The sequence below is a fragment of the Achromobacter denitrificans NBRC 15125 genome (genome assembly GCF_001571365.1).
GTDB lineage: Bacteria > Pseudomonadota > Gammaproteobacteria > Burkholderiales > Burkholderiaceae_B > Achromobacter > Achromobacter denitrificans.
Window position 1 is genome coordinate 1 of record NZ_BCTQ01000004.1, and the last position, 55,091, is coordinate 55,091.

The following is a 55,091-nucleotide window of genomic DNA, read 5'->3' on the forward strand; positions in this document are numbered from 1 at the left end:
GGCGCGGCGGGCGCCGCCGCGGCCGTCGCCGGCGCCGACCCGGCGGCCATCGCGCGCGCCTGGGCGATATTCGACTGGATCTGCCTGGCCGCCTCCGAGTCCGGCGGCAACTGGGCCTGCAACCGTTCCCAATGCGCCAGGGCCTCGGCCGCGTCGCCGCGGCGCAAGGCCATCATGCCCGCGAGCGCCAGCGCCTTGGGCTGGTCCGGCTGGGCGGCCAGCGCCTGCGCCACCGCGCCGATGGAGGCCGCGTCCGGCGTGCCCTGGCTGGCGGACAGCAGCGCGTCGGCCAGGTCGGCCAGCACCGCGGGCTGGCCGGGCACCAGCCGCAGCACCTGCTGGTAGGCGGCCACCGCGTCGGTGTAACGCCCCAGGGTTTCATAGGAGCGCGCCAGCATGTACCAGCCGTCGGCATCGTCCGGCGCGGCCCGCAGGCGCTGGGCCAGCGCGTTGATCACGAGCGTCATGTCGTCGCCCGAGGCACCCGCGTGCGGTTCGGCGGACAGGGCGGCGGCGGCGCTGGCCGCGTCGGCCGCCGCGCGCGGGTTGCCCAGTTGCCCATAAAGCAGCACGGCGGCGACCGGGATCAGCACGCTCAACAGGCAGGCGGCCGCCACGCCGGCGCGTTGCCCGGCCCAGGGCGCGGCGCGCTCGCGGCGCAGGTCCAGGTCCTGCAGCAGGTCGCGTTGCAGCTCCTCTTCGGCGCGCGCGCGCTCGGCGGCGCTGAGGCTGCCGTTCTTCAGGTCGCGTTGCAGCTGCTCGCGCTGCGCCAGGTAGAAGGCGCGCACATTGGCGCTGGCGGCCGGCTCGGCCGAGGGCGCGCGGCGCAGCAGCGGCGGGATCAGGCAGAGCAGGGTCGCCAGCAGCAACGCCAGTACGACGAGCCAGAGCGCGGTCATGAGCCGGTATCCAGGAAGCGGGCGGCGCGCTCGCGCTCGTCCGCGGTCAGCGGGGCGCGGGCGCCGGCGCGGCGGCGCAGCGTGCGCAGCAGCACGGCGAAGCCCAGCGCCAGCAGGGCGAATGGGCCCAGCCATAGCAGCCAGGTGATGGGCTTGAAGGGCGGGTCGTAGCGCACGAAATCGCCGTAGCGATCCTCGAAGAAGCGCATGATCTGCGCGTCGGTGCGGCCTTCGGCGAGCTGGCCGCGGATCAGGTTGCGCATGTCCTGCGCCAGCGGCGCGTTGGATTCGGCCAGGGTCTGGTTCTGGCAGACCAGGCAGCGCAGGCCGTGCGCCAGCTTGTCGGCGCGCTGTTCCTGGGCCGCGGACAGCGCCGGCGCGGCGGGCGCCTGGGCCGGCGCGGGCGCCGGACCCAGCAGGGCCAGCGCCAGCGCGAGCGCCGGGAGCAGGGAGGCAGGCCGCGTCATCTCAGTGCCTCGATCGCGGGCAGCATGCGGCTGCGCCAGATTTCCGGCGTGATCAGGCCCAGCTGCTTGTAGCGGATGCGGCCGTCCTTATCGATCACGAAGGTTTCGGGCACGCCGTAGACGCCGTACTCGATGCCGACGCGGCCGTCGGCGTCGCTGGCCGAGGCGATGTAGGGATTGCCGTTGCGCGCCAGCCAGGCCGCGGCGTCTTCCGGCTTGTCCTTGTAGTTCAGGCCGTACAGCGGAATGCCGTGGCGCTGGGAAACCTCGCGCAGCACCGGCAGTTCGTCGCGGCACGGCCCGCACCAGGAGGCCCAGACGTTCAGCAGCCAGACCTGGCCCCGCATGGCCTGCACCTCCAGCTTCTGGCCGGGCGCCAGCAGCACCGGCAGGCCGATGGCGGGGGCGGGCTTGTCTATCATGGCGGACGGCACCGCGCGCGGGTCGCGCGACAGGCCCATCGCGAGGAACACGGCCATCGCCAGGAACGCGGCGAGCGGCAGCAGGTAGCGCAGCATCAGGCGCCCTCCCGCGTGGGCCGGGCATGGGGCGCGACGGCGTCGCGCGTGCGCGCCTGGGCTTCCAGCGCGCGGCGGTAGCGCTTGTCGCCGGCCGCCAGCAGGCCGCCCAGCGCCATCAGGATGCAGCCCGACCAGATCCAGGTCATGAAGGGCTTGACTTGCAGGCGCACCGTCCAGGCGTTGGCGCCCACCGGCTCGCCCAGCGCCACGAACAGGTCGCGGGTGAAGCCGCTGTCGATGTCCGCCTGGCTCAAGGCCATGTCCTGCACGGTGTAGAGGCGTTTTTCCGGATACAGGGTGACGACCGGCTTGCCATTGCGCGTGACGGGGAAGACAGCGCGCTGCGCGCTGTAGTTGGGGCCGGCGGCCGGCCCCACGCTGGCGAACGTGAACTGGTAGCCGCCGGCCTCGCGCGTCTCGCCTAGTTCCAGCCTCAATTCCTGCTTGACCTCGTAGCCGTTGGCCAGCGTGACGCCCGCGATGAAGATGCCGATGCCGGCATGCGCCAGCAGCATGCCGTACCAGGCACGCGGCTGGCGGCCCAGGCGGCGCAGCCAGTGGCCGTCGCCGTCGGTCAGGCGCTGCCAGGCGTGGCTGGCGGCGCTTGCCACCGACCAGGCGGCCAGCCACAGGCCCAGGATGACCATGGGCGAACCCAGGCGCGCCGGGCCAGGCATGGCCAGCGGCAGCAGCACCGCCGTGGCCACGCTGATCGCGAAGGCGATGCGCAGGCGGCGGGCCAGGTCCGGCAGTTCGGCCTGCTTCCAGCGCGCCACCGGCCCCACGCCCATCAGGAAGATGGCGGGCGTCATGAGCGGCACGAACACGGCTTCGAAGTAGGGCGGGCCGATGGAGATCTTGCCCCACTCCAGCACGTCCAGCACCACCGGATACAGCGTGCCCAGCAGCACCGAGCCGGCCGCCACCGTCAGCACCACGTTGTTGGACAGCAGCAGGGACTCGCGCGACAGCAGCGAGAAGCCGCCGCCCAGGCCCACCTTGGGCGCGCGCCAGGCGTACAGGGCCAGCGATCCGCCCACGATCACCATCATGAAGGCCAGTATGTACAGCCCGCGGCCCGGGTCCACGGCGAAGGCGTGCACCGAGGTCAGCACGCCGGAGCGCACCAGGAAGGTTCCGAGGATGCTGAGCGAGAAGGCGCAGATGGCCAGCAGCACGGTCCAGCTGCGGAAGGCGCCGCGCCGCTCGGTCACGATGAGCGAATGGATCAGCGCCGTCCCCGCCAGCCAGGGCATGAACGAGGCGTTCTCCACGGGGTCCCAGAACCACCAGCCGCCCCAGCCCAGCACGTAGTACGCCCAGGCGCTGCCCAGCAGGATGCCGATGGTCAGGAAGGTCCAGGCGGCCAGCGTCCAGGGGCGGACCCAGCGCGCCCACATCGCGTCCAGCTCGCCGGAAAGCAGGGCCGCGATGGCGAAGGCGAACGCCACGGAAAAGCCCACGTAGCCCATGTACAGCATGGGCGGATGCACGATCATGCCGGGATCCTGCAACAGCGGATTCAGGTCACGCCCGGCCATGGCCGGCGGCATCAGGCGCTCGAAGGGATTGGACAGGAACAGCAGGAACAGCAGGAAGCCCACGCTGATCCAGCCCATCACCGCCAGCACCCGCCCGACGAAGGGCAGCGGCAACTGCCGGCTGCACAGCGCCACGGCCAGGCTCCAGGCGGTCAGCAGGTACAGCCACAGCAGCAGCGATCCCTCGTGCCCGCCCCAGACCGCGGCGAAGCGGTAGCCGGCGGGCAGGTCGGCGTGCGAATTGGCCGCCACGTAGAGCACCGAGAAATCGTTGTCCACGAATGCCCAGGCCAGGCAGAAGAAGGCCACGGTGGTCAGGCCGAATTGCCCCACGGCGGCGGGGCGCGCCACCCGCAAGCCCGCCTGCCAGCCGGTGGCCGCGCCGACCAGGGGGAGGATGCCCTGCGCCAGCGCCACCAGCAGCGCCAGGATGAGGCTGAACAGGCCGATCTCCGGAATCATCGCGCCTCCGCCCGCATGGCCTGGGCCGGCGCGGCGCCCGCGTCCGCCGCGCCGGCGCGCTTGAGCGCGTCGGCGGCTTCGGGCGGCATGTAGTTCTCGTCGTGCTTGGCCAGCACCTCGGTGGCGCGGAACACGCCGTCGGGCCCGAGCTTGCCCGCCACCACCACGCCCTTGCCCTCGCGGAACAGGTCGGGCAGCAGGCCCTGGTAGCTCACCGGCACGGTGTGGGCGGTGTCCGTCACCACGAAGCGCAGGGTCAATCCGTCGGCCTCGCGGCGCAGCGACCCCTGCTCGACCAGGCCGCCGACGCGGAAGCTGCCGCTGGCCGGCGCTTCCTTGGCCATCACCTGCGTCGGGCTGAAGAAGAACACCAGGTTGGATTGCAGGGCGTTGAGCACCAGCGCGGCGGCCAGGGCCAGCAGCCCCAGGCCGCCCGCGATGGCCAGGGCGCGGCGCTTGCGCGGGCTCATGGCCGGGCTCCGTCGGCGCGGGCGGGGCGGGCGTCCGGCGCCGCCCGGCGGGCGCGGGCGCGCCGCCACAGCACGAAGGCTTCCAGCCCGATCAGCGCCAGGGTCACGCCATAGGCGCCCAGCAGGTAGGGGCCGTGGCCCTGCATCGAGAACAGCGCGTCCCAGCTCATCGCGCCTCCCGGGAAGCGCGCGCGGGGCGCGCGGCGGCCGGTTCGCGGTCGGCGATGATGCCGCGCACCCGCGCCAGCGCCGCGGCCGCGCTGTAGAGCCAGAACGCCGCCACCATGAGCAGCATCGCCGTCACCATGATGGTCGCCATGCTGGGCGCCGAGGTCAGGTTGATGGAGGCACCCTGGTGCAGGGTGTTCCACCACTGCACCGAGAAATAGATGATGGGCACGTTGATCACGCCGGCCAGCAGCAGGATGGCGCCGCCGCGGTCCGCCCGCTGCGTGTCGTCCGAGGCGGACTGCAAGGCCATGAATCCCAGGTACAGGAAGAGCAGGATCAGTTCGGAGGTCAGCCGCGCGTCCCACACCCACCAGGTGCCCCAGGTCGGCTTGCCCCACAGCGCGCCGGTCCATAGCGTCAGGAAGGTGAACAGCGCGCCGGTGGGCGCCAGCGCCCGCATCATCATGAACGACAGGCGGGTGTGGAAGATCAGCCCCAGCGCCGCGTACAGCGCCATGACCAGGTAAAGGAACATGGACATCCAGGCCGCCGCCACGTGGATGAAGAGAATGCGGTAGACCTCGCCTTGCTGGCTGTCGGTGGGCGCCACGGCCAGGCCCACGTACAGCCCCGCGCAGGCCAGCAGCGCGGCGGTCAGCGCCAGCCAGGGGATGAGGCGGCCGGCCAGCGGGTAGAACAGCGCCGGCGAAGCGTAGCGCAGCCAGCCCGCGCCGGAGAGGGCGGAGGGGGAGGCGTCCAGGGCGGGGTGCTTGTGCATGGCGTCTTGGTTTCCGGGGCCTTCAGTCCAGCGCCACGCGCAGCGCCGCAGAGGCGCTCCAGGGGCACAACAGGATCGCCAGGCACAGGCAGGCGCCCAGCAGCGACAGCTGCGGCCCGGCGCCCAGGCCCGCATGCGTGGCCGAGACCGCGCCCGCGCCGAAGATCAGCACCGGCACGTACAGGGGCAGCACCAGCAGCGGCAGCAGGGCGCCGCCGCGCAGGCCCAGCGTAAGCGCCGCGCCCAGCCCGCCCACCAGGGCCAGCGTGGGAGTGCCCAGCAGCAGGGACAGGACGAGGATGCCGATGGCGTCCGGCGGCAGGCCGAATTGCAGCGCCAGCACGGGGCTGGCCAGGATCAGCGGCAGGCAGCTGCTGAACCAGTGCGCGGCCAGCTTCGCGCCCACCAGCAGCGGCAAGGGGTGCGGCGACACCAGCAACTGTTCCAGCGCGCCGTTGTCGTAGTCCTGCGCGAAAGGGCGGTTCAGCGTCAGGAGGACGCCCAGCAGGGCGCAAACCCACAGGACGCCCGGTCCGATGGCAAGCAGCAGCGCCGGGTCGGGGCCCACGGCCAGCGGGAACATCGTGCCCGCCACGACGAAAAACAGGGTGGCGCCCAGCGTGTCCGCCGGCCGTCTCCAGGCCAGCCGGACCTCACGTAACGCCAACTGCGACAGCGTAGCCAGCATCCGCGTAGTCATCCATATCCAGGGTTTGCGTGTGAGCGGCGGCCGTGCCCGGCTCGCGGTGCGAGGCCACCACCGCGGCCCCGCCCGCGGCCAGGTGGGCCTCCAGCGCCGCGCGCAGTTGCTCCAGGCTGACCGCATCCAGTCCGGCATCGGGCTCGTCCAGCAGCCACAGGGACTTGCCGCCCAGCACGATCGCCGCGAGCGCCAGCCGGCGCGCCTGCCCCTGGGACAGGCGCGAGGCGGGGCTGTCGGCGCAGCCGTCCAGGCGCCAGTCGCGCAGCGTGCCGGCAATGCGCGGCTCGGGCCGCGGCGTGCCGGCGACGTGCAGGGCATAGCGCAGGTTCTCGACGGCGCTCAGCTCGCCGCACAGGCCGTTGCCGTGCGCCAGGAATGCCGCCTGGGCGTGGTAGGCCGAAGGGTTGCGGCGCGCGTCGGCGCCGTGCCAGAGCACGCTGCCCGCCAGCGGCCGCAGCAGGCCGGCCAGCATGCGCAGCAGGCTGGTCTTGCCGCTGCCGTTGGCGCCCCGCACGTGCAGCAACTGACCCGCGTGCAGTTCGAAGTCCACCGGGGCCGGGCCCCGCGGACCGCCGCGCCGGCTGGTCAGGCCGTGCGCGCAGAGGATGGGCGGCGGCGCGTCAGCGGGCCGCATGCGCGACCTCTTTGCCGGTCCCCGCCGGCTCGGGCGCGAACGAGGTCTGGCCGGGCGGCATGTTGGGCAGCTTGTGGGCGATGCCCTTGTGGCAGTCGATGCAGGTCTTGCTCTTGTCGGCCAGATAGGTGGAGTGCATGTTCTGCGCCCGCACGCTCTGGCGCGTGAAGTCCATGTAGTCGTAGTTGTGGCAGTTGCGGCATTCGAGCGAATCGTTGGCCTTGAAGCGGGCCCACTCGTGCTGCGCCAGTTCGAGGCGTTTGTCGACGAACTTCTCGCGCGTGTCGATGGTGCCGAAGATCTTGCCCCACACTTCCTTGGACGCCTGCATCTTGCGCGCGATCTTGTCCGTCCAGTTGTGCGGAACGTGGCAGTCCGAGCACAGCGCGCGCACGCCCGAGCGGTTGGTGAAGTGGATCGTGCCCTTGAGTTCGGCGTACACGTTGTCGCGCATTTCGTGGCAGCCGGTGCAGAACTTCTCGGTGTTGGTGAGCTCCATGGCGGTGTTGAAGGCGCCCCAGAACAGGATGCCGCCGATGAACCCGCCCACCGTCAGGAAACCCAGGCTGAAGTGCACGCTGGGGCGGCGGACGATGTTCCAGTAGCGCTTGATGAGTTTGACCATGGCTGCCTCCGCCCCTTACTTCTTGTCGGACGCCGGAGCGGTCAGGCGCTTGAGGATCACGTCGATGTCCTGGTAGGTGTTGCTCACCAGCGGCTTGGCCTCGGCCTGCGGCACGTGGCACTGCACGCAGAAGTAGCGGCGCGGCGACACCTCGGCCAGCACGTTGCTGTCGCGGTCCATGTAGTGGGTCACGCTCAGGGGCGGCGCCTGGGTTTCCTCGGTGTTGACCCGCGCGTGACAGGCCAGGCAGCGGTTGAAGTTCTTGTCGATCTGGTAGCCGTCGATCTTGTGCGGAATGGTGGGCGGCTGCATCGAATACGTGCGCATCCGCTTGATGTCCTTGTTCTCGATCGGGCTGATGAGCGGCGGATCGGTTTCTTGGGCGATCGGGGTGGGGCCGCGCATCGGATCTTCCACTTCCAGCGGCGGCGCCGCCCAGGCGGCCGAACCGAGGACGGCGCAGAGCGAGAGGGTGAGGGCGCGTAGGTTCTTCATGGCTGTCTCCGGTTCGCCTTTCAGACCTTGACGATCTTGACCGCGCACTTCTTGAAGTCGGTCTGGAACGAGATGGGGTCGGTGGCGTCCAGCGTGACCTTGTTGATCAGCTGGCCGGCGTCGAACCAGGGCACGAAGACCAGCCCGCGCGGCGGCTTGTCGCGTCCGCGGGTCTCCAGCCGCGTGCGCATCTTGCCGCGCCGCGACACGATTTCGACCTCGACGCCGCGCCGCAGGCCCATTTCCTGCGCATCGTCCGGATGCATGAAACAGACCGCGTTGGGGAAGGCCTTGTACAGTTCGGGCACCCGCCGCGTCATGGAGCCGGAGTGCCAGTGTTCCAGCACGCGTCCGGTCGACAGCCAGAACGGGTATTCCTTGTCCGGCGATTCCGCCGGCGGCTCGTAGGGCAGGGCGTAGATCACCGCGCGGCCGTCCGGGTTGCCGTAGAACTCGAAACCCGCGCCCGGCTTCACGTAGGGGTCGCTGCCTTCGCGGTAGCGCCACAGGGTTTCCTTGCCCTTGACCACCGGCCAGCGCAGGCCGCGCACCTCGTGGTAGGTGTCGAAGGGCGCCAGGTCGTGGCCGTGGCCGCGGCCGAATTCGGCGTATTCCTCGAACAGCCCCTTCTGCGCGTAGAAGCCGAAGGCTTCCGATTCCTGGTTGGCGTAGTCCTTGTCGAGCTCGCTGTTGGGGTAGCGGTTGACCTTGCCGTTGGCGAAGAGCACGTCGAACAGGGTCTTGTCGCGGTATTCGGGCTTCTTGGCCAGCAGGTCGGCCGGCCAGACTTCCTCGACCTTGAAGCGCTTGGAGAATTCCATCAGCTGCCAGAGGTCGGAGCGCGCCTGGCCGGGCGCGTTGACCAGCTGGTGCCAGAACTGCGTGCGGCGTTCGGCGTTGCCGTAGGCGCCTTCCTTTTCCACCCACATCGCCGCCGGCAGGATCAGGTCGGCGGAGATGGTGGTGACGGTGGGGTAGGCGTCCGACACCACGATGAAGTTCTCGGGATTGCGGTAGCCCGGCAGCCCCTCGTTCATCAGGTTGGCGGCGGCCTGCATATTGTTGTTGACCATCACCCAGTAGGCGTTGATCTGGCCGTCCTTGAGCATGCGGTTCTGCAGCACGGCATGCGCGCCCACCTTGCTGGGAATGGTGCCGTCGGGCAGTTGCCACAGTTCTTCGGCATGAGCCCGGTGCTTGGGATTGGTCACCACCAGGTCGGCGGGCAGCCGGTGCGAGAACGTGCCCACCTCGCGCGCGGTGCCACAGGCGGAAGGCTGGCCGGTGAGCGAGAACGGGCTGTTTCCCGGGGTGGAGATCTTGCCCGTGAGCAGGTGGATGTTGTAGACCATGTTGTTGGCCCACACGCCGCGCGTGTGCTGGTTGAAGCCCATGGTCCAGAAGGAGGTGACGCGGATCTTCGGGTCGGCGTAGAGCTCGGCCAGATCCTGCAGCTGCTTCTTGGGCACGCCGCTCAGCTTGGACGTGTAGTCCAGGTCGTACTTGGAGACGAACTTGGCGAATTCATCGTAGGTGATGGGGCGCGAGCCGCCGGCCTTGTCGGCGTTCTTGGCGGCCTTCTGCAAGGGGTGGTCCGGGCGCAGCCCATAGCCGATGTCCGCGTTGCCTTCGTGGAACACCGTGTGCTTGTCCACGAAGTCGCGGTTCACGCGCTTGGTCTGGATGATGTAGTTGGCGATGTAGTTCAGGATCGCCAGGTCCGTCTGCGGGGTGAAGGTCAGCGTCAGGTCGGCCAACTCGTACGAGCGGTGCTCGAAGGTGGAGAGCACGGCCACCTTGGTCTTGGGCGCGGACAGGCGGCGGTCGGTGACGCGGGTCCAGAGGATGGGGTGCATCTCCGCCATGTTGGAGCCCCACAGCACGAAGGCATCGGCGTTCTCAATGTCGTCGTAGCAGCCCATGGGCTCGTCGGCGCCGAAGGTGCGCATGAAACCCACCGCGGCCGAGGCCATGCAGTGGCGCGCGTTCGGGTCCAGGTTGTTGGAGCGGAAGCCCGCCTTCATCAGCTTGAGCGCGGCGTAGCCCTCCCAGACCGTCCATTGCCCGGAGCCGAACATGCCCACGGCCTCGGGCCCCTTGTCCTTGAGCACCCGCTTGAACTGCTCGGCCATGACGTCGAAGGCCTGGTCCCAGGACACCGGCGCGAATTCGCCGTCCTTGGCGTACTTGCCGTCCTTCATGCGCAAGAGCGGCTGGGTCAGCCGGTCGTTGCCGTACATGATCTTGGACAGGAAGTAGCCCTTGACGCAGTTCAGGCCCTTGTTGACCTCGGCGTTGAAGTCGCCGTGCGTGGCCACGACCTGGTTGTCCTTCACCGCGACGTTCACGCCGCAGCCGGTCCCGCAGAACCTACAGGGCGCCTTGGACCACTTGAGCTTGGCCGCTTCGGACTCGGTGACGATGTTCTGCGTGTAGCCGACGATCGGGATCCCGGCCACGGTGGCGGCCGCGGCGGCGGCGGATTGCTTGATGAAGTCTCTACGAGCCATTGCCATCGTCAATCTCCTCGTTCATCGCGTCCAGCGTGTCGGCGTGCTGGTAGACCAGCGCCGAAGCCAGCACGCCATCCAGGCGCTGGATCTCGGAGATCCGGGCCATCATGTCGTCGGTGGAGGGGGCTTCCAGGGTGACCACCAGTTTCCCGGTGTCGGAAGCGCCGTGGATTTCGGCGCCGGCGATCGCGAGGATCGCCTGGCGGACATCGGGCAGGCGGCGCGGCGTGGCGTGCACCACCATGCTGGCGATGTGCAACTCTGGCGCCGTCGCGGACGGCGCGGTGTGGGGGAGCGCGGACATGGGAGGGGTTCCGTCGCGTCGCATCAGCTGCCGGGGGGGCCGGCGAACAGCTGATAGAACCAGACGAGGAAACCGTAGCCCGCCACGATGATCACCGACAGGACGGGGGCCATGACTGCCGTCAGGAACAGGAAACTGCGCAATTCCTGCGGCTTTGTGTAGCCATCAGACTCGTTTTGCACACACCACCTCGCTACGACGTTGGGGCATTGCGTTTAACGTGCGGATGTCGAGGTTTTTAGCAGATGGCTTTGAGCGGCGTCAATGTTGCGGCACGGCGAAAAATACCGCGCGCAACGCTATATATCTAAGCACATAACGTTAGGGGAAAACAGGCCGGCGGAGCGCAATCCGCCGGCCCTCCGGGATCTTTCGGGAAGCTCCTGCGCGAGGAGCCGTCCTAGCGGACCGCCCCGTAGATGCGGCGGGCGTCGGCCGCGCCGGCCAGGGGCCGGCCCAGGGCGCGCGCGCCTTCCGCGGCCTGCGCCACCAGCGCCGCGTTGCCGGGCGCCAGGCCGCCGTCGCGCAGCTTCAGGTTGTTCTCGAAGCCCACCCGCATGTGGCCGCCGAAGGCCGCGGCCGTCGTCACGCAGGCGTTCTCCTCGGGGCCGAAGGCGCAGACCGCCCAGGGCAGCGACTGGTCGTATGCGGCCAGGAAGGGCAGCAGGTCGTAGGCCGACGAGGTCTGGCCCGCGCTATAGCGGCCCAGCACGAACAGCACCGACCAGGCCCCGGGCGGGACCATGCCGCGCTGCCGCAAGGCCAGCCAGCGCCGCACGTCGGCTTCGTCGTACAGGATGATCTGCGCCATGATGCGGCGCTCGGCGATCCAGGCGAGGAAGGCGGCCAGTTCGGCCTCCGGGATGTCCGGCACGGCGATCTCGCGCAGTCCGATCGAGACGGCTTCGGGCTGCAGCTCGCGCACCAGCGCGATCTGTTCGGCGGCCTTGTAGACGCCGGCGGCCTCGCTGGTCACCTGCACGAGCAGCTCGTCGCCCACGGCGCGGCGCACGGCGGCCAGCGCGTCGCGGTAGGCCTGCGCGTCCAGCAGGTGGCTTCCGTCGGGCTTGCGCACGTGCATGTGCATCATGGCCGCGCCGGCGTCCAGGCAGGCGCGTGCCTCCCGCGCCAGGTCCCCGGCGGTCAGCGGCACGGCCGGATGGTCCGCGGCCTGCTTATAGGCGCCGTTGGGCGCCACGGTGATGACGACGGGGGAATCCGCCAGCGCGGCGGGGGCGTAGGGCAGGGCGCTCACGGCTGGATCTCCGGCAGTTCGGGGGCGATCAGGTCCAGGCCCGCGCGCAGCAGCCGGTCGTAGCGCGCGCGCTCGGCCGCGATGGTTTCCGGGGTCCAGGCGTAGAAGCCTTCTCCCGCCTTCATGCCGTGGCGGCCGTCCTGCGCGCGCTCGGTGAGGCAGTGCGCCGGATGGTCGGCATTGCAGAAGGTGGGATACATGGTGGCGCCGGCGGCGGCATGCACGTCGATGCCGGCGTGGTCGCGCTGCATGACCGGGCCGGCCGCCAGGAAGCGGAAGCCGAAGCCGAAGCGCACGGCCGCGTCCACGTCCTCGGGCGAGGCGATACCGCGATCGATCAGGTCGAAGGCTTCGCGCGACAGCGCATGCTGCAGCCGGTTGGCGAGAAAGCCCGGCAGGTCCTGGCCGACCCGGACCGGAACGCTGCCGCAGCGCCGCATGAAGGCGATCAGCGAGTCGGCGCAGGCGGGGTCGCTGGCTTCGCCCAGCACCACCTCGACCAGCGGCACCAGGTGCGCGGGCATGAAGAAGTGCAGGCCCAGCATGCGGCCGCGGGTGGCCAGGCCCTGGCCGATGGCGCTGATCGGGAAGCTGGAACTGTTGCTGGCCAGAATGGCGTCCGGACGGGCGCGCCGCTCCAGGTCCGCGAACAGCGCCTGCTTGATGTCCAGGCGCTCGGGGATGCACTCGATCACCAGATCCACGCCGGCCCAGTCCACGCCGTCCAGGTCGGGCGCCGTGGCGAGCAGCGCCACGTTTTCCTTGCGGCCGATATTGTCCAGGTTCTCCGCGACGCGGGCCGGCAGACCGGCGGCGCGTTCGGGATTCGATTCGATCACCGTCGTCCGGCAGGACGCGCGGGTCAAGACCACGGCGACGTCGGCGCCCATCGTGCCGCCGCCCACCACCACCGCGTGCGCCGCGCCCGGATTGGGCAGCGCTTTCGCGTCCGTCTGCATGGTTTGCTCCTTGTCTGAAACTACGCTGGGGCCGAGTGTAGAGAAGCCTGTTTGATTGATGAATCAGATTTTTTGGATAGAATGATCTTGAAATCAGATCAATTAAGACGGTGCCCCCCATGCAGATCAATCTTTCGATGCGCGATATCGATACGACGCTGGTGCTGGGTCGCACCCTCAACTTCCGCCAGGCGGCCGCCCAGCTGCACCTGTCGCAATCGGCCTTGTCCACGCAGGTGCAGCGCATCGAGGACGCGCTCGGCGTGCGGCTGTTCGACCGCACCACGCGCACCGTCCGGCTCACCGCGGCCGGCGAGGTCTTCATGCAGCAGGCCGCCAACCTGCAGGCGGCCTTCCGCGACGCGGTCTCCGCCGTCAGCGGCATCGTCAACGCCGAGCAGGGCCAGGTATCGGTGGCGGCCTTGCCCTCGGTGGCCGCGCGGCTGCTGCCGCGCGTGCTCATGGCCTATCGCCAGGCCCATCCCCTGGTCGCCCTGAAACTGCACGACACCTTGTCGGGCCCGGCCTTCGACCTGGTGCGCGCGGGCGAGGTGGACTTCGCGCTGACGGCCGCCGATCCCCAGCATGCGGACCTGCACTACGTGCCCCTGATGTCCGACAGCTTCCTGCTGCTGATTCCGGAGGCCCATTCCCTGGCCCGCACCCGCGGGCCGCTGCGCTGGGCGGACACGGCCGACGCCGCGCACGTGTCCATGGTGCAGCCCAGCAGCGTGCGCCAATACACCGAATGGGCCTTCCTGCAGAACCGCATCCGCTTCGTGCCGGCCTTCGAGGCCGAGCACCTGACCACCATCGTCGCCATGGTGGAGTGCGGATTCGGCGTCGCGGCGCTGCCCGAGATCGCGGCCGGCGCCGTGGCGCAGAACGGCATCGTGCAGCGTCCGCTGATCGGCCCGGTGGCCGAGCGCTCCATCGGCCTGGTCACCTCGCGCAACCGCAGCCTCTCGCCCGCGGCCGCCGCGCTGGTACAGGCCTTGAAGGACTACCTGGCGGCGCAGCCGCGTTAGGGCCCGCGCGAAGCCTCTGCTACGATGGTTCGGCCCGCCAGGACGCCGGACGAAGGAGCGCTTCGTGACAAATCATCGAACCATCGAAATCTACCGGTACGACCCCGACAAGGACGCCGCGCCGTACATGCAGAGATTCGAGCTGGAGGCCGCGCCCGGCGAAAAGATGCTGCTCGATCTGCTTGTGCACCTCAAAGGCATCGACGACTCCATCGGTTTTCGCCGTTCCTGTCGAGAAGGCGTCTGCGGCTCGGACGCGATGAACATCAACGGCAGGAACGGCCTGGCCTGCGTGACGAATCTGAATGAGCTCCCCGAACGCATCGTGCTGAGGCCCTTGCCCGGCCTGCCCGTGATCCGCGACCTGATCGTCGATATGTCGGCGTTCTTCATCCAATACCACTCGATCAAGCCCTACCTGATCAACGCCGATCCACCGCCGGAACGCGAGCGCCTGCAATCGCCCGAGCAGCGCGAAGCGCTCGACGGCCTGTACGAGTGCATTCTGTGCGCCTGCTGTTCGACCGCCTGTCCCTCGTTCTGGTGGAATCCCGACAAGTACGTCGGGCCGGCGGGCTTGCTCCAGGCGTATCGCTTCCTGGTCGATTCGCGCGATCAGGCCACGTCCGAGCGCCTGGACGACCTGAACGATCCCTACCGGCTGTTCCGCTGCCACACCATCATGAATTGCACCGATATCTGTCCGAAGGGGCTGGACCCGTCCGGGGCCATCGGCAAGATCCGCGGGATGATGGCGCGGCGAATGATCTAGGCGGCTGAGCCAGGCGCCCGATTGCGGGCCTGTGCGAGGCTTCTTTTGGTGTTAACAGGCCCTAGTCGCCCGCGCCGCTTTCGTCCGGCGTTTCCCTCGGGCGCCAGGCCTCGGGGGGCTGGTGGATCAGGGTCAGCAGCACGACCGTGGGCGCGCGCGCATGCAGGCTGTGGGGCTCGCCGCCTTGCAGCATTACCAGTTGCCCCTCGGCGAGGGTGCATTGGCGCGCCGGCGTTTCGACGTCGACCTGACCCGAGAGGCAATGCAGGGTCAGCACGCCCGGAACCTGGTGCGAGGGCATCCGGTGTCCGGCCGGCAGAACCAGCCGGATCAGCTGTAGATCCGTGGTCCGCAGCAGGCTGATGCTGACGGGGGGCTCCGGCTCCGTCGATGCCGGCCGATGGAACAGGTCGATGACTTCCAGGGGATTCGCGTGCTTCAGCGCCATGAGCGCCTCCGGTGCCGTTTACGGGAACGAAGGCATTGTAGCGGCCGGGCCCGGCGCGGGGCCGGCCGCCAGGCCGTCTCAGCGGCCGCGTGTCATCGATTCCAGCACGCCGTCGCGTCGTATCCAGCCATGGAACAGCGCCGCGCCCAGGTGCAGCAGCACCGTGGCAAACAGCAGGAAAGCCAGATAGCGGTGCGCCCCGCGCAGCCAGGCAAACCAGGCCGCGTCGGCAGGCGCGATGGGCGGCAGTTGCCAACTGCCCACCATCACCGGATAGCCGCCGGCCGACACCATGGCCCAACCGATGAGCGGCATCGCGAACATGAGCGCGTACAACAGGATGTGCGAGGCCAGCGCGGCGTGGCGCTGCCAACCCGGCATGGCGGCGGGCAAGGCGGGAACCCCTTTGTACAGGCGCGTGCCCAGGCGTATGCAAGCCAGCGCCAATAGCGCCACGCCCAAGGGCTTGTGGATCTGTATCAGCCATTGGTGCCGTTCGGAAACCGAAGCCACCATGCCTACGCCGATGAACAGCATCGCGAGAATGCCGATGGCCATCAGCCAGTGCAGCAGGCGTGCCAGCAGGCTGAACCTGGCCGGGGACGGATAACTTGGATAGGTCGGCAAACTCATTGCGCGCGCTCCGGTCGGGTGGAAGGGGAGGAAGCCATGGCGCCTGGGGGAGGCCCTTCGCCGGTACGGCGCTCATAAGACGTGGCGTAGGCGGCCGAACGCGCCGGCAAGAGCGGATCGTCGGAAATGGCGATGCCGCGAGGCAATACGGTCGGGTCGTAATTCACGTCGCGGCAGGGACCTTCATCCTGCGAAGCGCTGCGGGTGATCACCACGGTGCCGGCGTCGACGGTGGGACGATCGGCCGGCCATTGCCGGGTGGCGTCGCGAGTGGAATCGTCCGCGGTTCCCAGCGTTACCAGCAATCGCCAGCGCAACGGGCCCTTCGCCAGGCGTTGTTGCAGGTCGGCCTGAAGATAGTCGGCGCCATGCGCCGGCTCGGCCAAAGGCGCGGCTGCGGCTTCCAGGGGCTCCACGCGCCAGCGCACGGGCCGCCGCTTGCCCTGCGCGTCGACAAGATAAAAGGCATTCAGGCCGTAATAGCTTTCGGTGGCGTAGCTGGCCGACGGCTTGGCGGTCTTGACCCACGCCAGGAAGGGCGCCGTTTCGGGGTGGGCCGCGAAGAAGGCCTGCATGCGCCGCGGGTCGGGCTTGCCCGTCTTGGGATCGGGGCGGGCGGCCAGTTGCTGGTCATAGAACGCCTGCGGTGTGTTGAGCGGGAACACGGGCATGCTGTTCATCCCGGTGCGCCACTGCTCTCCATTGGGAGAGGTGAACTGCAATGCGAAACTGCGGATGGGGACGCTGGAATCCGGCGCGTAGGGATTGCCTCCGGGCAAGGCCAGCCGTCCTACTACCGGCGTATTGCCCGGCGCGAACACCGTTGCCGTGGACAGGGCTTGCGCCGCGCCGCTGCTTTCAAATTGGCCGACCACGCAGACTCCTTTTGCGTGGTTGCGGCGAAAACCCGCATGAACGCCGCTGTTGGCTTCCAGGGCATCCACTACCCGGGCCGGGGTCAGGCGCTGCGGGTCCAGCCAGCCGCCCACATACGCAAAGGCGGCGCCCGAGAAGAGCAGGATGGCGCCGATCGCGCCCAGACGCAGACAGGTTTGCCGGGCATTGAGCGGCCGGGCATCGCTTTGGGGTCCTTGTTGCATGAGGCTCCTTGCCCGTAGGGCGCTGAATTCCCCTGTAAGACGGAGGGCCGGAGAATTTATTCCCCCAGGGAATAAACCCGCCCGGGCGGCGTCTTACCGTATTGGCCTGTAAGCTTGTGGCGCAACGGGCGCTGGCCTGGATGGGAACCCCGACATGATTCGACCGGTACGATTGCCTGCACACGGCCCGGTATCCCTCGACGACGACGCCACGGCGTCGGACGAGCTGTCCGACGCCGTGCTGCGCCAGCTATTGCCGCGTCTGCGGCGGTTTGGCCTGCGCCTGACGCGCGACCCGGTGTCGGCCGACGACCTGGTGCAGTCCACCCTGGAAAGGGCCTTGACGCGCTGGTCCAGCCGCCGGCCGCAAGGCGACGTGCGGGCCTGGCTGTTCACGATTCTGTACCGGCAGTTTCTCGATTCCCAACGCCGGACGCGCCGTTATGCGCGGCTGCTCGACTGGTTCGCAGGGTCCGACGCGGCCGCGCCCTCGGCGGAACGCGAGGCGATCGCGCGATCTTCGCTGGATGTCTTCGAGCGCCTGCCCGAGGCCCAGCGCACGTTGCTGTGGCTGGTTTGCGTGGAAGGCATGAGCTACAAGGCCGTGGCCGACCTGTTCGACGTGCCGCTGGGCACGGTGATGTCGCGCCTGTCGCGCGCGCGCAGCGCCTTGCGCGAACTGCACGAGGGCCAGGCCGGCGAGGGCCATCTGAGGATACTGAAATGAACAAGAATACTATCGACGACCTGGCGCGCAACGCGTTTGTGGATGAGCAGCTCGACCCGGCGCAGCGTCAGGAGATGCAGGCTTACCTGCATGCGCATCCGGAGGAGGAACGAGAGCTCGCTGCCTGGCAACGCGATGCGCGGCGGCTGCGCGCGATGGCCGGCCAGGACAGCCTGCCGCCCAATCCCGCGCTGGATCCCGTCGCGGTGCGAGCCCGGCTGCGCAGCCGTTCGCGTCGCCGCCTGGCCATGGCGGCCAGCCTGGTCGTGGCGGTCGCGATAGGCGGCATCACGGGCTGGAGCGCGCGGGATATGGCCGCGGCCAACCGGATTCTGCCCATGCAGGACGCGATGCAGGCCTATCGCATGTTTGCCTCGGCGGACGCGCCGCGGCCGGACGTGCGCGCCGATGCCGGCGACCTGCAGGGCTGGCTGGACGGCTACTTCTCCAGCGCCCAGCGTATGCCCGACTTGAGCGCCGGCGGCTTCAAGCCCGTGGCCGGACGCCTGCTGGCGACCGACCAGGGGCCGGCCGCCATCGTGATCTACGAGAACGCCGGGCAGCGCGCCACGTTCTACATCCGTCCGCCCGGACCGGGCAATCAGTTCCTGGCGCAAGGCAGCCGGCGCGACGGCGACCTGCTCGCCCGCTATTGGTCGGGGCAGGGGTATAACTATGCGCTGGTCACGTCGGGGGACGACGCGCCGGGGTCGTTCCCCGCCGTGCGCAGTTAGGACACCGCCGCCGGGGCTACCGCCCGGCGGGTTTGCCCGTTCCTATCAGTTCCAGCAGCCCGTCCGATAAGGTGCCGCGCCAGACCAGGTAGTCATGGCCGCCTGCAATCTCGCGATGCGTGACCCAGTAGCCCTTGGCGCGCAGAACATCCCGCAGATGGCGGTTGGTTTCGAGAATGCCCGGTTGGCCCCCGCGCCCCGATTCGAACAGGCCGGCCCCCAGGAAGAAGCGCACCGGCAGCGTGCGCACGGCGGCGAATTGCCGCGTCAGCCATTGGTCCTCTTCGCCTGCCGGGCTCCACCAATACGAACCCGATTGGCTGAGCACGTTGCCGAACACTTCCGGATGACGCAGCGCGGCATACGCCGACGCCAGTCCTCCATAGCTGGAACCTCCGATGACGGTGCGCGCCGCCGGCGCGCCGATGCCGTGCTTGCGCGCCCAGGGCATGAGCTCGCGCGCCAGGAAGTCGGCGAAATCCGGGTTGGGCGGCAATTCCTGGCTGCGGGAGTCCGCCGTGGGATTGTCGATGAGCAATGCCGCGGTCGGGGGGATGACGCCGGCGGCGATCATGTTGTCGAGTATGGTCGGCGTCGGCACGCGGCCCAGGTAGGCGCCGGCGTCGAACAGCACCAGCACGTGGTTGTCCGCGGCGGCCGGACGCCAGCCGGCCGGACGATACAGGTGGATCTTGCGCGTGTTGCCCAGAATCTTGCTGCGCAATTCCCGCGTTTCCACCGTTCCGGCGGGCACGTCGGCCCGCGCTTCGACCCACGGCTGTGGCGGGGCATCCGCCAGCTCCAGCACGGAGTAGGTCTGGAATGCGTCGATGCCCTGCTTGGGGTAGGCCTTGGCGTTGTAGGGGTCGGCCTGCGCGGTGGCCAGGATCGCCCGGCGCCGCGCCATGCCGGAACCCGGCAGCTCCGGCACGTCGGGCGCCAGGCGGTAGGACAGCCGCGCGGAACGGGGCACGACGAAGCTGGCGTACCAGACGTCGGAGTCGCCCAGTCGCGCCAGTTGCGCATGGTCCGAGGACGGCCCGCCAAACAGGCGCACATTGCGTTGCGCGCCGCGCCACAGGAACGTGACGCGGTCGCGAGCGGCGTCCACCGGCTCGACCAGCGGGCTGCCCGCCCGCGCCACTTCGTCCCAGAAGGCCGCGGTCGTGCCGCCTTGCGCCAGCGTCGCCGCCAGGGCGGCCAGGCGAGGGCTGTCCATCGTCGGGGCAGGCGCGCGCTGCGCCGACAGCGGCACGCGCTCGGTAAGCGCCCACCGGTACGCGCCGTCTCCCTGGGCCCGCACCGTGTAGACGCCGTCCGCCGGCGCCACCAGCATCAGCGTGCCCGCGGGCTTCTCGGCATCGCTCAGCCGGCGCACGTGATGGCCGGCGGCGTCCAGCAGATCCAGCGTTACGCCACTGTCGGCGGCCCACGTCCCCGCCAGGAAATCCCCCTTTTGCAGCGAAAGCCGTTCTTCGGAATAGGCCTGCGGGGTGACCAGGCCCTGCCCGGATTGCGCAGCCGCGATGGCCGGCGCCATGCCGGTCAGTGCGATCGCCAGCGCCGCCATCGGCACGCGTTGCCGCCACGTCAAACCATACTGTCCAGGCATATGCATTCGTTTCATCATCCGCAATGGTGAGGTGTTGTGTTCGATTGCCGCGGCGCCCAGGGGCTGTCGAGGTCGCCGCGGGCGATCCGGCGCGCGCTTGCTTTCGCCATCCAGGCAAATCCCAAGGCCGACGCCAGCGCGGTTGCGTCCACGGCGAGCGTCGCGGCGGACGTGTGCGCCCAGAGGCCCGAGCCGGGAAACAGTCCGCCCAACAGGGAGGTTGCCGGAATCGCCAGGGTCAAGGCCGCGGCCGTCCATAGCAGATGCACCCCCGCCGCGGCGCCGCCCCGCAGGAACGACCATGCGATGCAGGCGAAGAAGGCCAGGTAGTAGAGCCCCTGAAGCCAGGCATTCAGATCGCCGACGCGACCGTTCAGCCACTTGGAGGCAATCATCATCAGCGAAATGCCGCATATGCACCCCAGGCAGACGCCGACGGTCGCCGAGGCCATCAAGCGCGTGTCCAGGCGTTGTGCCGGAATCGCGCCGGTCCGCCGGTCCGCGCGCTTGCGGCGCGTCTCGATCCAGAGCAGGTTGCCGCTATAGAACAGCCACGCGCCCGCCAAGCCTAGAAGGAAATACAGCCACTGCGCCGCGGTCCCGCCAAACGATGCCATATGCAGGGCGAAGAAGCTGCTGATCCAAAGATTGGGCGCATTCTGCCCGCCGGGCAGGTAGTCGGTGTTGAGTACCTTTCCCGAATAGGGGTCCAGCGCCACGAAGCCGCCCCGAGCCCGCGGCGATACCGCGCTGTCGTCTTTTCCCCAGATGCGCACCACGGCGCGGGGGCCGGTGACTTGCTGGTACTGCAGGGTGTCGGGCCTGAAGTTCGGCGCCAGGCTGCGCGCCCGGGCCACCAGCGCCCGGGGCGTCAGCAACGCTGCCGGGTCCCGGGCGCTCGCGGCGGCCTCGTTGCCGCCGGCGCGCTGGAAAACCGAGGCCAGCTTGCCGTCGTACATCAGCCTGTCCTGCAGGTCGTAGATGCCGTCGTGAAAGGCGAACACCACCGAACTGAGCGCCATGACGATATGGAACGGCAAGGACACGATCCCCACCACGTTGTGCGCGTCCAGCCACATGCGCTTCAGGTTCTTTCCGGTCCGCAAGGCGAAGAAGTCCTTCACCAGGGAGGGCAGCAGCACGATGACACCCGAGACCAGCGCGAGGGCGTACAGCGACGCCACCACGCCCATGAACCATCGGTTGGGATCGCTGTCGACGGGCAGGCCCACCACGCGATGCAGCACGTCGATGAAGGATGCCAGCCCGCTGGGCGCGGTGGGTTGCACTTGCAGGCCGCCGCCCAGGTCCAGGTAGGCGACGTAGTGGCGCACCGACGATTCGTCGTGGTCGTCGGCCGCCCCGTCGCGGACTTCCCAGCCCATCCGGGCCGGCACGTGCTCGGCGTCCAGCAGGTGGATGTTGAACCCCTTGGCCACCTCCGGCCGCGCCGCCAGGGTTCTGGCGATCAGGTCGGGAGTCTCGTCCAGCGGCACGTGAGAGATCGTCGAATGCGGCGTGGCCCAGCGGACGATGGGCTCCTTGAACACCGTCAGCGCGCCCGCGTAGAAGGCGATGAAGAGCGCCATGCCCGTCAGGATGCCCGTCCAGGTGTGGACGGACTTGTAGATGCGTATGACGTCGGCCCTCATGGCTTCTGCCCCTCCTTCAAAGCGCGCCGGCCAGGAACAGCGCGCCGTAGAGCGCCAGGCAGGCTGCGCCCAGGCAGATCCAGGCGCGCAGGCCGCTGGCGAAAAAATAGACGGTGCTCAAGACGCCCAGCCAGACGGGCGGCACCAGCCACATGGCGAGCTGCGAGCGGCTCGCCAATGGGATGCTCGCGGTCAGCGCGGCAAGCGCGGCGCTGGCACCCAGGGCGAGCGCGAAGCCGAGCAGCGCGCCCGCCAGGCTCTTGGATATCCAGTCGCGCCGGATCGGGGCCGGTTTAGCGGCTTTCATGCGTATCGCTTCCGCGCAATCCGACGAGGGCGCCCAGGTAGGGGATGAGGCAGAAGAACAGCATCAGGGCCGTACAGAACACGAATATCGCCGCGACGGTCGAAAATGCCAGCAGGCACGCCCACGCGCCCAAGGCCAGCAGGACGGCGCCCGCCGCGCGGGCCGGCAGCGCAGGCCAGGGCGCGGGCCGCCAACGCTGGTTCGGCGAGGCGCGATAGAGGCTGAAGCAGCCCAGGAATATGGCGATCAGGCTGATGAAGGTCAGGGCTTGCATAATCATCCTGGTGTGAAAAAGCGCGCGGCCCATGCCTTTGCGCTGCCCGACCCGGATCGATGGTCCGGGGCAGGAAGCGGCGGGACGGTCCGCGGGCGCTCAGAAGCTGATGCTGGCGGAGGCGGTGACGGTGCGCGCCGGGCCCAGCGTCGCGATCGGGGTCGTGTCGCTGAAACTGCCGGCGTAATAGTGCTTGTCGAACACATTGTTGACGTTCAGGCGCAGCACCACGTCCCGGCCGTTGATCTGCGTGGCGTAGCGCGCGCCCAGATCCAGTTGGCCCCAGCCGGGAATCTGCAGCTTGTTGGCGGAGTCCGCGTACTGGGTGGAGCTGGCCTGCAGGCGGCCGCTCAAGGTCAGGCCGGGGACCCACGGGGTATCCCACTCCAGCCCGGTATTGGCCTGCCATCGCGGCACGCCGACGGCGGTGTTGCCGTCATAGCGGCCAAACGAGGTCTTGACCTGCGTGCCTTGGGAGTAGGTGACGCCGCCCAGCACGCGCACGCCCGGAACCAGCTCGCCGAACGTGTTCCATTCCACGCCGCGAACGCGCTTTTCGCCGCCATCGGCATACGTCGGGTTCGCCGTCGCGCCCTCGGTGACCAGCATGGGCTTGTCGATCTGGAAGAGGGCGAGCGTGTTGGTGAAGGTGCCGGCGTTCCACTTGACGCCCAATTCCTGCTGCTTGGTCTTGTAGGGCGCGAAGACCTGTCCATAGTTGCTGGCGGTCGTGTCGGTGACGCTGTCGCCCTTGCTGAGGCCTTGCACGTAGTTGGCGTAGAGCGAGACGTCCGGCCCCCAGGGCTTGACGACGATGGCGGCCGCGGGCGTCACCGCGTCCTCGTCGTAGCGCGACGTGGTCTTGCCCGTCTTGTCGAAATTGGTGGTCTTCACGCGCTGGTTGCGCAAGCCCGCGGTCACGAGCAGCTTTTCGTCGAAGAAGGACATCGTGTCGACCAGCGCGAGGCTGGACAAGGTGTTCTCCGCCGTTTTCGGCGCGCTGCCCGGCACGGCCGGCATGACCGGCGTAATCGGATCGTAGATGTTGGATTTGAAGGTCGAAGGCGTGCCCGTGGCCGAGCCGTCCTCCGTGTCCAGGATCGACGCCTGGAGCACCAGTTCGTGCCCGACGCTGCCGGTCTTGAAGCGCGACCGCAGGCCCGCCTCCGCCGACGTGGCATCGGTATAGGCCCGCTGGCCGACCATGGAGCCGGTGAAATTGCCGTTGGCGTCGATCTGCCGCGCATGGGTGCCGTTGATCAGCCCGGACTGATGGCTGTCGCGCCTGCCCACGCCCGCGAAAGCCGATACGTTGTCGTTGAAGCGGTACTCGGCCCGTCCGAAGACGGCATTGCTCTGTATGCTGCCGTAGCCGGTGCTGAACTGATTGATGCGGGGATCGGGGGCCTCGGGAACGACCGATCCGCCGAACCAGAACATGGCGGGCGTGCCGCCGCTGAAGGATTCCTGGCTATGGTATGCGTCTATCGATGCCGTCAGCGCGCTGCCGCGGTAATCCAGGCCGGCGGAGAAGAACTCGCGCTTCCTGGATTGGCCGTCCAGCGTGGTGGCGCCGTCGCTGAACGAGCCGTTGACGCGCGCGCCCCATTCGTTGCCCGCGCCAAAGCGCCGGCCGGCGTCGATGGTGGTGCCGAGCTGGCCATCGGATTGCCAGTTCACGCCATAGGTGGCGGTCGGCGTATCGCCCGCGCGCTTGGGCACCAGGTTGATGGTGCCGCCCACCGCCCCGCTGGGCGCCATGCCGCTGAACAAGGCATTCGGCCCCTTGAGCACCTCGACCCGCTCGACGAATTCCAGCGGGGTGCGGCCCATCGGCGCCAGGCCGAACATGCCGTTGATGGCCACGTCGTTCTGGTTGACGTCGAAACCGCGGATGCGGAAGTTCTCGTATGCGTGCCCGCTGGACGTGGTGAACCGGACGGACGGGTCGTTCGCCATGACGTCGGCCAGCGTGCGCGCCTGCTGGTTCTGGATGAGTTCGGACGTATAGCTCGTTACGTTGAACGGCGTATCCATCACGCTCTGGTTGCCCATCAGGCCCAGGCGCGCGCCGTCGGCCACCTGGCCGCCGGGATAGGGCGGGGGCAGCTCTTCGCCGCTCAAGGAGCCAGCGGTGACGGTGACCGGTTGCAGCGTGGTGGCCGGCGGCGCGGTCTGCGCCCAGGCATTCGGCAGCGGCAAGAGCACGCCCAGCGCGAGGCCAGGCGCGAGCCGCAGGGTTCGCATATCCAGTAAATGACGCCGTCCGTTAGGCAAAATTTGCTCCAGAAAACAAACGCAAATGAGAATGATAGGCAATAATTTTAATGCAATATTGGGGCTTTCTGCCAATAGAAAGCGGCATGCGGATGCGCTGAAGTTGATCTGGAACAACAGAAAGGCCAGCAAGCGGCGGGGCGTCGGAAGCCGGTTCGCCGGGGCGCATGGCGGGTCTTTCCGCGCGGGGAGGAAGGGCGCTCGCGCACCTGCCTATCCCAGGGAGCCTCCAGTAAAATCAATTCCCGGCGTACCACTCCCATAAGAAAGAGCTCCCATGGCTTCCTCTGCGCCCGCCGCTGTCGATAGGCCCTCAAGGGGGTGGCTCCGCTGGCTGCCCGGACTGGCCGTCTTGAAGTCGTACGAAGCCGCCTGGCTACCGAGGGACCTGGCCGCCGGCCTGGTGCTGACGACCATGCTGGTGCCGGTGGGCATCGCCTACGCCGAGGCCTCGGGCGTGCCGGGCGTCTACGGCCTTTACGCCACGATCATTCCGCTGCTGGCCTATGCCCTGTTCGGCCCGAGCCGGATCCTGGTGCTGGGGCCGGACTCGGCGCTGGCCGCGCCCATCCTGGCGGTGGTGCTCAGCGTCTCGAACGGCGATCCCATGCGCGCGGTGGCCGCGGCCAGCCTGATGGCGCTCGTGTCGGGCCTTTTCTGTATCGTGCTGGGCGTGCTGCGGCTGGGGTTCGTGACCGAGCTGCTGTCCAAGCCGATCCGCTACGGCTACATGAACGGCATCGCGCTGACGGTGCTGGTGAGCCAGCTGCCGAAGATGTTCGCGATTTCCATCGACGACGCCGGCCCGCTGCGCGAGATGTGGCAGCTGGCGGAGGCCGTGTACGACGGCGAGACCAACTGGTACAGCTTCGGGGTGGGGGCGGTGACGCTGGCGGTGATCCTGCTGCTCAAGCGTTTCGACCGCGTGCCGGGCCTGCTGATCGCGGTCATCCTGGCCACGGCGGCGGTCAGCGTGTTCGGGCTGGACGCGCGCGGCGTCAAGGTGCTGGGCGAGATTCCCCAGGGGCTGCCGACGTTCGTGCTGCCGTGGCTGAGCAACGCGGACCTGGTCAAGATCGTGCTGGGCGGCTGCGCCGTGGCGCTGATCGCGTTTGCCGACACCAGCGTGTTGTCGCGCACCTATGCCGCGCGCACGCACACGCGGGTGGATCCGAACCAGGAAATGGTGGGGCTCGGCGTGGCGAACCTGGCCGCCGGCTTCTTCCAGGGCTTTCCGATCAGCAGCAGCGCCTCGCGCACGCCGGTGGCGGAAGCGGCGGGTTCGCGCACGCAGCTCACGGGCGTGGTGGGGGCGCTTGCCGTGGCCGGCCTGCTGCTGGTGGCGCCGAACCTGCTGCGCTACCTGCCCAACAGCGCGTTGGCCGCCGTGGTGATCGCCGCGGCCATCGGCCTGTTCGAGTTCAAGGACCTGCAGCGCATCTTCCGCATCCAGCAATGGGAGTTCTGGCTGTCGATGCTGTGTTTCGCCGCCGTGGCGGTGTTCGGCGCGATTCCCGGCATCTGCCTGGCCGTGGTGATCGCCGTCATCGAATTCCTGTGGGACGGCTGGCGGCCGCACTTCGCGGTGCTGGGCCGCGTGCCCAACCTGCGCGGCTATCACGACCTGAAGCGCTACCCGCAGGCGGCGCTGATCGACGGCCTGGTGCTGTTCCGCTGGGACGCGCCGCTGTTCTTCGCCAATGCCGAACTGTTCCAGCAGCGGTTGATGGAAGCCGTGGAAGCCTCGCCCACGCCGGTGCGGCGCGTGGTGGTGGCGGCCGAGCCCGTCACCAGCGTCGACGTCACGTCGGCCGACATGCTGCGGGAATTGAGCCACGGCCTGGCCGCGGAAGGCGTGGCGCTGCATTTCGCCGAGATGAAGGACCCGGTCCGCGACAAGCTCAAGCGCTTCGAACTGACCGAGGTGTTCAGCGACGACCGCTTCCATCCCACGGTGGGCAGCGCCGTGGAGGAGTATCTGGAAGGCGTGGGAGCCGGGCGGATCCAGGAATAAGGCATCAGGGGCCTACCAGCGGGCCGGCCGCGAGGCCCCCAGCGCCACGAGTCCGGCGACGGCCAGCAGCCAGAGCCACAACGCGTCGGGCGCTGCCTGCGCAGGCGTGGGCGCGCGCGGTTCCAGCGCGTACCCCTGCACTTGCGTGGCGGGGGGCGCCGCGCCGGCGGGTCCCGCGGCAGGCGGCGCGGGCTGCGCCGGAATGGAATTCGCCTCCTGGGACTGGCACCTGGGCAGCGCGCAGTCGGATCCGTGCCGCGCCACGCTCTGCGCCAGCGCCTGCTCCAGTTGCCGCCTGTCGGCGGCATCGGCCTGCCACGCGCCCCGGTCGATCGCGGCGATCAGGGTCTCCAGCAAATGCTGGCGCGCGTGCGGATTGTGGCGGGCGAAGTACTCGTCCAGGCCCAGTTGGAATTTGTCGTCGACATAGACGGCCTTGACCTCGGACCAGTCGGCATCGCTTACCAGCCGCGGCGTCGTAACGTCCCACAACAGCATGTGCGCGGGCAGGTCCGCCATGTAGCGGGCGCCGTTGTAGCCGCTGTCCTGCATGGCGCGGATCCAGGCGGGATTGAAGTAGCGCGATTGCAGTTCGCGGCCGAAGGCGCGCGCCAGCGGTTCGAGCTTTCCCGCGCCCGGACGGCTGTCTTTCAGGTCGGCCACGTAGTGGGCCACCTCCGCGCCCGTTTGCTCGCGCACCGCCATGCCGATGCCGCCGAGATAGGCGGCCGGCATGCTGGTGTCGAGCAGCCCGTAGGTGTTCGAACTGCGGCTGAAGACGGCGGCTTCCACGCCGGACAACTGCGCGACGAAGCCCTGCGCGTCGGGCGCGCCGTTGCCGCCTTCGCCGTAGGCGTGGCCCAGGCGGTCGGTGTACAGCCTGGACAGGCGGGCGTCGGTCCAGTCGGCCCCGGCCTGCAGCGCGAACTGGGTCGAGGGCGAGTAGGCGCCGGGCGCGGTGGAATAGATGCGGCGGTCGGCGCGCGCGCGCGCCTCGGCGGCGGGCGCGCCGGCAGCGGCCAATTGCGCCGCGATCGCCAGGCTGTTCGCGCGCACGGCGTTGTCGCGTTCGTCCGCCGCCGCGGCCAGCCGCGCGGCTTTCGCAAGCATCGCGATCTTGTCGGCGAAGTGGTCGCGGTAGGTGCCCGAGGTGGTGACCAGCACGTCCACGCGCGGCCGTCCCAGCGCGGCGCGGTCGTCCAGCGCGACATCGATGACTTCGCCCCGCGGGTTCCATACCGGACGCGCGCCCATCAGGCGCAGGATCTGCGCTTCCATGGCGCCGCGATTCTGCGTGGACTCCACCGACCACAGCACGAACGCCACCTTGCGCGGCGCCTGGCCGTGTTCCTTCCGGTAGTTCTCGATCAGCGCGTCGGCCATGCTCGAACCCGTTGCCCACGCTTCGCGCGTGGGCAGGGAGCGCGTGGCGAACGTGTACGGATTGCGGCCAGGCGGCAGCGCGTCGGGGTTGCGCACGGCGTCGGCCATGGGGCCGGGCTCGATGTAGCGGCCGTCCAGCGCGTCCAGCACGGCATCGGCTTCCCTGGGCGCCGCCGCGACGCGCGCGGCATAGTCCTGGATGCGTTCCGCCACGTCGGCCGGCGCGTGCCTGGCGTCCCCGGCGATCACCGCCCGCACGGTTTCGAGCGGCGGCGGTTCCGCCATGTCGCCGGCGAGCATGGCGTGGACCATGCGCGCGGAAACGTCGGCATCGGGAGGCTGGCCCAGCACATGCCCCCCGACCGGCATGGGCGCCGCCTCCACCTCGGCCAGATAGCGGCGCAGGGCGGCTTCGAGTTGCGGCCAGGGCGCGCGCGCCGCGTCCAGGTCCAGGGCGCGGGCGTGGCGCGCGGCCAGGCCGCGCACGGCCTGTCTCGCGGAATCGTCCGTCGATTGCGCCGCCGCATCGAGCTTGTCGCGCAAGGCGGCGAGGTCGGGCGGCAGGGAGGCGAGGGCCAGCGGCGGCATGAAGCCGAGGGTCAGCGCGTTGGCGCGCCGCTTGTTGCCGATGCCGCCGTTGGCTTGCAGGGGCGTGGGCTGGATGTGGGGCAGGTCGCCGATCAGGCGGCCGACCCAGTCGTCGCGGGCCGGCCCCTGCTGCTTGCCGGGCATGAGCGACAACTGCGTGAAGAGCGGCACATAGGCGTCGGCATGATGGCCGCGCGTCATCCAGAGATAGAAGGCGACGTACTGGTGATGCGGCGGCAAGGCGTCCGTCGACGCGAGCGCGCCGGCATCCTGCAGATAGCCCCAGACCGGATGCGGCGCCACGACGACCTTGCCGAAACGCAGCGCCGGGATCACGATGGAGCGCTGGCCCTCCTGGCCGGCATGCACCATGATGCGGCCGGGAGGCGGACCCCAGCGCGCTTCCACCGCCTCGCGCAAGGCTTGCGGAAGCTCCCGGTACCAGGCGAGGTATTGCGCTTCCGGAATCGCCACCGCGTCGCCAGCGGCCAGGCGACGCGCCAGCTCGGCCTGGGCGCGCCGGTATTGCGCGTCGGCTTCGCCGGCGTGGCCGGGAGCGCCCCACAAGCCGGCGCTTACGTTGGCGCCGTCGCGCGCCATGCGCTGCGCCAGCGCGTCCGCGTCCGGCAGGGGGAGGGCGCCCACATCGTAGCCGTCGCCCCGCAGCCGTCGCAGCAAGGCGGCCAGGCTGGCTTGCGCATCCAGGTAGCTGTCCGGATCGCCGCCCACGTCCGCCTGGTCGGCCGCTTCGCTGTGGTACGAGATCACCAGCCGCTTCTCCGCGTTGGGCAGGCGGTGCAGGCGGGTCCAGGCCAGCGCGCGCGCTACGCGCCACGACACCTGTTCCGCCAGCGGCTCGTGCAGCACCGCGCCGTCCGCGCGCACGCGCCGCGCGCCTACCATCATGGGTTCGATGATGCCGTTGGCCTCGCTCAGCGCCAGCTGGCCGCTGCGGTCCGGGGCAAAGCCGCCCGGGTCCGCGCGCCATTGGGCGGCATCGCGTGTGTAGTCGGTGGTGCAGCCCAGTACCGCGACGCCCAGCGCCCGGGCTTCTTCCACGCCGGCCCGGTGGGCGGCGTAGTCGATCTGGCTGGCGCAGAGGATCAGCGCATCCACCGCGGGCTTGCCGTCGGCGCCGCGCAGATGGCGCAGCGAATCATGGCTGTCGCTGCGCCACAGCGGCACCGGCAGGCCGCCCTGGCTTTCGGTTTCGTTGACGAGCGCGTCGATCACCGCGGCGTTGTCGCCCAAGGCCAGGCTGCGATAGAACACGATGCCGACGCGCGGCCGGGCATCGGCGCCGGGCAGGCGCTGGCGCGCCCACGCCAGATAGGCCTCGACGTCGGGGAAGGGGCCGGCGTGCGCGGGGTGATAGAAGGCGCGCTCGGGATACTCGACCGGCGGTTCGGCCAGGCCTGGCATGCCGAGCAGGCGCGCGCCCAGGTAATCCAGCAGGCGCGTGTAGTTCTCGACGGTGCCGTTGCGCCAGTACGCCAGAGCTTGCGGCACCGCCGAGGCCGGCACGTTGCCGCTTACCCACTCATCGCCGTTGATGACGAGCACGCGGGTCCGCCGCGCCGCCGCGTCCAGGCGCGCCCGGTAGTGGGCCAGGCGCGGGCCGACGCCTTCGACCACGACCAGGTCGTATGCGGACAGGTCCGCCTCCTCGATGCCGGGCAGCTGGCCGCCGCCCAGGCCATAGAGGTCGATCGCCAGGGCGTTGGCGCGTCGCGCCGCGGCGGCGCGCATCAGGGTGGGCTGTTGAGCGAGCTCGATCGAAATGACGGCGATGCGCGGTCGCGAGTGGGCGCGCGCTTGCGCTTCCCGCGTCGCGACGCCGGGCGCCGCCTGTGCCGGCGCGGCGAGGGCAAGCGCGAGCGCGAGCAGGCCCGCGCAGGCGGCGGCCCACCGGGCGAACCGGCCGAGACGTCGCGGCCGGGCGGGCCCTTGGAGAAAGGCGGATCTGTGCATGGGGCCTCCTACTTCGCGCCGCCTTCCTGCTCGGGGACGTACACCACTTGTCCGTCCGGCAGGCGATAGGCGGTGCCCAGGCGTTCGCCCTGCCCGGACAGCTTGCGGTCCGTGACCCGCTCGACCTTGACCTGTTGCTGGGTCTTGCTCACCACTTCCAGCTGGCCGTCGGCGGTCTGGTGCGTCAGCGTCCAGGTCGCGTCGGCGCTGAGCATATCGGTCGATCCCAGCACCGAGAACAAGGCCAGGGCCATCGCCACGATGAACGCCAGGCTGGCGTCGAACAGGTTGGCCACGCCGGCCAGCGGGTCGTCGTGGTGGGCGGATTCGAGCCGCGAGCGGGCAAACCTCAGGCGGGATTTCATGCGGCGCGCTCCTGGGGGGCGGCCGCCTGCGCAGCGCGAAGCGCGCATTCCGCATGCAGCCGCAGGGCGTCCAGGTCTTCGCGCTGCCAGCCTTCGCGCACCATCGCGATCACGTGCGACACCACGCCGATCGCGATGCCGACGATGGTGGCCGAGAACGCCACCACCATGTGTTCGGCCAGCGCGGGCAGGTCGCCTCGCGCCAGGCCGTTCAGCGCGGCCGCCATCGGGATCAAGGTGCCCATCAGGCCGAGCGACGGCCCCGCGCGCACGGCGAAGCGCACCGCGTTCAGGCTGCGCGCGCCGGCGTGTTCGGCGCGCGCCAGCACGCGTTCGATGTCCAGGTCCATGTTGGCATCGGATGCGGCGGCGGCCGCGTCGATTTCCGCCGCCAGGCGCGCCACCGCCGGCCGGCGGCCGCGCCAGCGGCCCGCCGCGCTGCGCGCGAACATGCCCAGCGCGACCAGGGCCCAGGCCGCCAGCACGACCAGCATGAGCAGCACGGGGACGAACAAGAGTTGGGAGACCTGCTCCAGGACGAATTTGAGGTTCATGATGATTACAGGGCTCGCGTGTAGCGCAGGTAGTAGGCGCGGCCGGGCATGGTGTAGTCGGCCTTCTCGTAGTAGTCGCGGTCGAACAGGTTGGACACGTCGAACCGCAGCGTGTCCTTGGGCGTGATCTTCCAGCGCGCGCTCAGGTCCACGACCGTGAACGGCTCGTTCTCGAACAGGCCGCCGCGGCCGCCGGTGTAGATGCTGCCCTGGCTGTTGTCGGTGTCGTAGCGGGTATCGACGTGGCGGGCCGTAAGGGTGCCCGACAGCCTGTTGCCGTCGCTGACCGTGAGCGACAGATTGCCTTTCCATTTGGCCACGTTGCGGATGGGCACGGCGCCGCTGGCGTCGAAATCCTCCGCCTGAAGCAGCCGGGTGAAACTGCCCGAAACGCCGATGCGGCCCGCCGGCAGGCCGAACCAAGGGCCGGCATCGTAGGCCAGCCGCGCCTCGATCCCGCGCATGCGGGAATCGTTCGCGTTTTCGTAGCTGCTCACGCGTTCGGTAGCGGTATTGCTCACGATCACGGAGCGGATGCGGTCGCGGATGCGCGAATCGAAATACGTCACGTCGGCGTCGAGGCGGCCGTCGGCATAGCCGAGTCCGATGTCCCAGCTGCGGTTGCGTTCGGGCTTGAGGCTGGGATTGCCCATCGAGACGCGGCGTTGCGCGCCGGCGTACTCAACGTTTTCCCCGGCGATTTCACTGCCCTGCGGCGGCGCGAACGCCGTGCCGGCCGAACCGTGCACGCGCCACGATTCGCTCAGTTTGAAGACCGCGCCGCCGCGCGGATTGAAGCTGGTGAAGGCCGATGAACCGGGGCTGTAGCTGGTCTTGTAGGGCGTGGAGCGCGTGCTGGAACGGATCCAGTCATAGCGGCCTCCCAGCGTCAGGATCAGCCTGTCGTCGAGCCAGCTGCTGCCCCATTCGGCGAAGATGCCGTTGCTGTCGCGGCGTTCGTTGGGGCTGTAAGGCGCCAGGCGCTGGCCTTGGGCACCGTAGGAATAGCGGTCGGCCTCGACCCGCTGCCAGTCCGTGCCGTAGGTAAGCGTCATGCTGTCGGCGAATGCCCACACGTCCTGCACCTGATAGCCCAGGTAGCGGGATTCGGTGCGGCTGGAACGGTAGCGGTCCGCGGCCGCGGGCACCGTGATGTAGTTGTAGTTTTCGCGCGAGGCATAGGCCGTCGCCGTGATGAGGTGGTCCCGGGGCGTTAGCGTGAACCGCAGGTCGCCGCCGAGCCGGTCGGTTTCGTTGGCGGAGGCATTGGGCGGATTGAAGCTGACGGGGCCCGGCGCGTTATTGCGCAGGTCGGCCCAGTCGATCGTGGCATCGACGCGCACCATGTCGGTCAGGTCGCTGCCGATGCGCGCCTTGCCGGAACCGCGGCGAAAGTCGCTGTTGGGCCGCTTGTCGCCCGCGCCGGTGGTGAAGTCGCCGTTCTGGTTCACATAGCCGAACGCCAGGTCGAAATCGGTGCGCTCGGACAGGGATCCGCCCAAGGCGAAGTCCGTCATGCGCGTGTCGAACGAACCGTAGCCTACGCCGATCGATCCGCCGATCGGGCCCGTCGAGCGGCGCGTGATGATGTTCACCACGCCGCCCATGGCCGAGGCGCCGTATAGCGACGAAGCCGGGCCCTTCAGCACCTCGACGCGTTCGATGCTTTCGGGCGAGAGCGTCGTGAAGCTGGTGGACCCGGAAGGCCGGCCGTCGATCAGCACCAGCGTGCGCGGGTTGATCGTGAACTCGAAGTTCGGCCGCATGCCCCGCAGGCCGATGCCCGCCAGCCCGTTGGGGTACTGGATCACATCGACGCTGGCGTTTTTCTTGAGTTGGTCGATGAAGCTGGTGGCGACCGTGTCCTGCAGCACCTTGCCGTCTACGACCTCCATCGAGGAGGGCACGTCGTCCAGGCGCTGCTCGTTGCGCGTGGCGGTGACCACGACGGGGTTCAGTTCCACCACCTGATTCACGGCGGCACCGTCGCCCGGCGGCGCGCCCGCCGCGAGATGGCGGCCTTGCCCGTCCTCGGCGGCGTGCGCGCCGAATGCCACGCACAATGTGGCGCCCAGCGCCGCGAATCGCCCGCCGTCGCGGCGCGACGGCCTGGCCTGCACATGCTTCCTGTTCATCCTGCTGCTCTCGCCCCTATGAATAATTCGCAATGATATAACATATCAATAAAAGGGCGAGCTTATTCACTTGGAGGCGGCCGGCGCATGTGCCGCAACCGGCCTTCTGCTCGAATGCCTGAAGCGCGCGCGCCTGCCGGGAAAGCGTAGAACAGGCTAGGGCGGGGTCAATCCGCCGCCGCGATCGCGGCGGCGATTTCGGCGGCCGCGGCCAGCATGGGCTCGCGGAAGCCGGGCAGTTCCTCGAAGGCCACGCGCGCGCTGGGCACGGAAATCCCCAGGCCGGCGATGAGCTGGCCCTGCGCATCGCGGATCGGCACGGCGCAACCGACCACGCCGGCCATCACTTCTTCATTGCTCGCCGCCCATTGCTCCTTGCGCACCTTGCGCACCACGTCTCGCAGCGTATCCGCGGAAACGATGGTGTTGGGCGCGAGCGATTCGAGCGTGGCGTGGCCGAGCCACCATTCGAATTGGTCCTCGGGCATTTCGGACAGGAACAGCTTGCCGATCGACGTGCAGTACAGCGGCGAGCGGTGCCCATGGTCGAAGTACAGGCCCTGCGACCGCGTGGCGATGGCCGAATCCACGTAGAACACTTCGTCGTCCACGCGGCGGCCGAGCTGGCAATGCTCGCCGATGCGGTTGGACAGCGCGACCAGGATCTGGTGGCTCCGGTCGCCGCGCATCGCGGCCGAGACGGCGGCCATGCCCAGGTCGACCAGGGCGGCGCCGACCGCGAGCTTCTTGCTGCCCAGCACGCGCTTGAGCAGGCGCCTTTCTTCCAATTGCGCGACGAGCCGGTGAACGGTGGGCACCGGCAGGCCGCAGGCGGCGGCCACGTCGGTCATGGTGATGGGACGGTCCGCATGCGCCACCACGTCGAGAACATGCAGCAACCGGTCTAGGGGTTGATCCCTAGGGACAGCCTGAGAGCCGCTGATCATAATTAATCCAATTAGTGAAAGAAAAACTTCCAATATTCGGAAGTTTATCACAGGGCAGATTTTCTTTCCAAGTGAGATCGAAACCCACCATGTCCACTTTTCCCGAAACCGCACATCGTGCCGAACCCGCCGCGCAGGCGACTCGCAAGGGTCCGCTCGCGGGCCTGCGCGTCATCGACGCGGGCAACATGATCGCCGGACCGCTGGCGGCCACCCAGATGGCCGACTTCGGCGCCGACGTCATCAAGCTGGAACTGCCGGGTTCCGGCGATTCGATGCGCCACTGGACCCCGATGAAGGAAGGGCTGTCGCTGTGGTGGAAGGTGATCGCCCGCAACAAGCGGCTGATCACGCTGACCTTGTCGCATCCGCGCGGCCAGGAGCTGTTTCGCGAGCTGATCCGCGAAGCCGACGTGCTGATCGAGAATTACCGCCCCGGCACCTTCGAGCGCTGGGGGCTGGGCTACGAGGAGCTGGCGCGCATCAATCCGCGCCTGGTCATGGTGCGCGTGTCGGGATTCGGCCAGACCGGCCCCTACGCCCGGCGCGGCGGCTACGGCACGATCGCGGAGGCGTTTTCGGGCATCCCGTCGTTCACCGGCGCGCCGGACCGGCCGCCCACGCTGCCGGGCTTTCCCATGGCCGATTCGGTGGCCTCGACCTTCGCGGCGATGGCGGCGATGTTCGCCGTCTACAACCGCGACCACGGCAACGGCCAGGGCCAGGAGATCGACGTCAGCCTCTACGAGCCGCTGTTCCGCCTGGTCGAATCCCAGGTGATCGGGTTCGACCAGTTGGGCATCGTCAAGCAGCGCCTGGGCAATCGCCTAGCGGAGGATTCGCCGCGCAATACCTATCAGACGCTCGACGGGCGCTGGGTGGGCATCTCGGCGAGTTCGCAGCGCACGTTCGAGCGGCTGGCGCAGGCGCTGGGCATGCCGGAACTGATCACCGATCCGCGCTTCGTCGACAACGCCTCGCGCTGCGAACACGACAAGGCCCTGGACGAGATCATCGCCGGCTGGTTCCGCGAGCGCGACTGCGCGGCCGTCATGGCGCTGTTCGAAGAGGCCGAGGTGGTTGCCGGGCCGGTGCTGGACATCAGCGACATCGTGCGCGACCCGCACTACCAGGCCCGCCAGAACATCGTGTCGGTGCCCGACGACGATTTCGGGCAGGTGCGCATGCAAGGCGTGGTGCCGCGCTTCCTGGACACCCCGGGAGAGGTGCGCCACGCCGGCCGCGCGCTGGGCGCCGACAACCGCGAAATCTACCAGGGCCTGCTGGGCGTATCGCCGCAGGAATTCGACGCGCTGACCGCGCAGGGAGTGATCTGATGGCCGGGATGTTCGAAGGAGTGCGGATCGTGGGCGCGGGGCAGGCGCCTTATGCCAAGCGTTCGGAACGCGGCGTGCAGCGCCTGATGTACGAGGCAGGCGCGGCGGCGCTGGCCGACGCCGGGCTGCCGTGGAGCGCCGTGGACGGGCTGGCCGTCACCTGCTTCCTGCTGCCGCCCGACAATGCGCCGACGGTGGCCGAGCACCTCGGCATCGAGGCGCGCTTCCTGTTCCAGGGCCTGTATGGCGGCGCCTCGGGCATCATCGGCATGGCCCACGCGGCGCGCGCCATCCGCGATGGCGCCTGCGACGTGGCGCTGGTGCTCGCGGCCGACGCCTTCGACGTCGCCGCCCACAACGAAACCCTGGACCGTTTCAACGGCTCCATCAAGGAATACATGTCGCCGCAGGGGTTCGGCGGGGCCAATGGCATGTTCGCGCTGCACACCCGTCTCTATATGGAGCGGCATGGCGCCACGCCCGAGGATTTCGGCCGCTTCTGCGTGGCCTTGCGCGAGAACGCGCTGCGCAATCCCAACGCGCTCTTCAAGACGCCGCTCACGCTGGACGATTACCTGCATGCCAAGCCCATCGCGGATCCCCTGCGCCTGTACGACTGCGTCATGCCCTGCGTGGGCGGAGACGCCATCGTGCTGGCGTCGGAGCGCGTGGCCGCCGGGCTCAAGGGGCCGTCGCTGCGCATCCTGGCGGCGGAAGAAATCCACAACTATCCGGCCAACGATCCCTATGCGGTCCCGGGCGGCTGGTCGGGCCTGTCGGATCGCCTCTACCGGCGCGCCGGCGTGGAACCCGGGCAGATGCAGTTCGCCCAGCTGTACGACGATTATCCGGTGATGGCCTTCGTGCAGATGGAAGGGTTGGGGCTGTGCGAGCCCGGCCGCGCCCACGAGTACGTCCGCAACAACGACCTGAGCTGGCGCGGCGCGCTGCCCGTCAATACCGGCGGCGGCCAGCTGTCGGCCGGGCAGGCCGGCGCCAGCGGCGGGATGATCGGCGTCTACGAGGCCGCCGCCCAGTTGCTGGGCCGCGCGACGGGCCGGCAGCTGGATTGCCGGCTGGGCCTGGTGTCCGGCTACGGCATGGTGGCCTACGGCCGCGGCCTGTGTTCCAGCGCCGCCATTCTCGAACGCGTTCATTGAGGAGTCGACATGCTCAAGCCCCAACCGCGGATCAATGCCTTGAACCAACCCTTCTGGCAGGGCTGCAACGACGGCCGCCTGATGATCCAGTATTGCGGCGCGTGCCGCCGCCACGTGTTCTATCCGCGCGTATGTTGCCCATTCTGCCGCGAAGACGGCCTGCAATGGGTGCCGGCCAGCGGGCGCGGGAAAGTGATCTCGCATACCACCGTGCGCCGCACCCATCACGACGGCTTCAATGCGGAGGCGCCGTATGTGTTCGCCGCCATCGAGCTGGAAGAGGGGCCTTGCCTCTACGGCCAGTTGCCGGGCGCGCCGACCGAAGGCGCGTCCCTGATCGGCCAGGCGGTGCTGGCCACCTTCGTCGAGCACGGGCCGGGCCAGAAGATCGCGGCCTTCCGCCTGGCTTGAGGCGCAACCCTTTCCGGTAGATCCTCCATGACCGATTTCCATGCCTGCTCCGCCTTGCGCGGGGATTTTCCCGCCAGTTCGCGGATGCTGTACCTGGACACCGCCCACCAGTCGCCGCTGGCCGGCAGCGTGCGCCAGGCGCTGGAGGCCTTCTACCAGGAGGCCAGCGACTACGGCGGCCCCAAGCCGGTCTGGCTTGAACGGGTGGAGCGGGTGCGCGCCCGCGCCGCGGCCTTCCTCGGCGCGCGGGCCGACGAGCTCGCGTTCACCAAGAACACCTCGGAAGGCCTGAACATCGCGGCCAATGCCATCGATTTCGCCCCGGGCGACAACGTGCTGCTGATCGAGGGCGACCACCCCAACAACGCCTATGCCTGGCTGAACCTGAAGCGGCGCGGGGTGGACGTGCGCTTCGTCAGGCTGGAAGGGGGCGTGGCCGACGCCGCCTTGTTCGCGCCGCGCGTGGATGCGCGCACCCGGGCCATCTCGCTGTCCCACGTCACCTTCCATGCCGGCCATCGCCACGACGTCGCCGACATCGGGCGGCTGTGCCGCGAGCGCGGGATCTATCTGGTGGTGGATGCGATGCAGTCGGTCGGCGTGCTGCCGGTCGACGTGAAGGCAATGGGCGTGTCCATGCTGGCCGCCGGCTGCCACAAGGGGCTGCTGGTGCCGCAAGGGCTGGGCCTGCTGTACGTGGACGCGGCGCTGACCGAGCTGCGGCCGGTCTACCTTGCCACGGCGGGGCTGGCCCGCCCGCCGGCCGATCTGATCGCCGACCCCGACGACCTGGCCTTGCGCGAGGATGCCGGCCGTTTCGAGATCGGCAACTACAACCTGGCGGACATCCACGCCCTGGATGCCGCGCTGGATCTCATCGACAGCGTGGGCGTCGCCAATATCGAGCGCCACGTGCTGGCGCTGGGCGACCGACTGATCGAACGCATGGACGCGCTCGGCGTGGGCCTGGTGGGCCCGCGCGAGCGCAGCCGCCGCGCGCACATCTACGTGCTGGACCTGCCCGCCGAACGATGGACGGGCTACCTGGCGCAGCAGGGCGTGCGCGTTTCGCCGGAACGCGACGGCGTGCGCGTATCGTTCGGCGTCTTCAATACCCCGGACGACGTCGATCGCGTCGCCGGGATCATCGCCGCCGGCTTGCAGGCGCCGGCGTCGGCTTGAACAGGGGTGCCGCCTGCCATGCTAATTGCCCGGTCCCGAGGCCAGGCTTCACACAAGGGGTATGACATGAAAAACAGCACGTTCTCCCGCTACGCCACCGCCTGCGCGCTGGCGCTGGGCCTGTCGTCCGCCTGGGCCCAGGACACGGGGTCCACCTTGCAGAAGATCAAGGAAACCGGAGCGGTGACGCTGGGCTACCGCGAATCCTCCGTGCCTTTCTCGTTCCTGGACGGCCAGCAGAAGCCGGTGGGCTTTTCGCTGGACCTGTGCGCGGCCATCGTCGACCGCATCAAGCAGCAGCTGGGCCTGTCCAGCCTGGCGGTCAAGCAGGTGGCAGTGAATTCCTCCAACCGCATCCCGCTGGTGGTCAACGGCACCGTGGACATCGAATGCGGCGGCACGGCCAACAATCTGGCGCGCCAGAAGCAGGTGTCCTTTTCGGTGGCCACCTTCGCCAGCCAGCCGCGTTGGCTGGTGCGCGCCGATTCAGGCCTGAAGCAGCCGGCCGATCTCAAGGGCAAGACGGTGGTGGTCACCCAGGGCTCGAACGCCGTGGGGTTCGTGCGCGCCGCCAACGACAAGGAAAAGCTGGGCATGAACGTGATCCAGGCCAAGGACCACGGCGAATCCATGCTGACCCTGAGCAACGGGCGCGCCGTCGCCTTCCTGGAGGACGACATCCTGCTGGCCGGCGAGCGCGCCAATTCGCGAGATCCGGCGGCCTTCGTCTTCCTGGAGGGCGGCTACGATCCGGGCTACTACGGCCTGATGTTCAAGAAGGACGACGCGCCCTTCAAGGCCCTGGTGGACGGCGTGCTGACGGGAATGATGAAGGACGGCTCCTTCGAGCAGGCCTACCGCAAGTGGTTCGAATCGCCCATTCCGCCGCGCAACGTCAACCTGAGTTTCCCGATTCCCGAACGGCTGCGCGAGCGGATCACTTCGCCCAGCGACAAAGTCGATTTTTGACGACGGCGGGGCGGCCATGTTCAGCGTGCTATTCGAGGAAGTGCCGGAAGGCGGCGAGCGTTATCTGGATTGGCTGATGACCGGACTGGGCTGGACGCTGTTCCTGGCCTTGGCGGGATGGGCGATCGCCTTCGCGCTGGGCCTGGCGGTGGGTTGCGCGCGCACCGCGCGCAACCGGCTGATCGCGGCGTTGGCGCGGATCTACGTGGAGGTGTTCCGCAACATTCCGGTGATCGTGCAGATGTTCGTCTGGTACTTCGTCGTGCCGGAGCTGCTGCCCCGCGCCTGGGGCGACGCGATCAAGGCCGTTCCGCCGCCCTGGGGCAGCGTCATTCCCGCGCTGCTGGGGCTGGCGCTGTACACGGCGGCGCGCGTGGCCGAGCAGGTCAAGGCCGGGATCGAAGCGCTGCCGCCGGGCCAGCGCCAGGCCGCCGAGGCGCTGGGCATGCGCAGCCTGCAGGTCTACCGCCTGGTGCTGTTGCCGCAGGCGTTGCGCATCATCATTCCCACCCTCACCAGCGAGGTCATGGGCATTTTCAAGAACAGTTCGGTGGCGCTGACCATCGGCGTGCTGGAACTGACGGCCCAGGCGCGCCAGATCAATGAATTCACCTTCCAGACCTTTCAGGCCTTCGGCGCCGCGACGCTGCTGTACCTGCTGCTGGCCTGCCTGGTGTACGTCTGCATGCGCGTGATCGAGGGCCGGCTGCGCATTCCGGGGCAGCAGGCCGAGGCCGCGCCGGGCGGCCGGACGCGCAGCCTGATGCGTTGGCGCAAATCGCTCAAGGAGGTGTGACGGCCATGAACAGCTTCGACTTCGGCGCCATCGAGCGCGCCGCGCCCTATCTGCTGGAAGGCCTGGGCTTTTCGCTGCAGTTGACCGTCAGCAGTTTCGTCGGCGGGCTGGTGCTGGGCGTGGCGCTGGCGCTGGCGCGCCACCTGCGCGTGCCGGTGCTGGCGCCGCTGGCCACCGCCTACATCACCCTGATGCGCGCCATCCCGCTCATCATGGTGCTGTTCTGGTTTTTCTTCCTGGTGCCCATGCTGCTCATGTGGGCTACCGGCGCGGCGCGGCCGGTGCCGGTCGGGCCGGTGTACACCGCCTTCATCACGTTCGCGATGTTCGAGGCGGCCTATTACGCCGAGATCATCCGGGCAGGCCTCAATGCCGTGCCCAAAGGGCAGTACGAGGCCTGCCGGGCGTTGTCCATGTCCACGGCCAAGACCTACTGGCTGGTCATCCTGCCGCAGGTGCTGCGCTCGGTCAGCCCCATCCTGCTGACCCAGACCATCATCCTGTTCCAGGATACCTCCCTGGTCTACGTGCTTTCGATCACCGACATGCTGGGCGCGGCCTCGAAAATCGCGCAGCGCGACGCCAGCCTGGTGGAAATGTACCTGACCATCGCCGCGACCTACCTGCTGATTTGCGTGCTGGCCTCGCAGGCCGTCGCCTATCTGCGCAAGCGCAATACCCCGGCCGCGCACGCCTGAGCGCGCCGGCCCCACCAGGAGAACGATCATGACCCCGATCAGCGCCACGCCCGCCGTCCAGCTGCGCCGGCTGAACAAGCACTACGGCGAGTTCCACGTCCTGAAGAACATCGACCTGGAGGTGGCCCAGGGCGAGCGCGTCATCGTCTGCGGGCCCTCGGGCTCGGGCAAGTCCACCATGATCCGCTGCGTCAACGGGCTGGAAAGCTACACCGACGGCGAAGTCATGGTGCTGGGCCACGCCCTGGCCCAGGCGGGCGCGGCGCTGTCGCGCGCCCGGCAGGAGGTGGGCATGGTGTTCCAGAGCTTCAATCTGTTTCCCCACCTGACGGTACTGGAGAACTGCATGCTGGCGCCGGTGCACTGCCAGGGCGTGTCGCGCGCCGAAGCCCGCGAGCGCGCCTCGCATTACCTGGACCGGGTGCGCATCGCCAACCAGGCGGGCAAGTATCCGGGCCAGCTGTCCGGCGGGCAGCAACAGCGGGTGGCGATCGCCCGGGCGCTCTGCATGCGTCCCAAGGTGATGCTGTTCGACGAGCCGACCTCGGCCCTGGACCCCGAGATGGTCAAGGAAGTGCTCGACACCATGCTGTCGCTCGCGGCCGACGGCATGACGATGATCTGCGTGACCCACGAAATGGGCTTTGCGCGCCAGGTCGCGGACCGGGTGGTTTTCATGGACGAAGGGCAGGTGGTGGAGCAGGGCTGCCCCGGCCAGCTCTTCGATGCCCCGGTCCATGCGCGCACCCGGCGCTTCCTGGATCAGGTGGTGCATTGACCGGAACCGGGGCCCCCGGGCCGGAAGGCCGGCGCGGGCGAAGGCGTCGAGGCCATTGCCGGGGCCGTCCGCGAGGTTGACGGCCGGGTCGCCCAGGGCGGCGCCGTGCTAGATTCAGGAACCGTCCCTATCCTGCCGCCATCATGCCTCCACACCCCGAATCCGCGCCGGCCGACGCCGGCAACCGGAAGCCGGCCGCCGCCGGGTTCGCGCTCGACCCGGCGCGCACGGCGCTGCTGGTCATGCACTATCAGACGGACATCATGGCGCTGTTCCCGGCGGTGGCGCCCACGCTCCTGGCCAAGACCCGCGCGCTTTGCGAGGCGGCGCGGCGCAAGGGCGTCGCCGTGTATTTCGCCCGGATCGGCTTCGGCCAGGGCTACCCGGAAGTCAGTCCGCTGAACAAGAACGGGCAGGGCATCAAGCGGCTGGGCCTGTTCGTGGACGACGAAATTTCCCCGGAACTCGGCAGGCGGGCCGACGAGCCGCTGATCCTGGCGCATCGCGCCAGCGTGTTCTTCGGCACCGACCTGGAGCTGCGGCTGTCGGCGGCGGGGGTGGATACGCTGGTGATGGCGGGCATCGCGTCCACGGGCGTGATGCTGTCGTCGATCGCCTATGCCAGCGACGCCGATTTCCGGCTCTACACAGTCAAGGATTGCTGCTACGACCCCGATCCGGTCGTGCACGAGCATCTGTTCGCGACGGCGTTCGAGTCCCGCAGCACGGTGCTGTCGCAGGCCGAGGCGCTGTCCTTGCTGGCCTAGGGCCTTTGACTGCGCAAGGACCCTTTAGCGTGAACAGGCCCTAGCCGGCGGGGCGGGCCTGCTCCGAGGCCAGGTAGGCGTCGCGCGAGGGCACGAGGTGATTGCGGCAGACGGCCATGAGCGCGTCGCGGTCGCCGTCGCGCAGCGCGTGGATCAGGGCCCAGTGCTCCTGGCGGGACCGCTCGCGGTAGGCGGCCGAGGTCAGCGAACCGAAGCGGATGGGATGAGTGCGGCGCGCGTATTCCTCGATGGCCTGGCCCAGCACCGCGTTGTCCAGCAGGCTGAAGAACTCGTGATGGAAACGCTGGTTGCTGCGGAACACGCGGCGCGCGTCGCCGTCGGCGACGGCGGCATCGTGCTCGCGCTGCACGGCCACCAGCGCCGCCAGCCGCGCCTGCGGCACGGGCAGCGGCATGAGGCTGGCGGCATGCACTTCCAGCACCTCGCGCAGGGCGTAGAGCTCCAGGACCTCGCGCGCGGAAAAGGCGCGCACCACGGCGCCCACGTTGCGCTTTTTCTCGACCACGCCCAGCAGCTCCAGGTCGGCCAGGACCTGCCTGACGACGTGGCGCTTCATCGAGAAGCGCGCCATCAGGTCGTCTTCGGTCAGCCGTTCGCGGGGATGCAGCCGGCCGAAGACGATGTCTTCCTCCACGGCCGCTACGGCGGCCTGCACCGCGTCGGGCGCCTGGGCGGGAAGGACTTCGGGCGAGATGGCGTTCATGGGCGGGCGCCTATTTCTTCGGCACGGTGTCGCGGGTGACGCCGGCGCGCAGGAAGTCGAAATCGACGCCCTGGTCGGCCTGGGTCACGGTCTGCAGGAACAGCTTGCGGTAGCCGCGTTCGGCGACGGGCCGGCTGATGGGCTGGGCCTCGGCGCGGCGCGCCAGTTCGGCGTCGTCCACCAGCAGGGCGATTTCGCGGCGGGCCACCGACAGGCGGATGCGGTCGCCGTTGCGGACGTAGGCCAGCGGGCCGCCGATGGCGGCTTCGGGAGTGACGTGCAGCACGATGGTGCCCGCCGCCGTGCCGCTCATGCGGCCGTCGGAGATGCGCACCATGTCCTTCACGCCGGCGCGCGCCAGCTTCTTGGGAATGGGCATGTAGCCGGCTTCCGGCATGCCGGGCGCGCCGGTGGGGCCGATGCGCTTGAGCACCAGGATGTCTTCGGCGGCGACGTCGAGCGCCTCGTCGTCGATGCGCTTCGCCATGTCCTCGGCGTCCTCGAATACCACGGCGCGGCCCTCGTGCTCCATCAGCGCGGCGTTCGCCGCCGACTGCTTGATGATGGCCCCGCCCGGCGCCAGGTTGCCGCGCAGCACGGCCAGGCCGCCCACCGGGTAGATGGGCGAGGCCGCCGTGCGGATGACGTCCTGCGCGAAGGCGGGAGGCGCGTCGTCGAGCTCTTCGCCCAGGGTGCGCCCGGACACGGTGAGCGCGTCCAGGTGCAGGTAGGGGCGCAGTTCGCGCAGCAGCGCCGGCATGCCCCCGGCATGGTGGAAGTCTTCCATGTAGTGCTGGCCCGAGGGCTTCAGGTCCACCAGCACGGGCGTCTCGCGGCTGATGCGGTCCAGCCCGGCCAGGTCGATGTCGATGCCCAGGCGGCCGGCGATGGCCGTGAGGTGGACGATGCCGTTGGTGGACCCGCCGATGGCCAGCAGCACGCGCAAGGCGTTCTCGATGGACTTGCCCGTCAGGATGCGGTCGGGGGTCAGGCGCGAGGCGGCCATGGCCACGGCGGTGGCGCCGGTTTTCTCGGCCACGCGCACGCGGTCGGCGGTGACGGCTGGCGCCGAGGCTCCGCCCGCCACCATCATGCCCAGGGCTTCGGTGATGCAGGCCATGGTGCTGGCGGTGCCCATGACGGAACAGGTGCCGACGCTGGCCACCAACTGGTTGTTAACGTCCGCGATCTCCTCGGCGTCGATTTCTTCGGCGCGGTAGCGGCCCCAGTAGCGGCGGCAGTCGGTGCAGGCGCCCACGCGTTCGCCGCGGTGCGAGCCGGTCAGCATGGATCCGGTGACCAGCTGGATCGCGGGCACGCCGGCGGACGCCGCGCCCATCAGTTGGGCGGGCACGGTCTTGTCGCAGCCGCCGATCAGCACCACGGCGTCCATGGGCTGGGCGCGGATCATTTCCTCGGTGTCCATCGACATGAGGTTGCGCAGGTACATGCTGGTGGGCTGCGAGAAACTCTCGTGCACCGAAATGGTGGGGAAGTCCATCGGCAGGCCGCCGGCCAGCATCACGCCGCGCTTGACCGCTTCGATCAGCTGCGGGGCATTGCCATGGCAGGGGTTGTAGCTGCTGCCGGTGTTGACGATGCCGATGATGGGGCGCGACAGGGCGTCGTCGGTGTAGCCGGCGCCCTTGATGAACGCCTTGCGCAGGAAGAGCGAAAAGCCGGTGTCGCCATAGTTGGTGAGGCCGCGGGCCACGCCGCGCGCGGCCGCGCCCGCGCTGTCGAAAGGCCCGGGGGCCGGCTTGCCGTGCTTGGTCTCGTCCGTCATTTTCGCTCTCGATAATATTATTGATAATCGGGTGGCTGCATCATATCCAGCCTTTGAAAGCGGGGGCAAGCGCTTTGTTCGGCCGGTTTAATTGATCTTTATTCTCTATCAGTCGATAGAAAAATTCTGATTCTTCAATCAAGCAGCTGATCCTACACTGGCGCGGTTGACGAGCCGGGCGTCCCTTTCATTCCTATACCCACCCCGGCAGGAGACCTACATGTCAGACCTGCGTCTGCGGCCGCGTCGCGCCGTGCTGTTTTCCCTGCTGGCGTTGTGCGCCGGCGTTTCCGCTCCGGCCCTGGCCGCCGATGCCTATCCCGACAAGCCCATCCGCCTGATCGTTCCCTATCCTCCGGGCGGGGCGACCGACGTGATCGGCCGCGTGCTGGCGCAGGAGCTGACGGGCGCGCTGGGCCAGACGGTGGTGGTGGAGAACCGCGCGGGCGCGGCCGGCAACATCGGCGCGGACCAGGTCGCCAAGGCGCCGGCCGACGGCTACACGCTGCTGATGGGCGCGCTGACCAGCCATTCCATCAACGCGGCGCTGTACCGCGGCCGCGTCACCTATGACGTGGAGAAGAGTTTCGCGCCCGTCTCCATCGTCGGCACGGTGCCGCTGGTGTTCGTGGTGAACCCGTCGGTGCAGGCGAAGACGCTGGCGGAGTTCATCGCGCTGGCCAAGTCCAAGCCGGGCTTCATCACGATGGCTTCGGCCGGCAACGGCTCGCCGCAGCACCTGGCCGGCGAGATGTTCAAGCGCACGGCCGGCGTGGACGTGTTGCACGTGCCCTACAAGGGCAGCGGCCCGGCCATGACCGACCTGATGGGCGGGCAGGTGCTGAGCATGATCGAAACCGTGCCGGCGGCCCAGGCCAACATCAAGGCGGGCAAGCTGCGCGCGCTGGCGGTGACCTCGCCGCAGCGCGTGGACGCGCTGCCCGACGTGCCCACGGCGGCCGAGGCCGGGCTGAAGGACTTCGAGGTGAGCTCGATGTTCGGCATCGTGGCGCCGGCCAATACGCCGGCGCCGGTGGTGGACCGCCTGAACGGCGAACTGAAGAAGATCCTGGCCAAGCCCGACGTGAAGGCGTCGCTTCTGGCCCAGGGCGCGATCGCCACCTGGACCACGCCGGCCGATGCCGGCGCCCGCGTGTCGGCGGAACTGGCCCGCTGGACCAAGGTGATCGACGAGGCCGGCGTCAAGGGCGACTGAGCGCCTGCGCGCGCCGAGGTTGCGCCTTTGCCTCACCCGCCGGAAGTTCCGCGAGGAATTTCCGGCGCCGTTGTTTGCGCGCGGCTGTCTCGGGCGCGCAACAAGGCTTGCGCGAAAGCCCGCGCGCGCGCGTCAAATCGATTGCGCTTTCGCAGGGACTCCGCGCCGCCGCGGTGCGTGGGTGCAATATTCCGCAATAAACGTCTGTCGGCCCTTCACGGGGAGGTTGACCCCGAATTGACTAGGCCGTAATGTACTTTGCGGGCCATCCTAGGACGGCAGGGGGATACCACAATGACAGAGAACCAGGACGAAAGATCGATCCTGTACGCGCATTTCGGTACGCATAGCCCGTATTGGCGACTCGCCGCCGATAGCGATGCATTCGAACTGGCGGCGGTGAAGGGCGCAGCCAACATCGCCATGGCGCTAAGGCCGGAACAGGCCGCGGCCATACGCGCGTTGACGGGCATTACATCCAGCGTGCGCATCGACATCGCGCTGTACGGCGACATGTTGCGCCTGCATCTGGTCGGCCGCAAGATCAATCCGAACGAATGGGCAGGCACGGCCTCCGCCCATTCCGATACCGAATCCGTCGCCAAGGACCTGGTCGAAGGGCTGTCCTTCGCCGAGACCGTGGTGTCCGAAGCCAATTCGGTCATCGTCATCGTCGACCAGAACGGCCGCGTGCAGCGCTTCAACAAGCTGAGCGAGGAATACACCGGCAAGCGCGAGCAGGACATCGTCGGCCGCAGCGTGTTCGAGATGTTCATGACGCGCGAAGAGGCCGTCGCCTCCCGCCGCAACATCGCCGAGTTCTACAAGCGCGGCCAGTCGTACGAAGCCGAACGGGTGATCAACACGGTCAAGGGCCCGCGGCTGTTCCTGTTCCGCAACAAGTTCGTCACCAGCGGCAGCGGCGAGAAGCGCGTCTACCTGATCTGCTCGGGCACCGACATCACGGAAGAGCGCCAGGCGCAGGAACGCCTGCGCGTGCTGGCCAACACCGACATGTTGACCAACCTGCCCAACCGCCACGCGATCACGACGCGGCTGAAGGCGGCGCTGGCGGCCGGCCCGGACGCGCGGGGTGGCGTGCTGTTCCTGGACCTGGACAATTTCAAGCGCATCAACGACCACTACGGCCACGGCTTCGGCGACCACCTGCTCAAGGCCGTGGCGGTGGCCATTTCGGCCTGCCTGTCGGAAGGGCAGACGCTGGCGCGCCTGGGCGGCGACGAATTCATCGTGCTGCAGGAGGCGGCCCAGCCCTGGGAACTGGAAGCCACCGCCCAACGCATCATCGAGCGCCTGCGCGAGCCGTTCCGCCAGGGGCTGATCGAGGTCTACACCAGTTGCTCCATCGGCATCGCCATGTATCCCGACCATGGCGCCGACCTGGACAGCGTGGTGCGCAGCGCCGACATCGCCATGTACGTGGCCAAGGAAGCGGGGCGCCATACCTACCGCGTGTTCCAGCCCGACATGGACCGCCGCAACGCCGACTACGTCTGGCTGGACACCAATCTGCGCAAGGCCCTGGCCGAAGACCACCTGATGCTGTACTACCAGCCCAAGCTGGCCGGCCGCACCGGCGAGGTGGACGGCGTGGAAGCCCTGGTCCGCTGGCGCTCGCCCGAGCGCGGCATGGTCTGCCCGGGCGCCTTCATTCCTTACGCGGAAGAATCCGGCCTGATCTCGCCCTTGGGCGTGTGGGTCATGCGCGAAGCCGCGAGGCAGGCGGCCGCCTGGAAGCGCGACGGGCTCAACATCCGGATCGCCATCAACATGTCGGCGCGTCAGCTGAACGACAAGGGGGTGGTCAGCGAATTCATGCGCGCGATCAGCGACGCCAGCCTGGATCCCTGCCAGCTGGATATCGAACTCACCGAGAGCTGCCTGATCGACGACGAAGACGCCGCCATCGAGCTCATCAAGCAGTTCCGGCAGCTGGGCGCGCGCGTCCACCTGGACGACTTCGGCACCGGCTATTCGTCGCTGTCGCAACTGGCCCGCATTCCGCTGGACGCGATCAAGCTGGACGCCAGCTTCGTGCGCGGCGTGAACGAGAACCCGGTTTCGCAGGCGCTGGCGCGCGCCATCGTCGCGGTGGCGCGCACGCTGGAATTGAAGGTGATCGCCGAAGGCGTCGAAACCACGGAAGAGGCTGTGTTCGTGGACACGCTGGGCGTGGACGCCAAGCAAGGCTATCTCTACGCCAAGCCCATGCCGGCGGCGGAGTTCACCGCCTGGCTGACCCAGCGTCGCCGGCTGCATCTGATCGCCTGACGCAGCCGGCGCGCGGCGGGGATCAGTGCATGGTGGCTTCCATCGTCGCGTCGGCCGTGACGGCGCTGCGGCGGTTCTGCGCGATCACCAGGCGCTCCATGTAGGCGCGGTCCTTGGGGTCTATCGAGAAGGCGGCCTCGACCCAGTCCTCGGTGATGTCCATCAGTTCGGAGCGCGGCAGGCTCAGCACGCGCTGGCGCGCGCGCAGCATGGCGCGCATGCCGTTGAGCTTGGGCCGCAGCGTGTCGATGAACGTGCGCGTGGCCTTGTAGGCGTCGCCCGGCTCGAACAGCACGTCCACCAGGCCCCTGGCGTGGAACCATTCGGCGGTATGGGACTCGCCCGTGCCTATCAGTTCCTCGGCCAGCTTCATGCCGGAGCGCCGGGCCACCAGCGAATAGCCGCCCATCCCCGGGAAGAGGTTGAACGCCATTTCGGGGAAGCCCATGCGGGCGCTGTTCTGGGCCAGCACGAAATGGTGCGCCAGCGCGGCCTCGAAGCCGCCGCCCAGCGCGGTGCCTTCGATCATGGCCAGCGAAATCGCGCCGGTGTCGAAGCCCCGCGTGGCGGCATGCACGCAATCCACGCAAGCCCGGGCATAGGCCCGCAGGGCCTCGCGCTTGCCGGTGCGGATGGCTTCCGCGAAGAAATTGAGATCCCCGCCGACGTTGTAGATCTGGGGCACCAGCGAGCCCGTGACCCAGAAGTCGATGGGCAGGCCGGAGTCCTTGGCGGCGCGAGCCAGGGTCATGATCTCGTCGATCAGTTCGTGATTAAAGCATGGGCGCGGCTGCGCCCGGAGCATCATCCACATGACTCGACGTCCCTCCTCGTAAAACGCGGAGATCTGTTTCAGATTGCCTGCTGCGGTGAAGGGGTGGCAGTCCGGATGAATGAGTTGATTCATTTGCTTTCGTCCAATCGATCAAGGTGAGTCGGAGTACTGCGGCTTCAGCCTAATACAGACCTTCCGGCCTCCGTCTCATGCAAACCTCATGCGACTGGCCAGACTTGTCCGTAGGTCAAAGGCCGGAGCGATCGATGGAAAAAATGGCGGCGCGTCCGCGCCCGCTCAACCCATCAGGCGAGGGGCGTCTGGGTAGAACGGATGAGGACGCACGCAAACTCGCGGCTGTCCGGGCGACGCGCCGCGCGCCCGGCGGGGCGCGCGGGCTCATGCGTAGGGAGGAGGGAGAGCGGCCCGCAAGCGAAGCGCGGCAAGCGCCACGGGTGCCGGGCCGGGCGGGAGGAACCCGGTTTTCGGGTTCAGGCGACGCCGCCGTTGGCGCGCAGGATCTGGCCGTTGACCCAACCGGCGTCGGGGCTTGCCAGGAACGACACCACGCCCGAAATGTCCTCGGGCTGGCCCAGGCGTTCCAGGGGCGGCAGCTTGGCGTAGTGCTCGATCAGTTCCGGGCTCTTGCCTTTCATGAACAGTTCCGTCGCCACCGGGCCCGGCGCCACCGCGTTCACGGTGATGCGGCGTCCGCGCAGTTCTTTGGCGAATACCTGGGTCAGGCCTTCCACCGCCGCCTTGCTGGCGATGTAGACGGAGTAGCCCGGCAGGTTGAGCGCGACGGTGGTGCTCGACACGTTGATGATGCTGCCGCCGTCGGCCAGACGGGCGGCCGCCTCGCGCAGCGTGTTGAAGGTGCCGCGGGTATTGATGCCGAAGGTCCGCTCGAACAGCTCGTCGCTGGTTTCGGCCAGCGATTTCATTTCCAGGATGCCGGCGCTGTTGACCAGCACGTCGACGCGGCCCAGCCCGGCTTCGACCTGATCGAACATGGCGCGCACTTCCGCGGAGCGGGATACGTCGGCGCGCACCGCCATGGCGCGGCCGCCGGCCTGGCGGATGCCGGCGACCAGCGCGTCGGCCTCGGCCGCGCTGGAGGCATAGTTGACGGCGACGGCGTAGCCGTCGCGGGCGAGCCGGCCGACGATGGCGGCGCCGATGCCGCGCGATCCGCCGGTGACCAGGGCGATGCGTTGCGGGGCGGGGGGGCTCATGGCGTTTCTCCTTGGGGAATAGGGGTGAAACGAATCATGGACTATTTCGCGAAAAAGATAATTACTCTATATTCGCTAACATAATTTCATTTGCGTTAATAATGAGAGCGCCATGGACCGTTTCGAGGAAATGCGGGTATTCGTGCGCATCGCCGAGCGGGGCAGCTTTTCCAAGGCGGCCGAAGACCTGCGGATACCGCGCCCCACGGTCACCAACCTGATCAAGCGGATGGAAGCGCGCCTGGGCGCGCGGCTGCTGGAGCGCACCACCCGCCAGGTGCGGCTGACGAACGACGGCGAGGCCCACTACCGGCGCTGCCTGCGGCTGCTCGCGGACCTGGAAGAGGCCGACGGCGCCTTCCTGGACACCGCGCCCAAGGGCCTGCTGCGCGTCAATGCGCAGGGCACGCTGGCGCGCTTCTTCGTCATGCCCGGCCTGCCGGGCTTCCTGGAACGCTATCCCGACATCGTGCTGCATCTGGGCGAGGACGACCGCCTGGTCGACCTGGTGCGCGAAGGCGTGGATTGCGTGTTGCGCACGGGCGCGCTGCAGGATTCCTCGCTGGTCGGGCGGCAGATCGCCCTGATGCCGCAGGTGACCGTGGCCAGCCCCGCCTATCTGGCGCGCCACGGGGAGCCGACGCGCCTGGAGGACCTGGAAGGGCACCGCGCCGTGGACTACCTGTCCAGCGCGACGGGGCGCAGCATGCCGCTGGATTTCATGGTCGAGGGGCGCAACGTGCAGCTGCGGCCCCGCGCCGCGGTCAGCGTCACGGGCGCCGAGCTCTATACCGGCGCCGCGCTGGCGGGGCTGGGGCTGATCCAGGTGCCGCGCTACCGCATCGAGCGCGAGCTGGCGGCCGGCGAGCTCAGGATCGTGCTGCCCGACATGCCGCCCGCGCCCATGCCGGTGTCGGTGCTGTACCCGCAGAACCGCCAGGTGTCGGCCCGGGTGCGCGTGTTCACGCAGTGGCTGGCGGAGGTCATTGCCCCCGCCTTCGCTCAGACGATCCCGGTCAGGTAGTACACCGCGATCGCCAGGAACACCGACAGGGTCGATATCAGGGTGATGGCGAAGATGTCGCCGTAGGACTGGCGATGGGTCAGGCCGGTCACGGCCAGCAAGGTGATCACCGCGCCGTTGTGGGGCAGGGTGTCCATGCCGCCGCTCGCCATGGCGGCGATCCGGTGCAGCACCTCCATCGGGATGCCGGCGGCGTTGGCGCTGTCGATGAAGGTCTGGGCCATGGCGGCCAGGGCGATGCTCATGCCGCCCGAGGCCGAGCCCGTAATGCCGGCCAGCGAGGTCACGGCCACGGCTTCGCCCACCAGCGGGTCGGGAATGGCCTTGAGCGCGTCGGCCACCAGCAGGAAGCCCGGCAGCGCGGCGATGACGCCGCCGAAGCCATACTCGGCCGCGGTGTTCATGGAGGCCAGCAGCGCGCCCGATACCGCGCTCTTGCTGCCCTCGGCGAAGTGCGTCTTGATGGCCCGGAACGAGAACAGCAGGATGGTGAAGATGCCCGCGATCAGCGCGCCCATGACCGCCCACAGCGCGACCTGGTCCTCGGCGTTGACCGGCATGGGCTTGGCCAGGCCCGGCAGCGCCACCTCGGAGCCGGCCGGATACCAGCCCGGGATCCAGCGCGTCAGCAGGTAGTTGGCCACGCCCACCACCACCAGCGGCAGCAGCGCGACCAGCGGGTGGTGGTCGCGTTCGCTCGGCGGCGTGGCCGGCTCGTTGCGCAGGTCCGTGCCGTAGGACTCGCCGGCCGCGGCCGCGCGCTTGCGGCGCCATTCCAGGTAGGCGATGCCCGTCGTCAGCGTGAAGGCGGCCCCGATCAGGCCCAGCCACGGCGCGGCCCAGGTGGTGGTTTCGAAGAAGGTGGTGGGGATGATGTTCTGGATCTGCGGCGTGCCGGGCAGGGCCGTCATCGTGAAGGTGAACGCGCCCAGCGCGATCGCGCCGGGCATCAGGCGCTTCGGGATGCCGCCCTGGCGGAACATTTCGGCGGCGAAGGGATACACCGCGAACACCACCACGAAAAGCGAAACGCCGCCGTAGGTCAGCACCGCGCAGACCAGCACGATGGCCATGATGGCGCGCTCGGCGCCGATCAGGCGCAGCACGGCCTGCACGATGGCGCGCGAAAAGCCCGACAGCTCGATGAGCTTGCCGAACACCGCGCCCAGCAGGAAGACGGGGAAGTAGAGCTTGGCGAAACCCGCCATGCGCTCCATGAAGATGCCCGAGAAGACCGGCGCCAGCGCCGACGGGTCCGTCAACAGCACGGCGCCCATCGCCGCGATGGGCGCGCACAGGATCACGCTATAGCCTCGATACGCCGCCAGCATCAGAAACGCCAGCGCCGCCACCACGATGAACAATCCGGTCATTCGGTGCTCCAGGAATGATGAGATAAGGGGTGAGGGGCTACACCATACCTCATCGAGCCGACGCTCTTGACGCGCGGCCGGGCACCGCGGGGGGTCAAGGGTCGAGGAGCGCCTGCGCCTGGGCGGCGATATTCAGGTCGACCGCGGCGTCGTCGCCGTCTTCCAGGTACCAGACGGCCGAGAGCCCGCACCAGGCCACCACCCACTGCAGCAGCCGGCGGCGGTCCAGCCCGGCCTGCGCCGCCACGATCTCCAGCCGCCGCTCGAAGCGGCCGGGCACCACGGCCACCGGGGGATTCGGGTCGGTCAGGTCGGGGTTGCAGAAGATGTTGGCATAGTCGAACGCGCGTTCGCCGTGCAGCCGCTTGGGATCGATCACCAGCCAGCCGCGCTCGCCGAAGTCCAGGATGTTGTCGTGGTGCGCGTCGCCATGCAGCACCGCCAGGTCCTGCTGGTTGTCGAGCAGGGCCCGGGCGTGGCGGGCGCTGTGCGCCAGGAGCCCGCCGCGGGCGCGGGCGGCCGGCCACAGGTCCGCGAACCAGGATTCCAGCGGGCGCAGCGCCGGCAGGGGCGCGGCGCGCGGGGCATGCAGCGCCCGCAGCACGTCGCAGATGATGCGGGTGGCTTCGTCGTCCCGGCCGTTGCGGGCGTATTCGGCCAGCGAGCGCGCGCCGGTGGCGCGTTCCAGCAGGATGGCCTCGTCGTCGTGCGCCAGCACCCGTGCCGCGCCGTCGCCGTCCCACCAGCGCATCAGCACGCCGCCTTGCTTCTCGTCTTCTTCGTGCGAGACCTTGAGCATGGCGGGCTGGCCCTCGTGCAGCACGGGAAGCAGCCGCGCCGCGTGGGTGACGATGGGGGCGCCGTCGGGCGCCAGCTTCCAGCGGGAGAGATAGGTATCGAACATGGGCGTGTCGGCGGGGTCTCGGATGCGGGCGATAGGCGCCGGCGGGGATGCAATGTGCCTTGATGATAGTCTTGCGCCTGCGTGAACGCGGAAATTATCCTGCAACCCATTTGCGCGCAAGGCCAATCCGGAGGGCCAGCGCAGCAACCGGCTGGCGCTGACCCGCAAGGGGCGGCGGATACACGACCGCATCACCCCGATCGCCGCCAACCTGGAAGAGGCAGCCGCTAGCCGCGGCGCAGTGGCGCCGGGTCGGAGCGGCGCGGCAACAGCCAGGTGATCGCCGCCGCCACCGCATTGCCCGCCGCGCTGGCGACGATGGGCAGCAGGTAGGAGCCGCTGAGGTCGTACGCATGGCCCGCCGCCACCGGGCCGATCAGCGTGCCGAACGCCACGCTGGTGTAGAGCGTGCCGATGATGCCGCTGACGTGGCGGCCGCCGAAGTAATCCATGACCACCGCGGGCATCAGTGCCACCCAGCCGCCATAGAAGGCGCCGAAGACCAGGGCGAACAACGCCAGTGTCCAGAACTGGCCGCAAGCGCCCCATATCGCCAGCGACGCGGCCATGCCGGCATACATCGTGGCGAGCGAGGCGCGCCGGCCCAGGCGGTCGGCCAGCGTGCCCAACAGGAACCGGCCCGCCGTGCTGCCCACGCCCACCATGCCCAGCAACAGCGCGGCCAGTCCTGGCGCGATGCCATGATCCAAGGCATACGGGATGAGATGCACGAAGGGCACGAAGACGCCGAAGGCGCCGGCCATGCTTGCCAGGTACAGCAGGACGAAGACCTTGCTGCGGATGGCTGCGAGCGCCGGCACGCTGGACAGTGTGGATGCCCGCGCTGCGCAAGCCGCGGGCGCGGCGTCGCCGTCGGGTTGCAGTCCACGGTCCTGCGGCGAGTTTTCAACCCAGCGCGCCGCGGCGCAGCCCAGGACCGCCACCGCAGCGGCCAGCGCCATATAGGCGACGCGCCAGCCCCACTGGTCGATCAACGCCGAGGCGAGCGGCGGCACCAGCAGCGTGCCCACGCCGATTCCGCTGACCGCCAGCCCCGAGGCCAGTCCGCGCCGGCGCAGGAACCAGCGCTGCACTGCGCCTACTACCGGCACGTAGGCGCAGCCCACGCCCAGCCCGACGCCCAGGCCGTAGGCCAGGTAGATCTGCGTCATGTTCCGGGCGGCGCTGGCAAGTGCCAGGCCCAGCGCCACCAGCGCCATGCCTATCCATGCCATGCGGCGCGAGCCGTAACGATCCGCCAGCGGACCGCTGACCACGCCGAAGCCGAAGTACAGGAAGCCCGCCAGCGAGAACACCAGCGATACCGCGCCGCGCGTGGCGGAGAA

At 68.9% G+C, this 55,091-nt stretch carries 54 protein-coding genes (1 of these 54 running past the window's edge); 17 read left to right on the plus strand and 37 right to left on the minus strand.

Annotated features, from left to right (window positions below):
• The 16 genes from ccmI to ADE01S_RS04880 form a co-directional block, all read right to left on the minus strand.
• Positions 1-899 (minus strand): c-type cytochrome biogenesis protein CcmI (gene ccmI / locus ADE01S_RS04810; protein ID WP_062680335.1); only part of this gene is annotated, 899 nt, incomplete at its 3' end.
• Entirely contained in the window at positions 896-1,366 is a 471-nt protein-coding gene (locus ADE01S_RS04815) for a cytochrome c-type biogenesis protein (protein ID WP_062680336.1), read from the minus strand. The genes ccmI and ADE01S_RS04815, both read right to left, overlap by 4 nt.
• On the minus strand, positions 1,363-1,884 hold the full coding sequence (locus ADE01S_RS04820; protein ID WP_062680337.1) for a DsbE family thiol:disulfide interchange protein: 522 nt from the start codon (positions 1,882-1,884) through the stop codon (positions 1,363-1,365). Before ADE01S_RS04820 ends, ADE01S_RS04815 begins: the two co-directional genes overlap by 4 nt.
• Positions 1,884-3,890 carry a heme lyase CcmF/NrfE family subunit gene (locus tag ADE01S_RS04825; protein ID WP_062680338.1) on the minus strand — a complete coding sequence of 669 codons (2,007 nt, stop codon included), beginning with the start codon at positions 3,888-3,890 and terminating at the stop codon, positions 1,884-1,886. Before ADE01S_RS04825 ends, ADE01S_RS04820 begins: the two co-directional genes overlap by 1 nt.
• A complete protein-coding gene (gene ccmE / locus ADE01S_RS04830) occupies positions 3,887-4,360 on the minus strand; it encodes a cytochrome c maturation protein CcmE (protein WP_062680339.1) in 474 nt (157 codons plus the stop codon). Before ccmE ends, ADE01S_RS04825 begins: the two co-directional genes overlap by 4 nt.
• The gene (gene ccmD / locus ADE01S_RS31120) at positions 4,357-4,530 is read right to left on the minus strand and encodes a heme exporter protein CcmD (RefSeq protein WP_082775702.1); all 174 of its coding nucleotides are present in this window, start codon (positions 4,528-4,530) and stop codon (positions 4,357-4,359) included. The genes ccmE and ccmD overlap by 4 nt, the downstream gene beginning before the upstream one ends.
• The gene (ccmC, locus tag ADE01S_RS04835) at positions 4,527-5,309 is read right to left on the minus strand and encodes a heme ABC transporter permease CcmC (RefSeq protein ID WP_062680340.1); all 783 of its coding nucleotides are present in this window, start codon (positions 5,307-5,309) and stop codon (positions 4,527-4,529) included. The genes ccmD and ccmC overlap by 4 nt, the downstream gene beginning before the upstream one ends.
• A gap of 22 nt (positions 5,310-5,331) precedes the next feature.
• The gene (ccmB, locus tag ADE01S_RS04840; protein ID WP_062680341.1) at positions 5,332-5,997 is read right to left on the minus strand and encodes a heme exporter protein CcmB; all 666 of its coding nucleotides are present in this window, start codon (positions 5,995-5,997) and stop codon (positions 5,332-5,334) included.
• On the minus strand, positions 5,963-6,646 hold the full coding sequence (gene ccmA / locus ADE01S_RS04845) for a heme ABC exporter ATP-binding protein CcmA (protein ID WP_062680342.1): 684 nt from the start codon (positions 6,644-6,646) through the stop codon (positions 5,963-5,965). The genes ccmB and ccmA overlap by 35 nt, the downstream gene beginning before the upstream one ends.
• The gene (locus tag ADE01S_RS04850; protein WP_062680343.1) at positions 6,633-7,271 is read right to left on the minus strand and encodes a cytochrome c3 family protein; all 639 of its coding nucleotides are present in this window, start codon (positions 7,269-7,271) and stop codon (positions 6,633-6,635) included. The genes ccmA and ADE01S_RS04850 overlap by 14 nt, the downstream gene beginning before the upstream one ends.
• Positions 7,272-7,286: 15 nt before the next feature.
• Entirely contained in the window at positions 7,287-7,766 is a 480-nt protein-coding gene (locus tag ADE01S_RS04855) for a nitrate reductase cytochrome c-type subunit (protein WP_062680344.1), read from the minus strand.
• A gap of 20 nt (positions 7,767-7,786) precedes the next feature.
• Positions 7,787-10,282: a periplasmic nitrate reductase subunit alpha gene (gene napA, locus ADE01S_RS04860; protein ID WP_062680345.1), complete on the minus strand. Its 2,496-nt coding sequence runs from the start codon at positions 10,280-10,282 to the stop codon at positions 7,787-7,789.
• The gene (locus ADE01S_RS04865; RefSeq protein ID WP_062680346.1) at positions 10,266-10,583 is read right to left on the minus strand and encodes a chaperone NapD; all 318 of its coding nucleotides are present in this window, start codon (positions 10,581-10,583) and stop codon (positions 10,266-10,268) included. Before ADE01S_RS04865 ends, napA begins: the two co-directional genes overlap by 17 nt.
• 23 nt (positions 10,584-10,606) lie before the next feature.
• Entirely contained in the window at positions 10,607-10,765 is a 159-nt protein-coding gene (gene napE / locus ADE01S_RS04870) for a periplasmic nitrate reductase, NapE protein (RefSeq protein ID WP_042793085.1), read from the minus strand.
• 218 nt (positions 10,766-10,983) lie between these two features.
• Positions 10,984-11,838, minus strand: coding sequence for a beta-keto acid cleavage family enzyme (locus tag ADE01S_RS04875; protein WP_062680347.1), 855 nt, complete (start codon positions 11,836-11,838; stop codon positions 10,984-10,986).
• Entirely contained in the window at positions 11,835-12,797 is a 963-nt protein-coding gene (locus ADE01S_RS04880) for a 3-hydroxyacyl-CoA dehydrogenase family protein (protein WP_062680348.1), read from the minus strand. The genes ADE01S_RS04875 and ADE01S_RS04880 overlap by 4 nt, the downstream gene beginning before the upstream one ends.
• 119 nt (positions 12,798-12,916) lie before the next feature.
• Here ADE01S_RS04880 and ADE01S_RS04885 point away from each other — a divergent pair, with 119 nt between their 5' ends.
• On the plus strand, positions 12,917-13,825 hold the full coding sequence (locus ADE01S_RS04885; protein ID WP_062680349.1) for a LysR family transcriptional regulator: 909 nt from the start codon (positions 12,917-12,919) through the stop codon (positions 13,823-13,825).
• 64 nt (positions 13,826-13,889) lie between these two features.
• Entirely contained in the window at positions 13,890-14,597 is a 708-nt protein-coding gene (locus tag ADE01S_RS04890) for a succinate dehydrogenase iron-sulfur subunit (RefSeq protein WP_075873471.1), read from the plus strand.
• Between the two features lie 61 nt (positions 14,598-14,658).
• On the opposite strand, the gene ADE01S_RS04895 is transcribed toward ADE01S_RS04890, so the two are convergent.
• The 3 genes from ADE01S_RS04895 to ADE01S_RS04905 all read right to left on the minus strand — a co-directional run bounded on the left by ADE01S_RS04895 (position 14,659) and on the right by ADE01S_RS04905 (position 16,778).
• Positions 14,659-15,045 (minus strand): cupin domain-containing protein, encoded by a 387-nt coding sequence (locus ADE01S_RS04895; protein ID WP_062680350.1) that lies wholly within the window; start codon positions 15,043-15,045, stop codon positions 14,659-14,661.
• A gap of 78 nt (positions 15,046-15,123) precedes the next feature.
• A complete protein-coding gene (locus tag ADE01S_RS04900) occupies positions 15,124-15,678 on the minus strand; it encodes a cytochrome b (protein ID WP_062680351.1) in 555 nt (184 codons plus the stop codon).
• Positions 15,675-16,778 (minus strand): catalase family peroxidase, encoded by a 1,104-nt coding sequence (locus ADE01S_RS04905; RefSeq protein WP_062680352.1) that lies wholly within the window; start codon positions 16,776-16,778, stop codon positions 15,675-15,677. The genes ADE01S_RS04900 and ADE01S_RS04905 overlap by 4 nt, the downstream gene beginning before the upstream one ends.
• A 154-nt stretch (positions 16,779-16,932) precedes the next feature.
• Between ADE01S_RS04905 and ADE01S_RS04910 the strand changes: the two genes are divergently transcribed.
• Together ADE01S_RS04910 and ADE01S_RS04915 are read left to right on the plus strand one after the other, a co-directional pair.
• A complete protein-coding gene (locus ADE01S_RS04910; RefSeq protein ID WP_082775703.1) occupies positions 16,933-17,505 on the plus strand; it encodes a sigma-70 family RNA polymerase sigma factor in 573 nt (190 codons plus the stop codon).
• On the plus strand, positions 17,502-18,239 hold the full coding sequence (locus ADE01S_RS04915) for an anti-sigma factor family protein (RefSeq protein WP_062680353.1): 738 nt from the start codon (positions 17,502-17,504) through the stop codon (positions 18,237-18,239). The genes ADE01S_RS04910 and ADE01S_RS04915 overlap by 4 nt, the downstream gene beginning before the upstream one ends.
• 16 nt (positions 18,240-18,255) lie before the next feature.
• Here the strand turns inward: ADE01S_RS04915 and fes are convergent, their stop codons facing one another.
• The 6 genes from fes to ADE01S_RS31480 form a co-directional block, all read right to left on the minus strand.
• Positions 18,256-19,833: an enterochelin esterase gene (gene fes, locus ADE01S_RS04920; RefSeq protein WP_232482016.1), complete on the minus strand. Its 1,578-nt coding sequence runs from the start codon at positions 19,831-19,833 to the stop codon at positions 18,256-18,258.
• Between the two features lie 32 nt (positions 19,834-19,865).
• The gene (locus ADE01S_RS04925) at positions 19,866-21,503 is read right to left on the minus strand and encodes a PepSY-associated TM helix domain-containing protein (protein WP_062680354.1); all 1,638 of its coding nucleotides are present in this window, start codon (positions 21,501-21,503) and stop codon (positions 19,866-19,868) included.
• Between the two features lie 16 nt (positions 21,504-21,519).
• Positions 21,520-21,810, minus strand: a complete 291-nt coding sequence (locus ADE01S_RS04930) for a hypothetical protein (RefSeq protein ID WP_062680355.1) — start codon at positions 21,808-21,810, stop codon at positions 21,520-21,522.
• Positions 21,797-22,084: a hypothetical protein gene (locus ADE01S_RS04935; RefSeq protein ID WP_062680356.1), complete on the minus strand. Its 288-nt coding sequence runs from the start codon at positions 22,082-22,084 to the stop codon at positions 21,797-21,799. Before ADE01S_RS04935 ends, ADE01S_RS04930 begins: the two co-directional genes overlap by 14 nt.
• Positions 22,085-22,183: 99 nt before the next feature.
• Complete coding sequence (locus ADE01S_RS04940) at positions 22,184-24,331, minus strand: TonB-dependent receptor (RefSeq protein ID WP_062680357.1); 2,148 nt, start codon at positions 24,329-24,331, stop codon at positions 22,184-22,186.
• 22 nt (positions 24,332-24,353) lie between these two features.
• On the minus strand, positions 24,354-24,530 hold the full coding sequence (locus ADE01S_RS31480) for a hypothetical protein (RefSeq protein ID WP_156494248.1): 177 nt from the start codon (positions 24,528-24,530) through the stop codon (positions 24,354-24,356).
• Between the two features lie 108 nt (positions 24,531-24,638).
• Here ADE01S_RS31480 and ADE01S_RS04945 point away from each other — a divergent pair, with 108 nt between their 5' ends.
• Complete coding sequence (locus ADE01S_RS04945; protein ID WP_062680358.1) at positions 24,639-26,375, plus strand: SulP family inorganic anion transporter; 1,737 nt, start codon at positions 24,639-24,641, stop codon at positions 26,373-26,375.
• A gap of 12 nt (positions 26,376-26,387) precedes the next feature.
• Here ADE01S_RS04945 and ADE01S_RS04950 read toward each other — a convergent pair whose 3' ends face one another.
• The 5 genes from ADE01S_RS04950 to ADE01S_RS04970 form a co-directional block, all read right to left on the minus strand.
• Positions 26,388-30,317: a cobaltochelatase subunit CobN gene (locus ADE01S_RS04950; protein ID WP_062680359.1), complete on the minus strand. Its 3,930-nt coding sequence runs from the start codon at positions 30,315-30,317 to the stop codon at positions 26,388-26,390.
• Positions 30,318-30,325: 8 nt separating this feature from the next.
• Positions 30,326-30,682, minus strand: coding sequence for a DUF2149 domain-containing protein (locus ADE01S_RS04955; protein WP_062680360.1), 357 nt, complete (start codon positions 30,680-30,682; stop codon positions 30,326-30,328).
• A complete protein-coding gene (locus ADE01S_RS04960; protein WP_062680361.1) occupies positions 30,679-31,236 on the minus strand; it encodes a MotA/TolQ/ExbB proton channel family protein in 558 nt (185 codons plus the stop codon). The genes ADE01S_RS04955 and ADE01S_RS04960 overlap by 4 nt, the downstream gene beginning before the upstream one ends.
• A 5-nt stretch (positions 31,237-31,241) precedes the next feature.
• Positions 31,242-33,371: a TonB-dependent receptor gene (locus ADE01S_RS04965; protein ID WP_062680362.1), complete on the minus strand. Its 2,130-nt coding sequence runs from the start codon at positions 33,369-33,371 to the stop codon at positions 31,242-31,244.
• Positions 33,372-33,538: 167 nt separating this feature from the next.
• Positions 33,539-34,270, minus strand: a complete 732-nt coding sequence (locus ADE01S_RS04970; protein WP_062680363.1) for an IclR family transcriptional regulator — start codon at positions 34,268-34,270, stop codon at positions 33,539-33,541.
• 137 nt (positions 34,271-34,407) lie between these two features.
• On the opposite strand from ADE01S_RS04970, the gene ADE01S_RS04975 reads away from it, so the two are divergent.
• The 9 genes from ADE01S_RS04975 to ADE01S_RS05015 all read left to right on the plus strand — a co-directional run bounded on the left by ADE01S_RS04975 (position 34,408) and on the right by ADE01S_RS05015 (position 42,416).
• Complete coding sequence (locus tag ADE01S_RS04975; protein WP_062680364.1) at positions 34,408-35,655, plus strand: CaiB/BaiF CoA transferase family protein; 1,248 nt, start codon at positions 34,408-34,410, stop codon at positions 35,653-35,655.
• Complete coding sequence (locus ADE01S_RS04980; RefSeq protein ID WP_062680365.1) at positions 35,655-36,815, plus strand: thiolase family protein; 1,161 nt, start codon at positions 35,655-35,657, stop codon at positions 36,813-36,815. The genes ADE01S_RS04975 and ADE01S_RS04980 overlap by 1 nt, the downstream gene beginning before the upstream one ends.
• Positions 36,816-36,824: 9 nt before the next feature.
• On the plus strand, positions 36,825-37,226 hold the full coding sequence (locus tag ADE01S_RS04985) for a Zn-ribbon domain-containing OB-fold protein (RefSeq protein ID WP_062680366.1): 402 nt from the start codon (positions 36,825-36,827) through the stop codon (positions 37,224-37,226).
• Positions 37,227-37,253: 27 nt separating this feature from the next.
• Positions 37,254-38,408 carry an aminotransferase class V-fold PLP-dependent enzyme gene (locus ADE01S_RS04990; protein WP_062680367.1) on the plus strand — a complete coding sequence of 385 codons (1,155 nt, stop codon included), beginning with the start codon at positions 37,254-37,256 and terminating at the stop codon, positions 38,406-38,408.
• Between the two features lie 66 nt (positions 38,409-38,474).
• Positions 38,475-39,377, plus strand: coding sequence for a transporter substrate-binding domain-containing protein (locus ADE01S_RS04995; RefSeq protein ID WP_062680368.1), 903 nt, complete (start codon positions 38,475-38,477; stop codon positions 39,375-39,377).
• Between the two features lie 16 nt (positions 39,378-39,393).
• Positions 39,394-40,173, plus strand: a complete 780-nt coding sequence (locus ADE01S_RS05000) for an amino acid ABC transporter permease (protein WP_062680369.1) — start codon at positions 39,394-39,396, stop codon at positions 40,171-40,173.
• Between the two features lie 5 nt (positions 40,174-40,178).
• The gene (locus ADE01S_RS05005; protein ID WP_062680370.1) at positions 40,179-40,871 is read left to right on the plus strand and encodes an amino acid ABC transporter permease; all 693 of its coding nucleotides are present in this window, start codon (positions 40,179-40,181) and stop codon (positions 40,869-40,871) included.
• A 28-nt stretch (positions 40,872-40,899) separates the two neighbouring features.
• Positions 40,900-41,649: an amino acid ABC transporter ATP-binding protein gene (locus ADE01S_RS05010; protein ID WP_075873431.1), complete on the plus strand. Its 750-nt coding sequence runs from the start codon at positions 40,900-40,902 to the stop codon at positions 41,647-41,649.
• A 143-nt stretch (positions 41,650-41,792) separates the two neighbouring features.
• Positions 41,793-42,416 carry a cysteine hydrolase family protein gene (locus tag ADE01S_RS05015; protein ID WP_062680372.1) on the plus strand — a complete coding sequence of 208 codons (624 nt, stop codon included), beginning with the start codon at positions 41,793-41,795 and terminating at the stop codon, positions 42,414-42,416.
• Between the two features lie 40 nt (positions 42,417-42,456).
• Here ADE01S_RS05015 and ADE01S_RS05020 read toward each other — a convergent pair whose 3' ends face one another.
• Together ADE01S_RS05020 and ADE01S_RS05025 are read right to left on the minus strand one after the other, a co-directional pair.
• The gene (locus ADE01S_RS05020; RefSeq protein WP_062680373.1) at positions 42,457-43,140 is read right to left on the minus strand and encodes a GntR family transcriptional regulator; all 684 of its coding nucleotides are present in this window, start codon (positions 43,138-43,140) and stop codon (positions 42,457-42,459) included.
• Positions 43,141-43,150: 10 nt separating this feature from the next.
• Entirely contained in the window at positions 43,151-44,926 is a 1,776-nt protein-coding gene (locus ADE01S_RS05025) for an IlvD/Edd family dehydratase (RefSeq protein ID WP_062680374.1), read from the minus strand.
• A gap of 220 nt (positions 44,927-45,146) precedes the next feature.
• Here ADE01S_RS05025 and ADE01S_RS05030 point away from each other — a divergent pair, with 220 nt between their 5' ends.
• Positions 45,147-46,142 carry a Bug family tripartite tricarboxylate transporter substrate binding protein gene (locus ADE01S_RS05030; protein ID WP_062680375.1) on the plus strand — a complete coding sequence of 332 codons (996 nt, stop codon included), beginning with the start codon at positions 45,147-45,149 and terminating at the stop codon, positions 46,140-46,142.
• Positions 46,143-46,436: 294 nt separating this feature from the next.
• Positions 46,437-48,434 (plus strand): cyclic di-GMP phosphodiesterase, encoded by a 1,998-nt coding sequence (gene pdeR / locus ADE01S_RS05035; RefSeq protein ID WP_062680376.1) that lies wholly within the window; start codon positions 46,437-46,439, stop codon positions 48,432-48,434.
• 22 nt (positions 48,435-48,456) lie between these two features.
• On the opposite strand, the gene ADE01S_RS05040 is transcribed toward pdeR, so the two are convergent.
• Together ADE01S_RS05040 and ADE01S_RS05045 are read right to left on the minus strand one after the other, a co-directional pair.
• Positions 48,457-49,341 (minus strand): crotonase/enoyl-CoA hydratase family protein, encoded by an 885-nt coding sequence (locus ADE01S_RS05040; protein WP_062680377.1) that lies wholly within the window; start codon positions 49,339-49,341, stop codon positions 48,457-48,459.
• Positions 49,342-49,700: 359 nt separating this feature from the next.
• Entirely contained in the window at positions 49,701-50,444 is a 744-nt protein-coding gene (locus ADE01S_RS05045; RefSeq protein ID WP_062680378.1) for an SDR family oxidoreductase, read from the minus strand.
• 112 nt (positions 50,445-50,556) lie between these two features.
• Here ADE01S_RS05045 and ADE01S_RS05050 point away from each other — a divergent pair, with 112 nt between their 5' ends.
• A complete protein-coding gene (locus ADE01S_RS05050; RefSeq protein ID WP_062680379.1) occupies positions 50,557-51,468 on the plus strand; it encodes a LysR family transcriptional regulator in 912 nt (303 codons plus the stop codon).
• Here ADE01S_RS05050 and ADE01S_RS05055 read toward each other — a convergent pair.
• The 3 genes from ADE01S_RS05055 to ADE01S_RS05065 form a co-directional block, all read right to left on the minus strand.
• Positions 51,447-52,841 carry a GntP family permease gene (locus tag ADE01S_RS05055; protein ID WP_062680380.1) on the minus strand — a complete coding sequence of 465 codons (1,395 nt, stop codon included), beginning with the start codon at positions 52,839-52,841 and terminating at the stop codon, positions 51,447-51,449. The genes ADE01S_RS05050 and ADE01S_RS05055 overlap by 22 nt on opposite strands.
• A gap of 94 nt (positions 52,842-52,935) precedes the next feature.
• Positions 52,936-53,745 (minus strand): aminoglycoside phosphotransferase family protein, encoded by an 810-nt coding sequence (locus ADE01S_RS05060; protein WP_062680381.1) that lies wholly within the window; start codon positions 53,743-53,745, stop codon positions 52,936-52,938.
• 227 nt (positions 53,746-53,972) lie between these two features.
• Positions 53,973-55,091: the 3' portion of an MFS transporter gene (locus ADE01S_RS05065; protein WP_062680382.1), read on the minus strand. 153 nt of this gene lie beyond the right edge of the window; the window shows 1,119 of its 1,272 coding nt (coding positions 154-1,272); its start codon lies off the right edge, out of view; it ends in the stop codon at positions 53,973-53,975.

What these genes read in the sequence shown, in the direction of transcription:
- ADE01S_RS04985 (WP_062680366.1), top strand. Translation starts at nt 36,825, where the DNA reads ATGCTCAAGCCCCAACCGCGGATCAATGCCTTGAACCAACCCTTCTGG.
- ADE01S_RS04825 (WP_062680338.1), bottom strand. Translation starts at nt 3,890, where the DNA reads ATGATTCCGGAGATCGGCCTGTTCAGCCTCATCCTGGCGCTGCTGGTG.
- ADE01S_RS04885 (WP_062680349.1), top strand. Translation starts at nt 12,917, where the DNA reads ATGCAGATCAATCTTTCGATGCGCGATATCGATACGACGCTGGTGCTG.
- ADE01S_RS05025 (WP_062680374.1), bottom strand. Translation starts at nt 44,926, where the DNA reads ATGACGGACGAGACCAAGCACGGCAAGCCGGCCCCCGGGCCTTTCGAC.
- ADE01S_RS04945 (WP_062680358.1), top strand. Translation starts at nt 24,639, where the DNA reads ATGGCTTCCTCTGCGCCCGCCGCTGTCGATAGGCCCTCAAGGGGGTGG.
- ADE01S_RS05010 (WP_075873431.1), top strand. Translation starts at nt 40,900, where the DNA reads ATGACCCCGATCAGCGCCACGCCCGCCGTCCAGCTGCGCCGGCTGAAC.
- pdeR (WP_062680376.1), top strand. Translation starts at nt 46,437, where the DNA reads ATGACAGAGAACCAGGACGAAAGATCGATCCTGTACGCGCATTTCGGT.
- ADE01S_RS04905 (WP_062680352.1), bottom strand. Translation starts at nt 16,778, where the DNA reads ATGCAACAAGGACCCCAAAGCGATGCCCGGCCGCTCAATGCCCGGCAA.
- napA (WP_062680345.1), bottom strand. Translation starts at nt 10,282, where the DNA reads ATGGCAATGGCTCGTAGAGACTTCATCAAGCAATCCGCCGCCGCCGCG.
- ADE01S_RS04850 (WP_062680343.1), bottom strand. Translation starts at nt 7,271, where the DNA reads ATGGTCAAACTCATCAAGCGCTACTGGAACATCGTCCGCCGCCCCAGC.
- ADE01S_RS04915 (WP_062680353.1), top strand. Translation starts at nt 17,502, where the DNA reads ATGAACAAGAATACTATCGACGACCTGGCGCGCAACGCGTTTGTGGAT.
- ADE01S_RS05020 (WP_062680373.1), bottom strand. Translation starts at nt 43,140, where the DNA reads ATGAACGCCATCTCGCCCGAAGTCCTTCCCGCCCAGGCGCCCGACGCG.
- ADE01S_RS04990 (WP_062680367.1), top strand. Translation starts at nt 37,254, where the DNA reads ATGACCGATTTCCATGCCTGCTCCGCCTTGCGCGGGGATTTTCCCGCC.
- ADE01S_RS04865 (WP_062680346.1), bottom strand. Translation starts at nt 10,583, where the DNA reads ATGTCCGCGCTCCCCCACACCGCGCCGTCCGCGACGGCGCCAGAGTTG.
- ADE01S_RS04960 (WP_062680361.1), bottom strand. Translation starts at nt 31,236, where the DNA reads ATGAACCTCAAATTCGTCCTGGAGCAGGTCTCCCAACTCTTGTTCGTC.
- ADE01S_RS04930 (WP_062680355.1), bottom strand. Translation starts at nt 21,810, where the DNA reads ATGAAAGCCGCTAAACCGGCCCCGATCCGGCGCGACTGGATATCCAAG.
- ADE01S_RS05060 (WP_062680381.1), bottom strand. Translation starts at nt 53,745, where the DNA reads ATGTTCGATACCTATCTCTCCCGCTGGAAGCTGGCGCCCGACGGCGCC.
- ccmE (WP_062680339.1), bottom strand. Translation starts at nt 4,360, where the DNA reads ATGAGCCCGCGCAAGCGCCGCGCCCTGGCCATCGCGGGCGGCCTGGGG.
- ADE01S_RS05045 (WP_062680378.1), bottom strand. Translation starts at nt 50,444, where the DNA reads ATGAGCCCCCCCGCCCCGCAACGCATCGCCCTGGTCACCGGCGGATCG.
- ADE01S_RS04995 (WP_062680368.1), top strand. Translation starts at nt 38,475, where the DNA reads ATGAAAAACAGCACGTTCTCCCGCTACGCCACCGCCTGCGCGCTGGCG.
- ADE01S_RS31480 (WP_156494248.1), bottom strand. Translation starts at nt 24,530, where the DNA reads ATGCGCCCCGGCGAACCGGCTTCCGACGCCCCGCCGCTTGCTGGCCTT.
- ADE01S_RS05040 (WP_062680377.1), bottom strand. Translation starts at nt 49,341, where the DNA reads ATGAATCAACTCATTCATCCGGACTGCCACCCCTTCACCGCAGCAGGC.
- ADE01S_RS04880 (WP_062680348.1), bottom strand. Translation starts at nt 12,797, where the DNA reads ATGCAGACGGACGCGAAAGCGCTGCCCAATCCGGGCGCGGCGCACGCG.
- ADE01S_RS04855 (WP_062680344.1), bottom strand. Translation starts at nt 7,766, where the DNA reads ATGAAGAACCTACGCGCCCTCACCCTCTCGCTCTGCGCCGTCCTCGGT.
- ADE01S_RS04820 (WP_062680337.1), bottom strand. Translation starts at nt 1,884, where the DNA reads ATGCTGCGCTACCTGCTGCCGCTCGCCGCGTTCCTGGCGATGGCCGTG.
- ADE01S_RS04815 (WP_062680336.1), bottom strand. Translation starts at nt 1,366, where the DNA reads ATGACGCGGCCTGCCTCCCTGCTCCCGGCGCTCGCGCTGGCGCTGGCC.
- ccmC (WP_062680340.1), bottom strand. Translation starts at nt 5,309, where the DNA reads ATGCACAAGCACCCCGCCCTGGACGCCTCCCCCTCCGCCCTCTCCGGC.
- ADE01S_RS04940 (WP_062680357.1), bottom strand. Translation starts at nt 24,331, where the DNA reads ATGCGAACCCTGCGGCTCGCGCCTGGCCTCGCGCTGGGCGTGCTCTTG.
- ADE01S_RS05055 (WP_062680380.1), bottom strand. Translation starts at nt 52,841, where the DNA reads ATGACCGGATTGTTCATCGTGGTGGCGGCGCTGGCGTTTCTGATGCTG.
- ADE01S_RS04910 (WP_082775703.1), top strand. Translation starts at nt 16,933, where the DNA reads ATGATTCGACCGGTACGATTGCCTGCACACGGCCCGGTATCCCTCGAC.
- ADE01S_RS04895 (WP_062680350.1), bottom strand. Translation starts at nt 15,045, where the DNA reads ATGGCGCTGAAGCACGCGAATCCCCTGGAAGTCATCGACCTGTTCCAT.
- ADE01S_RS04980 (WP_062680365.1), top strand. Translation starts at nt 35,655, where the DNA reads ATGGCCGGGATGTTCGAAGGAGTGCGGATCGTGGGCGCGGGGCAGGCG.
- ADE01S_RS04950 (WP_062680359.1), bottom strand. Translation starts at nt 30,317, where the DNA reads ATGCACAGATCCGCCTTTCTCCAAGGGCCCGCCCGGCCGCGACGTCTC.
- ADE01S_RS05015 (WP_062680372.1), top strand. Translation starts at nt 41,793, where the DNA reads ATGCCTCCACACCCCGAATCCGCGCCGGCCGACGCCGGCAACCGGAAG.
- ADE01S_RS04925 (WP_062680354.1), bottom strand. Translation starts at nt 21,503, where the DNA reads ATGAGGGCCGACGTCATACGCATCTACAAGTCCGTCCACACCTGGACG.
- ADE01S_RS05050 (WP_062680379.1), top strand. Translation starts at nt 50,557, where the DNA reads ATGGACCGTTTCGAGGAAATGCGGGTATTCGTGCGCATCGCCGAGCGG.
- ADE01S_RS04965 (WP_062680362.1), bottom strand. Translation starts at nt 33,371, where the DNA reads ATGAACAGGAAGCATGTGCAGGCCAGGCCGTCGCGCCGCGACGGCGGG.
- ccmD (WP_082775702.1), bottom strand. Translation starts at nt 4,530, where the DNA reads ATGAGCTGGGACGCGCTGTTCTCGATGCAGGGCCACGGCCCCTACCTG.
- ADE01S_RS05030 (WP_062680375.1), top strand. Translation starts at nt 45,147, where the DNA reads ATGTCAGACCTGCGTCTGCGGCCGCGTCGCGCCGTGCTGTTTTCCCTG.
- ccmB (WP_062680341.1), bottom strand. Translation starts at nt 5,997, where the DNA reads ATGCTGGCTACGCTGTCGCAGTTGGCGTTACGTGAGGTCCGGCTGGCC.
- ADE01S_RS05000 (WP_062680369.1), top strand. Translation starts at nt 39,394, where the DNA reads ATGTTCAGCGTGCTATTCGAGGAAGTGCCGGAAGGCGGCGAGCGTTAT.
- ADE01S_RS04900 (WP_062680351.1), bottom strand. Translation starts at nt 15,678, where the DNA reads ATGAGTTTGCCGACCTATCCAAGTTATCCGTCCCCGGCCAGGTTCAGC.
- ADE01S_RS05005 (WP_062680370.1), top strand. Translation starts at nt 40,179, where the DNA reads ATGAACAGCTTCGACTTCGGCGCCATCGAGCGCGCCGCGCCCTATCTG.
- ADE01S_RS04975 (WP_062680364.1), top strand. Translation starts at nt 34,408, where the DNA reads ATGTCCACTTTTCCCGAAACCGCACATCGTGCCGAACCCGCCGCGCAG.
- ccmA (WP_062680342.1), bottom strand. Translation starts at nt 6,646, where the DNA reads ATGCGGCCCGCTGACGCGCCGCCGCCCATCCTCTGCGCGCACGGCCTG.
- ADE01S_RS04935 (WP_062680356.1), bottom strand. Translation starts at nt 22,084, where the DNA reads ATGCAAGCCCTGACCTTCATCAGCCTGATCGCCATATTCCTGGGCTGC.
- ADE01S_RS04955 (WP_062680360.1), bottom strand. Translation starts at nt 30,682, where the DNA reads ATGAAATCCCGCCTGAGGTTTGCCCGCTCGCGGCTCGAATCCGCCCAC.